General features: G+C 69.9%; 53 protein-coding genes, 2 tRNA genes and 1 pseudogene (1 of these 56 running past the window's edge). 32 read left to right on the top strand and 24 right to left on the bottom strand.

The genetic code is table 11. The features are described 5' to 3' along the window. Together ACT3S3_RS06725 and ACT3S3_RS06720 are read left to right on the top strand one after the other, a co-directional pair. On the top strand, positions 1-217 hold the 3' portion of the coding sequence (locus ACT3S3_RS06725; protein WP_301441878.1) for a PLD nuclease N-terminal domain-containing protein. Its footprint begins 80 nt before the window's first position; only the last 217 of its 297 coding nucleotides appear in the window; the start codon falls outside the window, past its left edge; its stop codon occupies positions 215-217. 35 nt (positions 218-252) lie between these two features. After that, a complete protein-coding gene (locus tag ACT3S3_RS06720) occupies positions 253-783 on the top strand; it encodes a GNAT family N-acetyltransferase (RefSeq protein ID WP_301441879.1) in 531 nt (176 codons plus the stop codon). An 82-nt stretch (positions 784-865) separates the two neighbouring features. Here the strand turns inward: ACT3S3_RS06720 and ACT3S3_RS06715 are convergent, their stop codons facing one another. Further along, positions 866-1,909 carry an alpha/beta hydrolase gene (locus ACT3S3_RS06715; protein ID WP_444626460.1) on the bottom strand — a complete coding sequence of 348 codons (1,044 nt, stop codon included), beginning with the start codon at positions 1,907-1,909 and terminating at the stop codon, positions 866-868. A 226-nt stretch (positions 1,910-2,135) separates the two neighbouring features. On the opposite strand from ACT3S3_RS06715, the gene ACT3S3_RS06710 reads away from it, so the two are divergent. Together ACT3S3_RS06710 and ACT3S3_RS06705 are read left to right on the top strand one after the other, a co-directional pair. After that, positions 2,136-3,461 (top strand): SLC13 family permease, encoded by a 1,326-nt coding sequence (locus tag ACT3S3_RS06710; protein ID WP_301441881.1) that lies wholly within the window; start codon positions 2,136-2,138, stop codon positions 3,459-3,461. Between the two features lie 133 nt (positions 3,462-3,594). Beyond that, positions 3,595-4,737, top strand: a complete 1,143-nt coding sequence (locus tag ACT3S3_RS06705) for a calcium:proton antiporter (protein ID WP_441582464.1) — start codon at positions 3,595-3,597, stop codon at positions 4,735-4,737. Here ACT3S3_RS06705 and ACT3S3_RS06700 read toward each other — a convergent pair. Then, complete coding sequence (locus ACT3S3_RS06700; RefSeq protein ID WP_444626458.1) at positions 4,642-5,907, bottom strand: MFS transporter; 1,266 nt, start codon at positions 5,905-5,907, stop codon at positions 4,642-4,644. The two genes, ACT3S3_RS06705 and ACT3S3_RS06700, sit on opposite strands and share 96 nt — an antisense overlap. A gap of 55 nt (positions 5,908-5,962) precedes the next feature. On the opposite strand from ACT3S3_RS06700, the gene ACT3S3_RS06695 reads away from it, so the two are divergent. The 4 genes from ACT3S3_RS06695 (at position 5,963) to ACT3S3_RS06680 (ending at position 9,377) form a co-directional block, all read left to right on the top strand. Further along, positions 5,963-6,697, top strand: coding sequence for an AraC family transcriptional regulator (locus tag ACT3S3_RS06695; protein WP_301441884.1), 735 nt, complete (start codon positions 5,963-5,965; stop codon positions 6,695-6,697). A 117-nt stretch (positions 6,698-6,814) separates the two neighbouring features. Further along, positions 6,815-7,588, top strand: coding sequence for an ABC transporter ATP-binding protein (locus tag ACT3S3_RS06690; RefSeq protein ID WP_444626457.1), 774 nt, complete (start codon positions 6,815-6,817; stop codon positions 7,586-7,588). Continuing rightward, positions 7,588-8,355 (top strand): ABC transporter permease, encoded by a 768-nt coding sequence (locus tag ACT3S3_RS06685; protein ID WP_301441886.1) that lies wholly within the window; start codon positions 7,588-7,590, stop codon positions 8,353-8,355. The genes ACT3S3_RS06690 and ACT3S3_RS06685 overlap by 1 nt, the downstream gene beginning before the upstream one ends. Continuing rightward, positions 8,352-9,377 (top strand): ABC transporter substrate-binding protein, encoded by a 1,026-nt coding sequence (locus tag ACT3S3_RS06680; protein ID WP_301441887.1) that lies wholly within the window; start codon positions 8,352-8,354, stop codon positions 9,375-9,377. Before ACT3S3_RS06685 ends, ACT3S3_RS06680 begins: the two co-directional genes overlap by 4 nt. On the opposite strand, the gene ACT3S3_RS06675 is transcribed toward ACT3S3_RS06680, so the two are convergent. Genes ACT3S3_RS06675 through ACT3S3_RS06665 form a run of 3 tightly spaced genes read right to left on the bottom strand, consistent with a single transcriptional unit; the run spans position 9,362 to position 13,194 of the window. Further along, positions 9,362-10,096: a lysophospholipid acyltransferase family protein gene (locus tag ACT3S3_RS06675; protein WP_301441888.1), complete on the bottom strand. Its 735-nt coding sequence runs from the start codon at positions 10,094-10,096 to the stop codon at positions 9,362-9,364. The genes ACT3S3_RS06680 and ACT3S3_RS06675 overlap by 16 nt on opposite strands. A gap of 25 nt (positions 10,097-10,121) precedes the next feature. Beyond that, positions 10,122-11,828, bottom strand: coding sequence for a dihydroxy-acid dehydratase (gene ilvD, locus ACT3S3_RS06670; RefSeq protein WP_301441889.1), 1,707 nt, complete (start codon positions 11,826-11,828; stop codon positions 10,122-10,124). A 28-nt stretch (positions 11,829-11,856) separates the two neighbouring features. Continuing rightward, a complete protein-coding gene (locus ACT3S3_RS06665; RefSeq protein WP_441582461.1) occupies positions 11,857-13,194 on the bottom strand; it encodes a helix-turn-helix domain-containing protein in 1,338 nt (445 codons plus the stop codon). A 63-nt stretch (positions 13,195-13,257) separates the two neighbouring features. Here ACT3S3_RS06665 and ACT3S3_RS06660 point away from each other — a divergent pair, with 63 nt between their 5' ends. The 6 genes and pseudogenes from ACT3S3_RS06660 to ACT3S3_RS06635 all read left to right on the top strand — a co-directional run bounded on the left by ACT3S3_RS06660 (position 13,258) and on the right by ACT3S3_RS06635 (position 19,941). Beyond that, positions 13,258-14,265, top strand: coding sequence for an ABC transporter substrate-binding protein (locus ACT3S3_RS06660; RefSeq protein WP_301441891.1), 1,008 nt, complete (start codon positions 13,258-13,260; stop codon positions 14,263-14,265). A gap of 20 nt (positions 14,266-14,285) precedes the next feature. Continuing rightward, positions 14,286-14,996: pseudogene (locus ACT3S3_RS06655) on the top strand (siderophore-interacting protein); the annotation flags it as partial. A 244-nt stretch (positions 14,997-15,240) separates the two neighbouring features. After that, on the top strand, positions 15,241-16,425 hold the full coding sequence (locus ACT3S3_RS06650; RefSeq protein WP_301441892.1) for a sensor histidine kinase: 1,185 nt from the start codon (positions 15,241-15,243) through the stop codon (positions 16,423-16,425). A gap of 27 nt (positions 16,426-16,452) precedes the next feature. Then, positions 16,453-17,367 carry a polyphosphate polymerase domain-containing protein gene (locus ACT3S3_RS06645; protein WP_444626453.1) on the top strand — a complete coding sequence of 305 codons (915 nt, stop codon included), beginning with the start codon at positions 16,453-16,455 and terminating at the stop codon, positions 17,365-17,367. A gap of 47 nt (positions 17,368-17,414) precedes the next feature. Beyond that, a complete protein-coding gene (locus tag ACT3S3_RS06640) occupies positions 17,415-18,101 on the top strand; it encodes a DUF4956 domain-containing protein (RefSeq protein WP_301441894.1) in 687 nt (228 codons plus the stop codon). Position 18,102: 1 nt separating this feature from the next. Next, positions 18,103-19,941, top strand: a complete 1,839-nt coding sequence (locus tag ACT3S3_RS06635) for a CotH kinase family protein (RefSeq protein ID WP_444626452.1) — start codon at positions 18,103-18,105, stop codon at positions 19,939-19,941. A 95-nt stretch (positions 19,942-20,036) separates the two neighbouring features. Here the strand turns inward: ACT3S3_RS06635 and ACT3S3_RS06630 are convergent, their stop codons facing one another. From ACT3S3_RS06630 to ACT3S3_RS06620, 3 genes are all read right to left on the bottom strand, one after another. After that, entirely contained in the window at positions 20,037-20,207 is a 171-nt protein-coding gene (locus tag ACT3S3_RS06630) for a hypothetical protein (RefSeq protein ID WP_301443092.1), read from the bottom strand. A gap of 68 nt (positions 20,208-20,275) precedes the next feature. After that, positions 20,276-20,746, bottom strand: coding sequence for a VOC family protein (locus ACT3S3_RS06625; protein WP_444626450.1), 471 nt, complete (start codon positions 20,744-20,746; stop codon positions 20,276-20,278). Between the two features lie 26 nt (positions 20,747-20,772). Continuing rightward, a complete protein-coding gene (locus tag ACT3S3_RS06620; protein WP_441579785.1) occupies positions 20,773-21,666 on the bottom strand; it encodes a helix-turn-helix domain-containing protein in 894 nt (297 codons plus the stop codon). A 102-nt stretch (positions 21,667-21,768) separates the two neighbouring features. Here ACT3S3_RS06620 and ACT3S3_RS06615 point away from each other — a divergent pair, with 102 nt between their 5' ends. Further along, positions 21,769-23,166 (top strand): MFS transporter, encoded by a 1,398-nt coding sequence (locus tag ACT3S3_RS06615; protein ID WP_444626448.1) that lies wholly within the window; start codon positions 21,769-21,771, stop codon positions 23,164-23,166. Here the strand turns inward: ACT3S3_RS06615 and ACT3S3_RS06610 are convergent. From ACT3S3_RS06610 to ACT3S3_RS06600, 3 genes are read right to left on the bottom strand one after another with little or no spacing between them, the layout of a single operon-like run. Continuing rightward, positions 23,151-24,005: an aldo/keto reductase gene (locus ACT3S3_RS06610; RefSeq protein WP_301443088.1), complete on the bottom strand. Its 855-nt coding sequence runs from the start codon at positions 24,003-24,005 to the stop codon at positions 23,151-23,153. The genes ACT3S3_RS06615 and ACT3S3_RS06610 overlap by 16 nt on opposite strands. Before the next feature lie 12 nt (positions 24,006-24,017). Next, positions 24,018-24,425, bottom strand: a complete 408-nt coding sequence (locus tag ACT3S3_RS06605; protein ID WP_301443087.1) for a cupin domain-containing protein — start codon at positions 24,423-24,425, stop codon at positions 24,018-24,020. Positions 24,426-24,437: 12 nt separating this feature from the next. Continuing rightward, positions 24,438-25,388, bottom strand: coding sequence for a quinone oxidoreductase family protein (locus tag ACT3S3_RS06600; protein WP_301443086.1), 951 nt, complete (start codon positions 25,386-25,388; stop codon positions 24,438-24,440). A gap of 115 nt (positions 25,389-25,503) precedes the next feature. Between ACT3S3_RS06600 and ACT3S3_RS06595 the strand changes: the two genes are divergently transcribed. Next, positions 25,504-26,337, top strand: a complete 834-nt coding sequence (locus ACT3S3_RS06595) for a helix-turn-helix domain-containing protein (RefSeq protein WP_301443085.1) — start codon at positions 25,504-25,506, stop codon at positions 26,335-26,337. Positions 26,338-26,437: 100 nt separating this feature from the next. After that, positions 26,438-27,589, top strand: coding sequence for an SPFH domain-containing protein (locus tag ACT3S3_RS06590; protein WP_441579779.1), 1,152 nt, complete (start codon positions 26,438-26,440; stop codon positions 27,587-27,589). A gap of 4 nt (positions 27,590-27,593) precedes the next feature. On the opposite strand, the gene ACT3S3_RS06585 is transcribed toward ACT3S3_RS06590, so the two are convergent. From ACT3S3_RS06585 to ACT3S3_RS06550, 8 genes are all read right to left on the bottom strand, one after another. Then, a complete protein-coding gene (locus ACT3S3_RS06585) occupies positions 27,594-28,346 on the bottom strand; it encodes a sulfite exporter TauE/SafE family protein (protein WP_301443083.1) in 753 nt (250 codons plus the stop codon). A gap of 193 nt (positions 28,347-28,539) precedes the next feature. Next, positions 28,540-28,613, bottom strand: a tRNA-Leu gene (locus ACT3S3_RS06580). Positions 28,614-28,622: 9 nt separating this feature from the next. Continuing rightward, positions 28,623-29,582, bottom strand: a complete 960-nt coding sequence (locus ACT3S3_RS06575) for a Ppx/GppA phosphatase family protein (protein WP_441579778.1) — start codon at positions 29,580-29,582, stop codon at positions 28,623-28,625. Further along, entirely contained in the window at positions 29,582-30,148 is a 567-nt protein-coding gene (locus ACT3S3_RS06570) for a DUF501 domain-containing protein (RefSeq protein WP_444615060.1), read from the bottom strand. The genes ACT3S3_RS06575 and ACT3S3_RS06570 overlap by 1 nt, the downstream gene beginning before the upstream one ends. Positions 30,149-30,186: 38 nt before the next feature. Beyond that, complete coding sequence (locus tag ACT3S3_RS06565; protein ID WP_441582454.1) at positions 30,187-30,903, bottom strand: FtsB family cell division protein; 717 nt, start codon at positions 30,901-30,903, stop codon at positions 30,187-30,189. A gap of 30 nt (positions 30,904-30,933) precedes the next feature. Beyond that, a complete protein-coding gene (eno, locus tag ACT3S3_RS06560; RefSeq protein WP_301443158.1) occupies positions 30,934-32,214 on the bottom strand; it encodes a phosphopyruvate hydratase in 1,281 nt (426 codons plus the stop codon). Positions 32,215-32,291: 77 nt separating this feature from the next. Beyond that, positions 32,292-32,930: a hypothetical protein gene (locus ACT3S3_RS06555; protein ID WP_441579768.1), complete on the bottom strand. Its 639-nt coding sequence runs from the start codon at positions 32,928-32,930 to the stop codon at positions 32,292-32,294. 77 nt (positions 32,931-33,007) lie between these two features. Beyond that, entirely contained in the window at positions 33,008-33,679 is a 672-nt protein-coding gene (locus ACT3S3_RS06550) for a metal-dependent transcriptional regulator (RefSeq protein WP_301443156.1), read from the bottom strand. Positions 33,680-33,803: 124 nt separating this feature from the next. Between ACT3S3_RS06550 and ACT3S3_RS06545 the strand changes: the two genes are divergently transcribed. From ACT3S3_RS06545 to ACT3S3_RS06535, 3 genes are read left to right on the top strand one after another with little or no spacing between them, the layout of a single operon-like run. Then, complete coding sequence (locus ACT3S3_RS06545; protein WP_301443155.1) at positions 33,804-34,691, top strand: metal ABC transporter substrate-binding protein; 888 nt, start codon at positions 33,804-33,806, stop codon at positions 34,689-34,691. Positions 34,692-34,720: 29 nt separating this feature from the next. Further along, a complete protein-coding gene (locus ACT3S3_RS06540; protein ID WP_441579769.1) occupies positions 34,721-35,353 on the top strand; it encodes a metal ABC transporter ATP-binding protein in 633 nt (210 codons plus the stop codon). Further along, positions 35,353-36,234, top strand: a complete 882-nt coding sequence (locus ACT3S3_RS06535) for a metal ABC transporter permease (RefSeq protein ID WP_301443153.1) — start codon at positions 35,353-35,355, stop codon at positions 36,232-36,234. Before ACT3S3_RS06540 ends, ACT3S3_RS06535 begins: the two co-directional genes overlap by 1 nt. On the opposite strand, the gene ACT3S3_RS06530 is transcribed toward ACT3S3_RS06535, so the two are convergent. Further along, on the bottom strand, positions 36,188-37,345 hold the full coding sequence (locus ACT3S3_RS06530) for a MazG nucleotide pyrophosphohydrolase domain-containing protein (protein ID WP_301443152.1): 1,158 nt from the start codon (positions 37,343-37,345) through the stop codon (positions 36,188-36,190). The two genes, ACT3S3_RS06535 and ACT3S3_RS06530, sit on opposite strands and share 47 nt — an antisense overlap. Positions 37,346-37,376: 31 nt before the next feature. Then, the gene (gene mfd, locus ACT3S3_RS06525) at positions 37,377-41,093 is read right to left on the bottom strand and encodes a transcription-repair coupling factor (RefSeq protein WP_441579767.1); all 3,717 of its coding nucleotides are present in this window, start codon (positions 41,091-41,093) and stop codon (positions 37,377-37,379) included. Between the two features lie 82 nt (positions 41,094-41,175). On the opposite strand from mfd, the gene ACT3S3_RS06520 reads away from it, so the two are divergent. The 11 genes from ACT3S3_RS06520 to ACT3S3_RS06470 all read left to right on the top strand — a co-directional run bounded on the left by ACT3S3_RS06520 (position 41,176) and on the right by ACT3S3_RS06470 (position 51,326). Then, a tRNA-Gln gene (locus ACT3S3_RS06520) sits at positions 41,176-41,247 on the top strand. Positions 41,248-41,350: 103 nt separating this feature from the next. Beyond that, on the top strand, positions 41,351-42,781 hold the full coding sequence (locus ACT3S3_RS06515; protein WP_444615055.1) for a hypothetical protein: 1,431 nt from the start codon (positions 41,351-41,353) through the stop codon (positions 42,779-42,781). Between the two features lie 79 nt (positions 42,782-42,860). Then, positions 42,861-44,300 carry a bifunctional UDP-N-acetylglucosamine diphosphorylase/glucosamine-1-phosphate N-acetyltransferase GlmU gene (glmU, locus tag ACT3S3_RS06510; protein WP_441582711.1) on the top strand — a complete coding sequence of 480 codons (1,440 nt, stop codon included), beginning with the start codon at positions 42,861-42,863 and terminating at the stop codon, positions 44,298-44,300. 100 nt (positions 44,301-44,400) lie between these two features. Then, the gene (locus ACT3S3_RS06505) at positions 44,401-45,366 is read left to right on the top strand and encodes a ribose-phosphate diphosphokinase (protein ID WP_301442928.1); all 966 of its coding nucleotides are present in this window, start codon (positions 44,401-44,403) and stop codon (positions 45,364-45,366) included. Between the two features lie 185 nt (positions 45,367-45,551). Beyond that, a complete protein-coding gene (locus tag ACT3S3_RS06500) occupies positions 45,552-46,181 on the top strand; it encodes a 50S ribosomal protein L25/general stress protein Ctc (RefSeq protein WP_301442929.1) in 630 nt (209 codons plus the stop codon). Positions 46,182-46,212: 31 nt separating this feature from the next. Continuing rightward, a complete protein-coding gene (pth, locus tag ACT3S3_RS06495; protein WP_441579659.1) occupies positions 46,213-46,770 on the top strand; it encodes an aminoacyl-tRNA hydrolase in 558 nt (185 codons plus the stop codon). Further along, a complete protein-coding gene (pth, locus tag ACT3S3_RS06490; protein WP_441579660.1) occupies positions 46,767-47,405 on the top strand; it encodes an aminoacyl-tRNA hydrolase in 639 nt (212 codons plus the stop codon). The genes pth (ACT3S3_RS06495) and pth (ACT3S3_RS06490) overlap by 4 nt, the downstream gene beginning before the upstream one ends. A gap of 56 nt (positions 47,406-47,461) precedes the next feature. Continuing rightward, entirely contained in the window at positions 47,462-48,244 is a 783-nt protein-coding gene (locus ACT3S3_RS06485; RefSeq protein ID WP_444615061.1) for a spermidine synthase, read from the top strand. Between the two features lie 95 nt (positions 48,245-48,339). Beyond that, the gene (locus tag ACT3S3_RS06480) at positions 48,340-49,563 is read left to right on the top strand and encodes an HNH endonuclease signature motif containing protein (protein ID WP_301442932.1); all 1,224 of its coding nucleotides are present in this window, start codon (positions 48,340-48,342) and stop codon (positions 49,561-49,563) included. Positions 49,564-49,584: 21 nt separating this feature from the next. Continuing rightward, on the top strand, positions 49,585-50,544 hold the full coding sequence (locus tag ACT3S3_RS06475) for an ATP-binding cassette domain-containing protein (RefSeq protein WP_301442933.1): 960 nt from the start codon (positions 49,585-49,587) through the stop codon (positions 50,542-50,544). Next, entirely contained in the window at positions 50,544-51,326 is a 783-nt protein-coding gene (locus ACT3S3_RS06470; protein ID WP_301442934.1) for an ABC transporter permease, read from the top strand. Before ACT3S3_RS06475 ends, ACT3S3_RS06470 begins: the two co-directional genes overlap by 1 nt. Positions 51,327-51,330: 4 nt before the next feature. On the opposite strand, the gene ACT3S3_RS06465 is transcribed toward ACT3S3_RS06470, so the two are convergent. After that, positions 51,331-53,292 carry an aconitate hydratase gene (locus tag ACT3S3_RS06465; RefSeq protein WP_441579661.1) on the bottom strand — a complete coding sequence of 654 codons (1,962 nt, stop codon included), beginning with the start codon at positions 53,290-53,292 and terminating at the stop codon, positions 51,331-51,333. Positions 53,293-53,381: 89 nt separating this feature from the next. On the opposite strand from ACT3S3_RS06465, the gene ACT3S3_RS06460 reads away from it, so the two are divergent. After that, entirely contained in the window at positions 53,382-55,058 is a 1,677-nt protein-coding gene (locus tag ACT3S3_RS06460) for a peptide chain release factor 3 (protein WP_444626445.1), read from the top strand. Between the two features lies 1 nt (position 55,059). On the opposite strand, the gene ACT3S3_RS06455 is transcribed toward ACT3S3_RS06460, so the two are convergent. Together ACT3S3_RS06455 and ACT3S3_RS06450 are read right to left on the bottom strand one after the other, a co-directional pair. Continuing rightward, positions 55,060-56,049: an enterochelin esterase domain-containing protein gene (locus ACT3S3_RS06455; protein WP_444615058.1), complete on the bottom strand. Its 990-nt coding sequence runs from the start codon at positions 56,047-56,049 to the stop codon at positions 55,060-55,062. Further along, positions 56,046-56,750, bottom strand: a 705-nt coding sequence (locus ACT3S3_RS06450) for a hypothetical protein (RefSeq protein WP_444626444.1), incomplete at its 5' end; no start/stop codon positions are given. The genes ACT3S3_RS06450 and ACT3S3_RS06455, both read right to left, overlap by 4 nt.

Here is a 56,750-nt window from a genome sequence, read left to right as displayed (position 1 = left end):
CGGCGTCATCGCCCTGGCCCTGCTGGCCTTCATCATCGCCGCACTCGTCAGCGTCGTCACCAGCGACGTACTCGCCGGCGGCGGCAAGGCGGTCTGGTTCCTGCTGATCCTCGCCTTCCCGCTGCTCGGCGCGGCACTGTGGTTCCTGTGGGGACGCAAGGGGCAGTTCACCCAGAACGACGTCGCCGCGAACCGGGCCCAGAACGTCGCTCCCTGACAGGGCTCGACAACAACGTCAATACACTGGTCACCATGCCACTCACGCTCCGCCTGCCCGTCTCCACCGATGAAGCCCGCGTGCGTGAGTTGAACGCCACCTGCTCCACCGAGAGTTTCGACTTCCTCGCCGGCGCAGGACAACTCAGCCCCAACGCTGCCTCGGCAGGCCCGGCCGATGAAACAGGTGCCGTCCGTTCCGACTGGGCGGACTTCCTCGAGAGCGTCCGGTGTCAGCACCGGGGCGACAAGCTTCCCCCAGGTTGGCTCCCCGCAGACTTCCTCCTCGCAGAAGTACACGGAGCCGAGACCGGGATTGCTGCCGAGCCCACCCTCGTAGGTCGTTCCTCCATCCGCTACGGCCTCACCGAGAACCTGCTGAACTACGACGGTCACATCGGATATGCCGTGGCACCGGATTTCCGACGTCGGGGCTACGCCACCGAAATCTTGCGCCAGTCCCTGGCCCGACTCGCCGACCATGACATTCACCGGGCACTACTCACGTGCGACGACGACAACGCCGGATCGGCCGCCGTCATCGAGGCCAACGGAGGAGTTCTTTAGGACCTCCGCACCAAACCCGGCGACAGCGTACCCAAACGCCGCTACTGGATCCCGTGCTGACGTCCCCCGGCGACCCTCCCCGTCAGATCCTGTCGAGGAACGTCCAGATCGTGCCCTTGTCGAAGGCCGCACGCCGCCACGTGGGCCAGGTGTGACCGCCGAAGATGTCGTAGCGGAACTCGAAGTTGTCCAGTCCCCGGCGCACGGTCTCGGCCTGGAGCTGCCCGGTCATCACGAACGTCCCCGTCTCCACTGGCCCGCCGAGGAACATCGCGGCCGACGGATTCTCACTCCGCAGCTCCTCGGGGTGCACGATGCCGGTGGACACGTTGACCAGCACCGGCATGGTGAGATTGTCCAGGTTGAGGGTCGGGTTGTTCGCCGCACGGCTGGCCTCGGACGTCCAGGGAGCCCGGCCGCGGTCACTGAGGCGGGTGGCGCTGGTGTCGATGGCGAAGCGTCCTCCCGGCGACTGAGGGTCGTAGATTCCGCTGAGCGCGTAGACGGAGTTGTACTGCTCGGGATGCTTCGAGGCGATGTTCATCGTGGCGTAGGCCCCGGCGCTCAGCCCGACCACACCGGTGGTCCCCCGCCCGCCGTCCGGCACGTCGAAGGAGTTCTCGAGGTAATCCGGGAGTTCGTCGACGAGGAAGGTCTCGAACTTAGCGTCGTCGGCGTCGCCGGGGGCGTCCTCGTCCCAGTTCTGCGACCAGGTCCACGGATCGGTGACCGGGAAGACGAGGGTCTTGTCCTCCTCCGCCAGGTGGTCGAGCGCACCGGCCTTGTCGACCCAGCCGTTGACCTCGCCGGAGTCCGCGCCGTCCAGGAACAGGGCGACCTTGGGGTTCTGCTCGGTGTGCGCGGGGCGCACGATCACGGAGAACTCGCGGCCCATCGACGGGGACGGGACCTGGCACTCCAGGGCGCCGGTGGCGTCCTGCGGTAGCGACGTCCCGGCGCCGGAGCTACCGAGGCTCCCGGAACCGCTGCTGGTGGACGACTCAGCGGCGTCCTGCGGGACGTACGCCTCGCAGCCGGACGGCGCAGGACGTTCCGCTGCGTCCGCCACCACCGGTGGCAGGACCGCGACCGTACCGACGGCGGCGAGGGCGCCGGCGGTGAGCACGGCGGCCAGTCTGGTGGATCGTATGGGGAGGAGAGATGAGGGGTGCGCGGGCCTTCCCGCGGAGGGCAACGTCATGAATAAGCAGGTTACCGGGGCAAACGTATCCGCGGGGCGGAATGACCCGAAGCCCACCCCCGCGCCAGCGTCGGTCCCGAGAACGTTAGCTTCACCAAGCGGAGTACCATGACCCCGGTTATCCACCCGTCGCCACCCGCCAAGGAGTCCCGTGAGCCCGCACGTCCTGACGATCACCGTCCTGGTGCTGATCTTCCTCATCGGCACGCTACGCAACGTCAACCTCGGCATCCTCGGACTGGTCGGTGCATTCATCGTCGGCCTGGCGGTACCCGGTTTCGGCGACGGCGAAGGCGAAGGCGGCGGCGCCGACGGGGTGTTCGACCAGGTCTTCGCCGGGTTCCCGGTGGACCTGATGATCGCGCTGATGGGCCTGACGTACCTCTTCGGGTTCGCCCAGCAGAACGGGACGATCGACATCATCCTCGACTGGGCGATGAAGGCCGTGCGCGGCAACCGGGCGGTGATGCCCTGGATCTTCTTCGCCCTGACCGGCGCGTTCATGTCGATCGGCGCGATCTTCGCCATCGGCGTGATCTCCCCGCTGGCCATCCCCTTCGCCCGCCGCTACCGCATCAACCAGCTGATGATGGGCATGATGGTCGTGCACGGCGGCATGGCGGGGCTGCTCTCCCCGCTGAGTGTCTACGGCATCTACGTCAACGACTTCCTGCGCAGCAACGACCTCGGCAACCACCAGTGGACGCTGTTCCTCATGGCACTGGGGTTCAACGTGCTGATGGGGTGCATCGTGTACCTCTTCCTCGGCGGACGCCAGCTCTTCGGCGCACGGGCACGCGCGGACCTCGAGCTCGTCAGGGCCGACGAGGAGGGCGGTACGGGCGGGACCGACCGGACGGACCAGACGACGCGCCGTCACACCCGCGTCGGCTGGTACCAGGTGGTGACCATGGTCGGTCTGGCCGCGCTGGTCCTCGGCGCCGGCATCTTCGGCCTGAACATCGGTGTGGTGTCCCTGGTCATCGGCGGCTGCCTGGCGATCCTGAAGCCGGCGGCGTCGCACACGGCCCTGGCGAACGTCTCCTGGTCCACGATCGTGCTGGTCGGCGGCATGATCACCTACATCGAGGTGCTGGAGGCCGCCGGCACTGTCGACGTGATCTCCGACGCGGTGTCCTCCCTCGGCGCCCCGCTGATCGGGCTGCTCCTGCTGTGCTACCTCTCGGGCATCGTGTCGGCGCTGGCGTCGTCGATCGCCACGATCGGCATCGCCATCACCATGGCCGCGCCGTTCCTGGTCAGCGGCGACCTGCCGATCGCGGGCACCGCCGCCGCCATCGCCATCGCCGCCACCGTGGTGGACGTCTCCCCGTTCTCCACGAACGGTGCGATGGTGCTGGCCAACGTGGACTCCGCCCACCGCGACCGCTTCTTCCGCCAGATGCTCGTGTACTCCGGGGTGGTCGTCCTCATCGGCCCCGCGCTGGCCTGGCTGCTGGTGTTCCTGCCGTTCTGACCGGAGACGGACACCCCCACCCACACTGCCGCACCGGTGCTACCATGGCCACGAACATGAACTCCGGCGGGACGACCCGTCGGCACACCGCATGAGCAGGGACGGCCCCGCGGAAATTTCCGGGTACATGATCATGACCAGTGCATCCGCCCTGCGCGAGACCCTCACAACGTCCGTCGTCGCGCGTCTCGTCCTCGGCTGGGGGACCTTCCTGGCCACCCTCCTCGCCGGCCCCGTCCTCGACGGCGACCTGTCGACCCCGGCACTCACCGCCGTCCTCGTCGGCCTCGTCGGCGTGATCGTCGTCTGCGCCTTCGGCGTGGTCGCCCAGGCCGAACACCTCGCCCACCGCCTCGGCGACCCCTACGGCACCCTCGTGCTGACCCTGTCGATCGTGGTCATCGAGGTCATCCTGATCTCAGCGGTGATGCTCGGCCCCGGCGAACACACCACCATCGCCCGCGACTCGGTGATGGCGGTGTCGATGATCATCCTCAACCTCGTCGTCGGCGTGGCCCTGCTCGTCGGCGGCACACGCCACGGCGACCTCACCCCCAACCGGACGGGCACCTCGTCCTACCTCGCCCTGCTCGTGGTGCTGTCCACGATGGCCTTCGTGATGCCGGGCCTGATCGGGTCGGACGGCTCCTACACCTCCGTCCAGGCGGTGACCATCGCACTGCTCACCGTGGTGCTCTACGCCTACTTCCTGTACCGCCAGACCGGCGCGCAGGCCGCCGACTTCCGGGAGGTCACCGCCGAAACAACCACGCAGAAAACCACGCAGGACGCCCCGGCGCCGCGCGCCGACGGCGCCGGGCACCGCCCGGAGATCATCGCCCGCTCGGTCGTCCTGCTGCTCACCGTCCTGCCCATCGTGCTGCTCTCCCACGACATGGCCACGCTGCTGGACGAGGGCCTGGCCCGCGCCGGCGCTCCCGTGGCGTTGTCCGGCGTGCTCATCGCCATGGTCGTCTTCCTGCCGGAGACGATCACCGCGGTGCGCGCCGCCTACGCCGGGGAGATCCAGCGGGTCAGCAACCTGTGCCACGGCGCCCTGGTGTCCACGGTGGGGCTCACGATCCCGGCGGTGCTGGTCATCGGCATGGCCACCGGGCAGCACGTGGTGCTCTTCGAGTCCCCCACCAACCTGGTGCTGCTGGCGGTCACGCTGCTGTTGTCAGTGGCGAGCTTCACCGGCCGCCGGGTCACGGCGATCCACGGGGCGGCGCACCTGATGCTCTTCCTGGTCTTCGCCCTGTCGGTGTTCTCGTGAGGGGTCGCGCACCCCGGTCAGCACCGCGGCGGCGAGCAGCGGCAGGGCGATGAGCGGCAGCAGCGCAACCTCCAGACCCACGGTGTCGGCGGCCGCGCCGATCACCGGCGACGCCACCCCGCCGACCGAGACCGCCAGGCCGAGCGTCACACCGCTGGCGGTGCCGGGGTGCCGCGGCAGGTAGTCCTGCCCGAGTGTGACGTGCAGGGAGAACGGCACGTAGAGCACCACGGAGGTCAGCGCGATGAAGATCCACGCGACGGGCCCCGGGATCAGCAGCATGCCCGCGATCACGGACGTGGCCACCAGGTAGGACGCCCGCAGCACCATGGTGCGCGGCCACCGCCGGGCGAGGTGGCCGCCGAGCGCGGTGCCGACGGCGCCACCGAGGTAGAACACGAACAGGGAGGCAGAGGCCAGAGCGTCCCCCACGCCCCGGTACTCGTGCATGAACAGCACGATGAACGAGCCGATGCCCACGAAGACCACCGAGCGGCACATGATCGCCACGGTGGTGCGCAGGAAACTCCCCCAGTCCTCCGGCAGCGCGGACGCACCAGCCGTACCGGACGCACCGGCCGGTGCGTCCTGCGCGGCGTGCACGCGCCCGGCCCACACGGCCGCGACGATCCCGGTCACCGCGGGCACGGCGAGCAGCGGGCTGGCGCGAAGGCCCAGCACACCGACCGTGGCGGCGACGACCACCGGCGCCACGGCGAAACCGAGGTTGCCGCCGAGGGAGAACCAGGACATCACCACGTGGTCGTTGCCACTGATCTGCCGGGCGCGTCCCGCCGCGGCCGGGTGGTAGGCGGCCACCCCGACGCCGGACACCGCGGCGACCAGCACGGTCACCCACAACGCCTCCGAGACCGCCACCGCGGCGATGCCGGCCCCGGCGACGGCGATGCTCACCGGGATCAGCCAGCGCATGCGCCAGCGGTCGCCGAGCACGCCGAACAGCGGCTGGACCACCGACGACGCCAGGGAGGACGCCAGCACCACCCCGGCCGCCGCGGCGTAGCCGTAGCCGCGTTCCAGCACGAGGAAGGAGACGAGGGCGGCGACCGCGCCCTGGTAGAAGTCGACCGTGGCGTGGGAGTAGGACAGCAGGCGGACGCTGCGTCTGGCGGCGGGGCTGGCGGCGGTACTGGCGGCGTGCGGGGTCATGGGGTCCACCGTCGCAGACCCCGTACCCGGCGCGCTTTCACTAGACTGACGACCAATGTCAGGAATCCGCCACGTCGCCACCGCGCCCACCGAGACCCGTCGCCTCGGCCCGGGCTCCGACGTGACCCCGCACTCCCACGACACCCACCAGATCGTGTACGCCAGTTCCGGGGTGCTGGAGGTCCTCGTCCCGGAGGGCACGTGGTTCACACCGTCGGTGCGGGCCGTGTTCGTCCCGTCCGGCACGGTCCACAGCTGGACGGTGCACGGCAGCGCCACGGTGCACCTGGTCGGGGTGCCGGAGTTCCCCGGCACACCCCCTCTGCCCTTCCTGGTCCCGGCGACCCCGCTGTTCCGGGAGCTCGCCGTGGCCTGCGCCGACGCCGGTGCACCGGTCACCGCCGCGCAGCACCGCCTCCTCGGCGTGCTCACCGACCAGCTGGTCGCCACGGACGCCCCGCCGACGATGCTGCCCACGGTGCACGACCCACGCCTGCGCGACGTGCAGCGCGTCGTCGAGGAGGACCTGTCGGCCACCCTCCCTCTGGCGGCGCTGGGACGCCGGGTGGGGGCGAGCGAACGCACCCTGTCGCGGTTGTTCCGGGCGGAGTGCGGGATGGGGTTCACCACGTGGCGTCATCAGGTGCGGCTGCACCGCGCCACTCTCCTGCTGGCCGACGGGGCCCCGGTGACGCAGGTCGCCGCCGCATGCGGCTACTCCTCCCCCAGTGCGTTCATCACCGCGTTCCGTTCGTCGTTCGGGCGGACACCGGGGTCGTTGTACCGATAGCCTATGATGTTGTCACCAACTGAACACAGATCAACAGACACGGGGTGTCCCTGCACGCAGGGCCTGAGATCACACCCGCTGAACCTGAACTCATTCACATGAGCGGAGGAATGTCCCATGCCGGAAGTCCCGGCGGTGGCGCTCGACCATGTCGACGTCGCCTACCCGAATTCACCCGCCGTCCTCACGGACGTGCACCTCACCGTCCCTGCCGGGGAGCATGTCGCCGTCATCGGCCGCTCCGGCTGCGGGAAGTCCACCCTGCTGCATCTCGTCGCCGGCCTGCTCGAACCCGCCCGCGGCACGGTGCGCGTGCGCGACGGCTCCGGTGCGGACGCCCGGCTGGCCCACTGTGCGCTGATGCCGCAGGGCGACAGCCTGCTGCCGTGGTTCAGCGTGCGCGACAACGTCGCCGTCCCGCTGCGCAACCGGGGCGTGGGACGCCGTGCCGCCCGGGAACGCGCCACCGAGACCCTGGCGTGGTGCGGGCTGGAGCACCATGCCCGGCACCGTCCCGACCAGCTCAGCGGCGGGATGCGCCAGCGTGCCGCCCTGGCCCGCGCGCTGCTGGCGGACAAGCCGGTGCTGCTGGCCGATGAGCCGCTCGGGGCCCTGGACGCGATCACCCGCGCCGAGATCCAGGACTGGCTGCACGGGGTGCTCAGCACCACCGACACCACCATGGTCATGGTCACCCACGACGTGGACGAGGCCCTGCTGCTCTCCCACCGCGTGGTGCTCGTGGCCGACGGGAGCGTGGAGCCTGCCGGACGCAGCCGCGAGGGCTGGTTCGACCGCCGGCGCGGACGCGCCCGGGAGGACGTCCTGGCCGACCCGGGGTTCGCCGCCGCCCGCTCGGCGCTGCTGCGCGAACTCGCCGGGGGTGCGTGATGGTCCGCAGATTCACCACCACCGTGCTGCCGCCGGTGGTCACCGTCGTCCTCGTGGCACTGGCGTGGCTCTGGGCCACCGCCGGTGACCGGGTGGAGGACTACGTCCTGCCGTCACCGGGGGCGGTGTTCACCGCCCTGCAGGTCAACTGGGCCGACCGGCTGGCCTCCGCGACGTGGCTGACGGTGTCGGAGACCCTGCTCGGTATCGGTGCCGGGGTGGCCGTGGCCCTGCTGGTCACCGTCGCCGCCGGGTACCTGCCGGTCATCGGCCGGGCGTTCACCCCGCTGCTCATCGCCTCGCAGGCGATCCCCACGATCGTTCTCGGCCCGATCCTCACCATCGCCCTGGGCTACGGCATGCTGCCGAAGGTGATCGTGGTGGCGCTGGTGTGCTTCTTCCCCGTCGCCATGAACCTGCTCGCCGGCATCCGCGGGGTGGACGACCGGCTGGTGGACACGATGCGCAGCATGCACGGCACCCGCGTCTCGGTGTTCTGGCGGCTGCGCTTCCCCTCCGCCCTGCCCGCCGGCTTCGCCGGGCTGCGCGTCGCGGTGACCTACGCTCCGGTCGCCGCGGTGTTCTCCGAGTACACCGGCTCCTCCGACGGCATCGGCTACCTGCTGATGCAGGCCATCCCCCGGCTGCAGACCGACTACGTGTTCGCCCTGGTCGTGGTCCTCACCCTCATGTCCGCCCTCCTCCTGCTCACCGCCACCCTGCTGGAACGACTCTGCTGCCCCTGGGCACCGAAAGGCTCACGATGACCCCCTCCAAGCTGCTCTCCCGTCCCGCCGCCGTGATCGTCACCGCCGCCACGGTGCTCTCGCTCGCCGCCTGCTCATCCGGCGGGGACGCCTCCGACTCCGCAGACCAGACCCGTGTGCTGCTGGACTGGAACCCCAACCCCGACCACCTGGCCCTCTACACCGCCGAGCACACCGGCGCCTACGAGGACCGGGACCTGGACGTGGAGTTCCTGCTGCCCGGCAACACCGCCGACGCGGCGAAGGACGTCTCCCTGGGACGCTCCGACCTGGCCGTCAGCTACGAGACCTCGACCATCCTCGCCCGCGCCGAGGGCCTGGACGTGATCAACGTCGGCGCCCTGATCCCCACCCCGTTGAACTCACTGATCACCAAGAAGTCCTCCGGCATCACCACCCCGGCGGACCTGGAGGGCAAGACGGTGGCGACCTCCGGCTCGCCCTCGCAGACCGCCTCGCTGGACTTCATCGCCGAGAAGGCCGGCTTCGACGGCTCCACGATCACCACCCCGAACGTGCAGCAGAACCTGAACCAGGCACTGCTCAGCGACCAGGTCGACGCCATCTTCGGCGCCTACCCCAACATCGAGGGTGTGGAACTGGCCGAACGCACCGACATCACCACGCTCAGCGCCACGGAGATGGGCATCCCCTCCTCCGCGGAGCTGGTGATCATCGCCAACCCCACGCGCCTGGCGCAGGACGCCGACTACGCCGACCGCGTCCGGCGGTTCCTCGCCGGCACCGCCGCCGGACACGACGCCGCCCTGCAGGACCCCGACCTGGCGGTCGACGCCATGACCCCGGTGACCCAGGGGGCATACGACCCGGACCTGCTGGCCAAGATGGTCGACGCCACCGTGGACATCCTGCGCGAGGGCAACAGTGACGGCGACACCACCTTCGGTGTGCAGGACCCGCAGACCTGGGCGGACTACGCCGACTGGTTGCGCGACAACGGCCTGCTGGACACACTGGTGGACGGTGCGGCGGCCACCACGAACGACTACCTGCCGGAATAGCTCCTGTCCGCCTGGTCCGCCCTGTCTGCCCTGTCCTTGACCTGCTGCATCCGCTCCTGCAGCTCCCGGTTGTCCTCCCCCACGTCCCCGCTGGCGGTGAAGGGTTCACCGACGACCACGTGCACCGTCACCCGGCGTCCGCCGAGCCGGGGCCGCTGCCCCCTGGTCCAGAGTTTCTGTGTTCCCGAGCAGCCCACCGGCACGATCACGGCACCGGACTGCGCGGCCATCCGTACCGCGCCGGTCTTCAGCTCGCCGATCTCCTCCTCGTGACGGATGGTGCCCTGCAGGAAGACCGCCACGACCTCACCCCGGGCCAGGGCGTCCGCCGCCTCCGTGAGCGACTGTCCGCCCTTGCCGGGCGTGCGGTCCACCGGGATGCCGCCGAGTTCGACGAAGAGCTTCGTGATCCACCGGTTGGCGAAGGCCTCCTTCTTCAGCAGGGCGTGCGGCTTGCGGTCCCCGCGCACCACCATCGGGCCGTGTACCGGGAGCATGTCGTAGTAGGCCCGGTGGTTGGGTGTCAGGACCACCCCGCCGGTCAGCGGGATATTGGCCGCCCCCTCGATGCGCACCCGGATGTTCTGTACCCAGAACAGCCCCAGCAGCAGACTCTTGGCGACGTCGTAGGGCGCCCGGCGGCGCTGACGCGGCGCCGGGGGTGTCCCGTCGACGGTGGAGATGACGGCGCGCGCCACGCGGGACATTTCGTTCGACATGGTAAGTACCCTATCGAACCCGGTCTCACACGTTCGTCACCGCTCCCAGCGAGGCGGACTGCACCAGCTTGGCGAACTTGCCCAGCACCCCGTGCAGCCGCGGGTTCGGCGGCGGGGTCCACCCCTCGGCACGCTGGGCCAGGGTCTCCTCGTCGACGAGCAGGTCGATGCTGCGCGAGGGGATGTCCACCCGGATCGGGTCACCGTCCTCGACGAAGGCGATCGGCCCACCGTCCACGGCCTCCGGGGCGACGTGCCCGATGACCAGGCCTGTCGAGCCGCCGGAGAAGCGCCCGTCGGTGATCAGCAGCACGTCCTTCCCGATGCCGGCACCCTTGATCGCGCCGGTGATCGCCAGCATCTCGCGCATGCCGGGGCCGCCCTTGGGCCCCTCGTAGCGGATGACCACCACGTCGCCCTTCTTCAGCTCGCCGTTGAGCACGGCGTCCATCGCCGGCTTCTCCTGGTTGAACACCCGGGCGGTGCCCTCGAAGACCTCGGCGTCGAAGCCGGCGGTCTTGACCACCGCACCCTCCGGGGCCAGGGAGCCGCGCAGGATGCTCAGCCCGCCGGTGGCGTGCAGCGGCTCGTCCAGGCTGCGCAGGATCTTGCCGTCGGGGTCCGGCGGGTTGATCTCGGCGAGGTTCTCCGCCACCGTGCGGCCTGTAACCGTCAGGCAGCTGCCGTCGATGAGTCCGGCGTCCAGCAGGGCGCGCATGACCACGGGGATGCCGCCGACCTTGAAGACGTCGTTCATCACGTAGCGTCCGAACGGCTTGAGGTCGCCGAAGTGCGGCACGCGGTCGCCGACGTCATTGAAGTCCTGCAGCTTCAGGTCGACCTCCGCCTCGTGGGCGATGGCCATCAGGTGCAGCACCGCGTTGGTCGAGCCGCCGAGTGCCATGACCACGGCCACGGCGTTGAGCAGTGACTCGCGGGTGATGATGTCGCGGGTGGTGATCCCCTTCTCCAGCAGCCCGACCACGGCCTTGCCGGACTGCCGGGCGTACTCGGTGCGGTTGCGGTGGATCGCCGGCGGGGCGGCGGAGCCCGGCAGGCTCATGCCCATCGCCTCGGCGGCCGAGGCCATGGTGTTGGCGGTGTACATGCCGCCGCAGGCACCCTCGCCGGGGCACACGGCGCGTTCGATGATTCCCACGTCTTCCTCGGACATCTTGCCCGCGCGGCAGGCGCCGACGGCCTCGAAGGCGTCGATGAGGGTGACCTCCTTCTCCGTACCGTCGCTCAGGCGTGCCTGCCCCGGCATCGTCGAGCCGTTGTAGAGGAACACCGAGGACAGGTTCAGGCGGGCCGCCGCCATGAGCATGCCGGGGATGGACTTGTCGCAGCCGGCCATCACGATGGAGCCGTCGAGGCGTTCGGCGGACATGACCGTCTCCACGGAGTCGGTGATGACCTCGCGTGACACCAGCGAGTAGTGCATGCCCTCGTGCCCCATGGAGATGCCGTCGGACACGGAGATCGTGCCGAACTCCAGGGGGTAGCCGCCGGCGGCGTGCACGCCTTCCTTGGCGAAGCCGGCGAGCTTCTTGAGGGTGAGATTGCAGGGGGTGATCTCGTTCCAGGAGCTGGCGACGCCGATCTGCGGCTTGTCCCAGTCGTCGTCTCCCATACCCACCGCGCGGAGCATGCCTCGCGCGGCGGTCTTCTCCAGGCCGTCGGTCACGTCACGGGAACGGGGCTTGATGTCGTGCTTCGCAGTGTGTTCCATACGACAACTCTAATGGAACCGGCGGCGATCACACGTAGCCCCGGTAGCCGCTCGGCGGCACGCCGTGCTCGCGGGCGAAGACGTGGCTGAAGGAACTGGTGCCGGAGTAGCCGAGGTGCTTCGCGATGCTGCGCACGTCCACCCCGGCGAAGAGCAGTTGGCGGGCGATGCCCATCCTCGCCGAGGTCCGCCACCGGCGGAATCCCCCGTCCAGCGCCTCGTCCAGCTCGTCCCGGGTGCAGCCCAGGAGCTCCGCCCACTGCCCCACCGACCGGTCCGACGACGGCTGGCGGTGGAACTCTTCGAGCAGCCGCGTCATCAGCCGCGAGCCCTGCCGGTCGTCCTCGGAACCGTGGGCGAGGTAACCGTAGAACAGCCCGTCCACCAGCGCCGTGGTGGTGGGTTCGATCGGGTCGTACTCGCGTGCGGACGCCGCGAGCAACGCGGCGGCGTCCTGCGGGTGGACGCGGACCGGCCCACCGGCCCGCGGCGTCCTGCCGACGCGTGCGCCGACCGGCAGCACGAGGCTGCCGGCGTCCATGCGCACGACGTTCGGGATCCCGGCCGGTAGCCAGGTCAGCTCCCCCTCGCCGAGGTCCACGGTGAGCTCACCGGCGGAGACCCGTGCACTGCCGCGGTACACCCAGACCAGCACGTGCATCCGGTTGGTGCGCGGCCACGTCGAGCGTGCCGCACCGGCCTGCACCGGGGCCCGGACCGGGACGGATGTCGTGCGCATCAGCCGCGACAGGGCCGAGGCGGAGGACAGGCCCACCCGGTGCGCGGCGCTCGCCAGGGTGGCCCCGGGTTCGCGCAGGTACGCCTCGGCGGCGGCGACCCGGGCCCGCGCCCGCCACTGCCCCACGCTCAACGCGGTCTCCTCCCGGAAGCGGCGGTGCAGCGTGGCCGCCGACAGGTGCACGGCGGAGGCCAGGTCGGCGACGTCGACGGGCGTGCTCAGGTCGTCGAGCAGGATGCGAGCTGCCTCGCGCGCGCCGGTGGAGGTGGGCATCGCCGCCGGGGCGGGGCCACGCTGCTCCTCCTGCAGGTAGCCCAGGCTCGAGGCGAACTGGTCGACGAGCCGGTCGTGCCAGGCGGCGTCCACCGCCCCGGTGGTCGCCCCGCCGTCCACGGTGAAGGGCAGGGCGTCGTCGCCACGGCAGCGCATGCCGAGCACCACGGCGTCCGGTCCACGGTCGACGTGCAGGCGCTGACCTGCGTTGACCCACACGCCGCGCCCCTCGCCGAGCCGCAGGCTGGCGCTCGTCCCCCTGCCGACGACCACGTGCGCGGAGCCGGTGAGCGTCCAGAAGAACACGGGGAACCTGAGTTCAACAGGTTGCGTCATACGGTCAATCCGGGCCATGCGTCCGACCGTACACTCGTCCCCCGTAAACAAGGTCAGGCTTAGCTACAAGGAGGACAAGAAGTGGGAACAGCAGGAACACGGGGCATGTCGGTGCTCGTGGCGTGCGCGTGCGTGGTCGGGTTGGCGGCGTGCTCGTCGTCCTCGGACGACGAGAGCAGCACCAGTACCGAGGCAAGCGCCGAGAACAGCAACAGCACCGAGACCGTGGAGCACGCCTACGGCAGCACCGAGGTGCCGGTGAACCCGGAGCGCGCCATCAGCTTCAGCCAGGCGTGGTCGGACTCCTTCGCCGCACTGGGCCACCCGGTGTCCACGCAGGTCATCAGTTCCGTCTTCACCGACGACACCGTGCCGTGGAACACCGAAGCCTCCGGGGCCGCAGCCGAGACGATCACGAACACCGGGGGCGGCGGCAACGCCATCGAGTCCTTCGGCCTGGAGGAGATCGCCGCGACGGACCCGGACGTGATCCTCGCCGGCTACGTGCCCGATCAGGCGACCTACGACGCCCTGTCGGAGATCGCGCCCACGGTGGCCACCGTCGGCACCGGCAAGGTCGACGACTGGCGTGAGGTCACCACCGCCGCCGGACGCGTCCTCGACGAACAGGACCGGGCCGAGGAGGTCGTCGCCGACGTCGACGAGCGCATGGCACAGGTCACCGAGGAGTACCCGGCGGTCGACGGGGCGAGCTTCGCCTACGCCGCCTACACCGACGGCTCGTTCAGCGTGCTGTCCTCGGAGGACGACGCGGCCAACAAGTTCTTCACCGACCTGGGCATGGACCTCACCGCCGACGAGATCGAGGGCGAGGCGAACGCCCGCGGCATCGAGGTGTCGGCCGAGAACATCAGCCTGCTCGACATGGACCTGCTGGCCGTGTGGGTGCGCGGCACGACGCCGGACGACCTGCCCGACGGGCTCTCCGGCTGGTCGTCACTGCCGTCCGTGGAGGCCGGCACGGCCGCCGAGCTGCAGTCCGCCGCCGCCACCGCCCTCGGCGCGCCGACGGCGCTGGCCATCCCGTGGCTGCTCGACGAACTCGACACCTACTTCAGCAACCTGTGACACCCCCGGAAAGGAGCCGCATGAACAACAGCACCACAACCAGCACCGACGAAGAGGTCGTGACCTCGGTCCTCAGCAGCGAGGAGCACACCCGGGGCCTGAGCGAACTGGCCATGGAGGTCACCTCGGTGACCCCGCGCCACCCGTGGCTGGTGCGGGTCACCGGCCACGTCGCCGGCATCACCGACCACGCCGCCTGGGAGCCCACCAACCTGGCGGTGCGTCTGGCGATCCCGGACCCCGGTGACGCGATCGGCGAGATGACCGGCCAGCCCGACACGTGCCGGCGGGTGTACACCGTCGCCGCCTTCGACCGCGACACCGCGACCCTGGACGTGGACGTGGTGGTGCACGGCGAGGACTCGCCGATGATGTGCTGGCTGCGCGGTCTGACCCCCGGCGACCTCGTGCCCTTCGCCGGGCCGCGTCCGCACCCCGCGCCGACGCGCACCTCCCCCGAACAGCGCATCCACCTGCTGGCGGACGGTTCGGCGTACCCCGCCGCCAGCGCGATCGCCCGCGCGGTGGCCGTGGACACCGTGACCCTGGCCGTGCCGGACGGCGACCCGACGGCCTACGCCGCCGACTTCCCCGGCGCGGACGTCCGCCTCGCCGACGGCACCGCGGGCACTCCCCTGGCCGACCTCGTCGGCGAGCTCCCCTCGGACGACACGACGGTCTTCTGGGCCGCCGGTGAGCGCGAGGACATCCGCGGCGTGCGCCACCACTGCCTCAAGGTCCTGGAGCTGCCGAAGGACCAGGTCCAGGTCTTCGGCTACTGGCGACGCGGCAAGTCCGGCACGCAGGCCGACCTCGCGCGCCTGCGCGCCGCGGCGTCCTACCAGGAGCAGGGGCGACGCCGACGATTTCGATATCGAGATCTAGCGGGTATCTGCCGTCGTACCACGAACGTGGTACGCCAGAATCCCACGTCTGCGGGATTCGCCCCGGCCCCGCCGGGGAAAGAATGGTCACATGACCAGTCGACCTCATCCGGAGCACCGCATCCCGCGGTGGGCCGGGGACGTGGCACTCATGATCCTCGTCATGATCCCCTCCGCGTTCCCCAGCCCGCGTCCGCCGATGGCGGGCCCCGGTGGGGCGGCCTTCCCCGAGCTGCTCCCCACGCTCGCCCCCGTGATCCTCTCCCTCATCGCCGCACTGCAGATCCCGCTGCGCCGCAGCGTGCCGGTGTCGGTGTTCCTCGCCGCACTGTGCATCTACCTCAGCACCCTGCTCGCCGACATCCAGCCCCTCGGCCCGGGCATCGCCGCGATCATCGCCGCCTACAGTGTCGCCAACCAGACCCGACGTCCCGTGTCCTTCACCCTGTGCGGTGTCGGTGCCGTCCTCGTCGCCGTGATCAGCCTGTTCACCACCGAGCAGATGGCGCTGGACCCGCAGGTCTTCCAGATCGCCGCGGGCATCGCCATCGCCGGCGCACTCGGCGACAGCGCACGTTCTCGCCGCGAGTTCACCCGGGCGGCCACCGAACGCGCCGAACGCGCCGAACAGACCCGTGAGGCCGAGGCCCGCCGCCGCGTGGCGGAGGAACGCCTGCGCATCGCCCAGGACCTGCACGACACCGTCGCCCACCAGATCTCCGTGATCAGCCTCAACGCCGGCGTGGCGTCCAGCTCCCTGGACACCCGCCCCGACAAGGCCCGCGAATCCCTCGGCACCATCCGCGCGGCCTCCCGGGAGGTGCTCGGCGACATCGGCGTCCTGCTGAACTACCTGCGGGAGGACGCCGCGACGCGGCACCCGCAGCCCGGCCTGCGCGACCTCGACGCCCTGGTCGACTCCATGACCGCCACCGGCATGAAGGTCACCCTGCGCGCCGACGGCGACCCGGACCGCGTCGGCACCACCGTCGGCCAGGTGACCTACCGGGTGGTGCAGGAGGGCCTGACCAACGCCCACAAGCACGGTTCCGGACGCGCCGCCAACGCGAGCGTCTCCGTGCTGGACGACTCGGTGCTGGTCACCGTCACCAACCCGACGTCGCGGGCCGACCCGAACCAGCCGAACGCGCCCAGCGGCCAGTTGGGCCTGACCGGGCTCCGCGAGCGGGTCACCGCCGCCGGCGGCACCGTCACGCTCAGAAAGGACAACGACATCTTCACCCTCGTCACCGAACTCCCGCTCAGTGACACCTGAGCACGACACCTGAGGAAAGGAACAACCATGACGAAGCCGAACAAACTCAGCCACGAACTGCGCGCCCCGGGCAAACTGCACTCCTTCAACCGCTACGAGCTGAAGTACCTCGTGCCCGCCGAGCAGATCCCGGCGATCCGCCAGGAGCTCACCGACCGGATGGAACGCGACCCGCACGCCGGCGAACGCGGCTACGGGGTGTGGAGCGTCTACTACGACACCGACAACCTGCGCTTCTACTACGAGAAGATCGAGGGCCTGAAGTTCCGCCGCAAGCTGCGGATCCGCCGCTACGGCGAGACCGGCGGGGCCGACGAACCGCTCACCGCCGACTCGATGGTCTCCGTGGAGATCAAGCAGCGGGTCAACCGTGTCACCCAGAAACGCCGGGTGATGCTGCCCTACAACCTGGCCCTGGACCTGTGCGACCGCCGCCAGCGTGTGGAGTACCCCGGCGCCGACCAGAGCTTCATCGACGAGGTCCTGGACCTGGTCATCCGCCTGGACCTGCGTCCCATGGCGATGACCGGCTACCGCCGGGAACCGTACGTGGGAACGGACGCCGACCTCGGCCTGCGGGTCACCCTGGACCACCGGGTACGTGGCCGCGACCGCGACTTCGACCTGCGTGCCGAGACCGACAGCCGCTACATCATCCGCCCGGACCTGGCGGTGTTGGAGGTCAAGGTCAACGAACGCGCACCCTACTGGGTGACCGACATGGCCGCCCGCCACGACCTGCAGGTCCAGCGGATCTCGAAGTACTGCCAGAGCGTCGAGGCCCACGGCATGGCGCCGCGCTCGTTGTTCCACGCCCCGGACGACGACCACGTCGACCCCGCGGCGCTGGGCGCCGAGGCGGCCGAGGCGTCCGACACCTCGGGTCCGTCCGAGCAGAATGCACCGGCGGAGTACGTGCCCCGCCACAGTCACGTGCACTGATCCCCTTCCCCCAACCAACTTTTCGTCACCAGCAGAAAGACTTCCCCATGAACCTCGATTTCGGTCTCACCGACCTCTCCGGAACGTTCAGCGTCGCTGACGTCCTGCTCTCCCTGACCCTGGCCTTCGTCTGCAGCCTCGTGGTCGCCTGGGTCTACCGCAACACCCACAAGAACATCAGCTACAGCCAGGGCTACGTGCAGACCCTGATCATCCTGGGCATGCTGATCTCCCTGATCATGCTCGTCGTCGGCTCCAACGTGGCCCGGGCGTTCGCCCTGGTGGGTGCCCTGTCCGTGGTCCGCTTCCGTAACGCCATCAAGGAGACCCGTGACGTGGGCTTCATCTTCCTGGTGATGGGCATCGGCATGGCCTGCGGTACCCGCTTCTACACGCTCGCGATCCTGGCCACCGTCGTGATCTGCGCGGTGATCCTGGTGATGCACCGGTTCAACTGGTTCGCCCTGGACGTCCAGCGTCAGGTCGTGAAGCTGCAGGTCCCCGCCGACGGTGACGACTACAGCCCGGTCATCGACGACATCCTGATCCGCAACACCACCGAGTACGAGCTGATCAGCACCGAGAGCGTGCGCGGCGGGTCGCTGGTGGAGTACAGCTACACCGCGAAGCTGAAGAAGGACGTCAAGGCCGCGGACCTCATCAACGAGCTCCGGGTCGTCAACGCCGGCCAGAAGGCCACCGTCCTGACCGGGTACGACCAGACGGACATGTGACATGACGGACTCCACCAACGCCAAGCGCACGCCGCTACGGCACCGGGTGCCGGTGCGGCTGCGCCACCACTGGAAACTGCTCGTCACCGCCATCGCGGTGTGCGTGGTCGTGGCCCTGGTCTTCGGTGCCAGCATGGTGCGCCCGTACATCACCTCGGACCTGGTGTCCGAGACGGTGATCACGCAGAACATCGAGGGCGACACCGACCTCTTCGACGACGGCGGCGACCACACCATCGACATCACCTTCAACCAGACCGAGTACGACGAGATGATCTCCACGTTCCAGAACGAGGGTGAGAAGGAGTACATCCGTGCCGACATCACCATCGACGGGACGCTGATCGAGAACGTCGGGCTACGGCTCAAGGGCAACTCCACGCTGTCGTCGCTCAGCGGCGGCATGGGTGGCGGCATGGGCGGCGAGATGGGCGGCGGTCCCGGCGAGAACGAGGACGACGCCGCTGCCGATGACGCTGCTGCCGACGACACCACCGCTGACACCGAGGCAGACGACGCCGAGCAGGGCGGCATGGGCGGCGGAGGTGGAGGCATGATCCAGCTCTCCGAGGACTCCCCCGAGGACCTCCCGTGGCTGATCAGCTTCGACGAGTACGAGGAGGGTCGCGCCTACGAGGGCATGACCGAGATCGCGTTGCGTCCTGCCACCAGCGGTTCAGACGTGGCGTTGAACGAGGCGCTCGCCCTGGAGATGACCGCCGAGGCCGGCCAGACGACGCAGGACTACAGCTTCACCTCGGTGTCGGTCAACGGCGGCGACTCGGTGGCGCGCATCGTGCTCGACACCCCGGACGCCCCGTGGGCGGACGAGTTGGGCAACGGTGTGCTCTACAAGGCGCGTGCCGACGGTTCCCTGGACTACCTGGGCGAGGACCCGACGGAGTACGAGGACTCCTTCAAGCAGATCAACAGCGAGGGCGGGTACGACCTGCAGCCGGTGATGAACCTGTTGAAGTTCCTCAACGAGTCCACCGACGAGGAGTTCGCCGAGCAGCTCGACGACTACATCGACGCGGAGTCCTACGCGGAGTACCTGGCGATGCAGGAGATCCTGTCGAACAACGACGCGATGGACGGCCCGGGCAACAACTACTACCTCTGGTACGACGCCGACGAGGAGCAGTTCACGATCCTGTCCTGGGACCTGAACATGTCGCTGTCCGGCGGCATGGGCGGTGGCGGCGGCATGGGTGGCGGCATGGGTGCCGACACCACGCAGGACGACACCACGCAGGACGACGCGACGGGCGATGCCGCCGACGGCACCGCAGATGACGCCGCTGCGTCCGGCGAGATGCCGCAGATGCCCGACGGTGCTGCAATGGGCGAGATGGGCGACATGGGCGACATGGGCGAGATGCCCGAAGGCGGCATGGGCGGCCCCGGCGGCGGTGACGAGGACGGCGAAGGCGGCGGTGGTCCAGGCGGCGGAAGTGGCAGCAGCATCCTCAAGGAGCGTTTCCTCGACAACGAGGAGTTCCGTGCGATGTACGACAGCGCCTACTCCGACCTGTACGACCAGCTGATCGCCAGCGGGTACGCGCTCGACACCCTCGACGAGCTCACGGAGCGGGCGGTCGCCGCCGGCGACACCGGTGCCGAGACGCTCTCCGAGTCGATCCGCTCGACCCTGGAGTCCGTCAGCGAGGAGGCCCCCGAGCCCAGTACCGGTATGGGCGGCGGTATGGGTGGTGGCATGGGCGGCGGTATGGGTGGTGGCATGGGTGGTGGCATGGGCGGCGGACGTCCCGACGACACCGATACCGACACTGGCACCCAGGCAGATCAGACCGACCAGACTGATCAGACCGACGCCTGAGTCACCCTCGGCAGAGAAAGAGTCCCGGTCACCGTCCCCATGGGACGGTGACCGGGACTCTTTCCGGCTACGGGCTGTCACTGCCCGCGGCCGCGTCAGTAGTGTGCGGGCGGGTCACTTCCGGGGAAGGACTCCTCCTCCCACTGGTCGACCCTGTTCTCGGCGGCCTCGTGGCTCTCCTTGCCGGAACCGGGACGCTCGGACTCGTCGTCCGCGATCTTCTTCTTGGCCAGGTCCTCGTCGTCGCGCTTCTTGTCGTCGCTCATCGTGACCTCCATGTACCTGTCGGAAATGTCGGGATCCGTTACAGGCCCCAGGTTACGCTCCCCGCCCGCTACCCTGCAGCCTCGACAGCGTCGAATTCTCCGCCCAGTTCCTCCGCCAACGCCACGATGACGCCCTCCGGCCCACGGAGGTAACACAGCGAATAGGCGTCCCCGTAGCGCACGATCTCCCCCATCAACGTCGCCCCACGAGCGCGAAGTCGCCGGACGGTGTCGTCCAGGTCGTCGACGGCGAACATGAGTTGCCGCAGCCCCGGGCGCTGCACCGGCTCGGGCGCACCCGGCGCGGCGTCGGATTCCGGGGCCAGGTACCTGGTCAGCTCGATGCGTCCGTGCCCGTCGGGGGTGTGCAGCATCGTGATGTCGGCGACGACCCCCTCGATCCCGCAGATCCCGTCGACCCAGCGGCCCTGGACCTGTGTACTGCCGTCGACGTGCATCCCCAGTTCCACGAAGAAGTCGACCGCACCGTCGAGGTCCCCGACGACGACGGTCACGTGGTCCATGCGTTGCAGTGCCATGCCGACCGAGGATAGCGGCGTGCGGCTCAGCGCCGCTCGCCGCTGCGCAGCGGAGGTGTTCCGGGAACGTCCACGGTGGCGGCGAGGCTTCCCAGCAGCTTCAGGCGTTCCTCGGTGGGGCTGCCGGGTTCGGCGGTGTAGCCGAACATGAACCAGTCCGGGTTGGCGGGCAGGTCCATCGCCTCGTAGGTCAGTTCCAGGTCGCCGACGTCGGGGTGGTTGATGCGTTTCACCCCGGCGCGGTGGTGGCGCACGTCGTGGGCGGCCCAGCGCTGCCGGAAGGCGTCGCTGCGGGTCACCAGTTCACCGATCAGGTCGGTCAGTCCCTTGTCGTGGGGGTTCTGGCCGGCGTAGGTGTGCATCGTGGCGACGATGGCGTCCGCCCCGGCGTCCCACTCGGGGAAGAAGGTGCGCGCCGCCGGGCTGAGGAACATGAACCGTGCGGTGTTGCCGCGCCCGTCGGCGTCCTGTAGTACCGGCGCGTACAGCGCCCGGCCCAGGGCGTTGGCGGTGACCAGGTCCATGCGCCGGTCGCGCACCCAGACCGGGGCGCCGGTGACGGCGTCGACGAAACGTTGCAGACCCGGCGTCACCGTGCGTACCTGCCGGCCCCGCTTGCCCTGCCGCCGCGCCGGGTAGGGGTCGGCGGCGCGGGCGAGGTCGTGGAGGTGGTCGTTCTCGGCGTCGTCGAGGCGGAGGGCGCGCGCCACGCTGTCGAGGATCTCCGGGGACACCCCGCGCAGGTCCCCGCGTTCCATCTTCGCGTAGTAGTCCACGCTGATGCCGCCGAGCATGGCGACCTCCTCGCGGCGCAGCCCGGGCACGCGGCGGCGTCCACCGCCGATGATCCCGACCTGCTCGGGGGTCACCTTGTCACGCCTGCTGCGCAGGAAGTCGCCGACCTCGTTTCGCTGATCCATGCCCTTCACGCTAACCGTCGCTGCGCGCCCGTGGGGTGTACGGCGAATACACGGATCAGTCGTCACTTCCCGCGGGTGTCCGCGCGCGGTGCAATGGATGCCATGACAACCAGTACCACCGGCACAACCTCCCCGCCCCGCCACACCACCATGATCATGGTGCTGGTGCTGGCGAGCTACTTCATGATCCTGCTCGACAACTCGATCATCTTCACCGGCCTGCCGCAGATCCAGGCGTCCTTCGGCCTGTCGGACGCCGCGGCGGCGTGGACGCAGAACGCCTACACACTGGTCTTCGGCGGGCTGATCCTGCTCGGCGCACGCCTCGGCGACGTCCTGGGACGTCGGCGGGTGTTCATCGCCGGGCTGGCCGTGTTCGGCGTCGCCTCCCTGCTGGTCGGCGCGGCGCAGGACGCCACGTGGTTGATCGCCGCCCGGGCGGTGCAGGGCGCCGGCGCGGCGGTCGTCGCACCGTCCTCCCTGTCGTTGATCACCGCGCTCTTCCCCGCCGGCCCGCAGCGCACGCGGGCCACCGCGGCCTACGGCACCACCGCCGGGCTGGGCGCGAGCCTGGGTCTCGTCGTCGGCGGGGCGTTGGCCTCCGCGGTGTCCTGGCGGGCTGGTTTCCTGGTCAACGTGCCCATCGCGGTGGTGATGAGCGTGCTCGCCGCACGCTACCTGCCCTGCTTCCGGACGGTCCGGGCGCGTTTCGACCTCACCGGCGCGCTGACGTCCACGGTGGGCATGGGTGCGGTGGTCTACGGCATCATCAACGCCGGCGAAGACGGGTGGACGCAGCCGCGCGCACTCGGCCCGCTGCTCGGCGGGCTGGTCGTGCTCGTGCTCTTCGTCGTCGCCGAGCGGGTCGCACCGCAGCCGGTCCTGCCCCTGCGGCTGTTCGCCAGCCGGCAGCGCTCCGGGGCGGCGGTGGCGCGGCTGTTGTTCGCCGGCACGATGATCGCCTACTTCTTCTTCACCACGCAGCTCTTCCAGGGCGTCTACGGGTGGTCGCCCTTGCAGGCGGGGCTGGGGTTCCTGCCGATGACGGCGGTGCAGTTCGCCGTCTCCCTGGCGGTCCCCCGGCTGACCGGCCGGTTCGGCGGCGCTCCCCTGCTGCTCGTCGGGCTGCTCACGGTCACCGCAGGCATGGCGTGGATGACGGGACTGGACGCCTCGACCAGCTACCTGGCCGGCGTCGTCGGCCCGATGGTGCTGCTCGGCGCGGGCCAGGGCCTCACCTTCGGCCCGCTGACCTCCGCGGGGGTCGCCGGCGCACTGCCGCAGGACGCGGGGGCGGCGTCCGGCCTGGTCAACGCCGCCCACCAGCTCGGCTCCACGCTCGGGGTGGCGGTGCTCACCGCCGCGGCGGCCGGCGCGGACACCGTCCTCGGACGCGTCGTGGACGCCTACCGGGGCGGGACGCTCATGCTCGTCGTCGCCGTGCTCGCCGCCGCTGTCGCCGTCCTGCCGCTCGCGCGAAAGCGCTACTTGCCGGCGTAGACGGGGAAGGCGCTGGACTCGCCGTAGTCGCGCTCGTCGAGGCCGCGCAGGGTGTCCATGTCGGCCTCGCTGATCTCGAAGTCGAGCTCGGCGTTGGAGCGCATGTGCTCCGGGTTCGCCGTCTTCGGCAGGGAGACCGTGCCCAGCTGCAGGGTGTAGCGGATGCACAGCTGCGGCACGCTCACCCCGTAGCGCGCGGCGATCCGGCCCACGTTGTCGTTGTCCAGGATCTCCCCGTGGGCGATCGGCGAGTACGCCTCGACCACGATGTCCTTGGACGCGCAGTAGTCCAGCAGCCCGGCCGGGGTGTTGCCGGCGTGCACCAGCAGCTGGTTGACCTGCGGGGTCACGGTGCAGGCGCCGAGGATGTTGTCGAGGTCGGCCTCCCGGAAGTTCGACACCCCGATCGCCCGCAGCTTGCCGGCCTTGTACGCATCTTCCAGGGCACGCCACGCCTGACGGTTGCCCTCGGCGTAGTCGCCGCCGCGGAAGTCGTCCCACGGCTGCGGGGAGTGGATCAGCATCAGGTCGACATAGTCCAGGCCCATGGTCTCCAGCGAGCCGTCGATCGCGGCGACGGCCTCGTCGTAGTCCTTGACCTCCGCGGCGAGTTTCGTGGAGACGAACAGGTCCCCGCGCGCCACGTCGCTGGTACGCACGCCCTCCCCCACGCCGCGTTCATTGCCGTAGGCCTGGGCGGTGTCGATGTTGCGGTAACCGGCGTCCACGGCGTCGCTCACGGCCTGGGCGGCCTTGTCGTCGTCGATGAACCAGGTGCCCAGCCCCAGCGCGGGGATGGTGACGTCGTTGTTCAGGGTCAGTGTCTCGGTGTAGCTCACGGTCGGCTCCTTCTAGCTCAGGTTCTCGTAGTGCTCGTCGGTGACCGGTTCCAGCCACTCGTTGGAGGTGTCCTCGCCGGGCACCTCGACGGCGAGGTGGGTGAACCAGGAGTCCGCCTTCGCGCCGTGCCAGTGCTTCCGGCCGGCGGGGATGCTCACCACCGTGCCGGGCGTCATGCTCACCGGGGCCTCGCCCTCGGCCTGGTACCAGCCGCTCCCGTCGGCGCACAGCAGGATCTGCCCGCCGCCGGACGAGGCGTGGTGGATGTGCCAGTTGTTGCGGCAGCCCGGCTCGAAGGTCACGTTGCCGATGGTCACGCCCTCGGTGGTGAGCATGGTCAGGAAACTCTGCCCCACGAAGTACTCGGCGAAGGCCGTGTTGGGCTCCCCGATCGGGAAGGTCGGTGTGTAGTCACTCATAATTGTGCTCCTCTAAAAGGTCAGGACGATTTTTCCGTCGGCGTCGCCGCTGCGCAGGCGTGTTACGAGACTATCCACGTCGGACGCCGCGAGCGTGGAGTCGATCACCGGACGGATCTCCCCGCGCGCGACGGCGGGGACCACCTCCGGCAGCAGCCCGGCGATGGTGCGCGCCATCTCGGCGTCGCGGGTGAAACCGAAGGACACGCCGTGCACCGTGAGGTGCCGGTAGGACAGCGCGTCCAGGTCGATGGTGGACGCCGCCCCGGCGAGCCGGCCGATGTTCACCACGTGCCCGTCCACCGCGGTCGCGGGCAGGCAGTCGGCGAAGGTCTGCCCGGCGACGTGGTCGAGCACCACGTCCACCCCGCGCCCGTCGGTCGCGGCGAGCACCACCTCGGCGAGGTCCTCCTCACCGGTGACGACGACCACGTCCGCGCCCAGCGCGGTGAGCCGCTCCCGCGCGGCCGCCGAGCGCGTCGTCGCGATCACGCAGGACGCCCCGAGCGCCTTCGCCGTCTGCACGCCGATCATGCCGATACCGCTGGTGGCACCGGTGACCAGGACGCTGCGTCCGGCCCGGAACTGCGCCACCGTGAGCGCGCCGTGCTCGGTGAGCAGGCCCGTCGGCAAGGCGCAGGCGACCTCGGGGGCCAGCCCCTCGGACCGCGGCAGGACGAACCGGTGGTCGGCGACGACGTACTCGGCGAAGGACGCCGGCACCGAACCCATCACCGCATCGCCGACCTGCCACGTCCCGGCGTCCTCCCCGACGGCGACGATCTCACCGGCGTACTCGAAGCCGGCGGTGAACTCACTGTCCGCCGCATCGAGCATCGGCAGGTCCGCGTTGTTCGTCGCGGACGCGTAGTTTCGGACCAGGACCTCCCCTGCCGCGGGCGTCGGGGTCTCGACCTCGTCGAGGACCCATACCGGACCACGTCCGGCGACAAGTGCACGCATATGCCATCTCCTTCGCTTCTCTGGGCTACCGCCCCATACTTCTCCCCCGCAGCAGGCCCCGCAGCGGAGGAAAACATCCTGGGACAAATCCCTCCCCCGCTGACATACTGGTGCGATGAGCGGCGACACCCGGATGAGCGAACTCGGCACCTTCCTGCGCACCCGGCGCAGCGAACTGACTCCACGGCAGGCCGGTGTCACACAGACCCCGGGCCCGCGCCGGGTGCCCGGGCTGCGCCGCGAGGAGGTCGCCTCCCTGGCCAACATCAGCACCGACTACTACACCCGCGTCGAGCAGGGCCGCATCCGCGTGTCCGCACCCGTACTCACCGTCCTGGCCGATGTGCTGCAGCTCGACGAGGACCAGCGCTCCTACCTGGTCAGCCTCTCCGGCAAGGACCTGGTCCGCACCCCGCGCCGGGTGGGGCAGACCGTACTGCCGCAGCTACGCCGGGTGCTCGACGACCTGAGCACCACCCCGGCGATCGTCATGGGCCGACGCATGGACATCCTGGCGTGGAACCCCTTGGCCGCGGCGATGATGCTCGACTTCGGCGAGGTCCCCGCAGCCCGGCGTAACTACGTACGACTACTGTTCACGGATCCCAGGATGCGGGCGTTGTACAAGGACTGGGAGACCGTGGCACGCACCGCGGTGGCGCAGCTGCGCATGGAGGCGGCGAGGTACCCGGACGACGCCCGGCTGACCGCCCTGGTCGGCGAACTCTCCGTGGGCGACGCCCAGTTCGCCTCCTGGTGGGCCGCCCGCACCGTGGCCAGCCTGACCACCGGCACCAAGACCCTGGTGCACCCGGAGGTCGGCGAACTCGAACTCGACTGGGACACCCTGGTCAAGGCCGACGACCCGGAGCAGCAGATCGTGGTGTGGACCGCCGGGGAGGACACCGCGACCCGTGCGGCGCTGCGCCGCCTCGCCGGCCAGGCCTGAGCGTCCGAACCCTGGCACGGGGTGCCCGGGCCAGATAGGCTCATGGCCGTCTCAATAATTCTCCACGATTCTCCACACATTCCTCACGAAAGAGAGAAGTATGCTCTACGACGTCCCCAAGCCCACCGAGGCCCTGCTGATCACCGGTGGCATGATCGCCCGCAAGCCCGACAACCCCTACCGGGTGGTCATCGGCGGCGGCGCCTGGTCGGTGCCGGTGCTGCACCGGGTCCAGCGCTTCCACATCGGCGCGAACACCGTGAACATCGCGGTGCGCGCCCAGTCGAAGCAGAACGTGGACGTGGACGTCGAGGCTTCCGTGGTCTTCTCCGTGACCGCCGAGAAGAACAGCGTCATCGAGGCCGCGAACCGTTTCCTGGGCGTCGACACCGGCCAGATCGTGTCCACCGCGCAGGACATCTTCTCCGGTGAGACCCGCGCGATGATCGGGCAGCTCACCGTGGAGGAGATGATCTCCGACCGCACCGCCCTGGCCAGCCAGGTGCTCTCCAACGCCGAGCCGCGGATGCTGCGCTTCGGCTGGCAGATCGACAGCTTCCAGATCAACTCGATCAGCGACCCGAACGGCTACATCCAGGCCCTGTCCGCCCCCGAGCTCGCCCGCGTACAGCGTGAGCGTGCCGTGGCCGAGGCCCAGCGCGACGCGGAGATCGCCGAGGAGCAGCAGAAGTCCGAGCGCCGCAAGTCCGACTTCCAGCGCGAGACGGACACCAAGGTCGCCGAGAACACCAAGGAGATCGCCGCAGCGAAGGCCGAGGCGGACGCTGCGGGACCGCGCGCCGAGGCCGAGGCCCAGGAGCAGGTCATCGCCGCGCAGGCCGCCCTGGCCCAGCGTCGGGCGGTCACCGACCGTGAGGTGGCCGAGGAACAGGCCCGTCTGGCGCAGTCGCAGGCGTCGCTGCGTGAGCAGGAGCTGGTCACCGAGGTCATCAAGCCGGCCGAGGCGGAGGCCGAGCGCACCCGCATCAACGCCGAGGCGAAGGCCACCGCCCTGCGCACGGAGGCGGAGGCCGTGGCGTCCAACAACGGGGTGATCCTGGACAAGCAGGTCGTCGACCAGCTGCCGGAGATCTTCACCGCCATGGCCGAGGGCCTGACGGGTGCGAACCTGACGATGGTCGGCGAGGGTCAGGACCTGACGAAGCTGCTCGGGCAGTTCGCCGCGGTGATCCCGAACCTGCGCGAGACCGCCGCCGGTTCCCGTGGCGGCGACGTCGCCACGGTCGACTGACCCCCTACCCCAGCGCGAGGACGCCGTTGACCACCAGGGTCACGGCGCCGGCGAAGGCGAGCACGGTGGCGATCTTCCTGGTGCCCTCGCTGGAGATGCGGTCGTAGAGCCGGTCGCCGAACCAGGCGCCGACGAAGATCGCCGCGATGGTGACCGCCCACAGCCACCAGGGCAGACCGCCGACGTCGAGTCCGCCGAGGATCACGATCTTCAGCAGGAACGACAGGGTGTTGGCGACCATGATCACCGGGTGCAACGTGGCCACGAAGTCCCGGTAGTCCCAGCCGGTCAGGCGGGCGTAGACCGTGAACGCCGGCGCCGCGATACCGGCCACGGTGCTCATGAACCCGCCGGCCGCACCGGCGATGAGCATCGGGACCCGGGAGTGCTCGGACAGCCGGGCCTGGTCGGGCTGGAACATGGTCACCGCGAGGGCGAGGAGCACGAGCACACCGACGGTGATCAGCAGCCACGGGCCGTCGATCATCATGACCACGAACACCGCCGGCAGCGAGCCGAGCACCAGTCCCCCGGCGAGGAAGGCGAAACGCCTCCAGTCGGTGCGTTTGCGTACCGCCCAGGCGTTGTTCACCGCGTTGACGGTGGACAGTCCGTTGACGACGGTGACGCCGGCGGCGGGTCCGAGGACGACGGACAGCACGGGCCCGGCGATGAGCCCGACGCCCATACCGGTGATCCGCTGGAGAACCGCCCCGATGAGGACGGCGAGGACGAGGACGATCGCGGCGGTGGACACGATCTCACAGCATAGACGGGGCACGGCGGGTCCGACGGCACTACGTGGACTTCCGGGCGAGTCGACGCCCCGGCCGCCCCCGGCGCCCGCGGGGTGACCCCGCGTCGCGTGCCGGATCCGCCCGATTCTCGGCACGAAAAGACCGGATCGTGCACGCTACCGTGGGTCCGCGCGGCCCGCCGGGAAAATTCGGTGCCCCCAGTCGGACTCGAACCGACACTGCGCGGATTTTAAGTCCGCTGCCTCTGCCAATTGGGCTATAGGGGCGGGAGCGCGCTAACTGTTGCGCTCGATGACCTCGGCGAGGATACCGTCGAGGATATCCTTCTCACTCACCGTGATCGACGTCAGGCCCCGGTCCAGGAAGCGGGACGCGAAGGCGTCGATGACGATCGCACCGCCACCGATCACGTCCGCACGGCCCGGGTGCATCGCCGCATGTCCACGCCGCTGCTCCACGGTCTCCCCCAGCAGGGAACGAGCCGTGGACCGGAACTCCTCCAGGTCCAGCTCCGACATGTGGGTCTGCTCCGGGTTGTACTCGGTCAGCCCCTTCTGGATCGCGGCCACGGTGGTCACCGTGCCCGCCACGCCGACCACGCGGGTGACCGACCCCAGGTCCACGTTCTCCTCCACGGTCTCCATCAGCCCGTCGACGTAGGCCCTCGCCTCGCTGATCTCCTCGTCGGTGGGCGGCACGGAGTGCAGGTAGCGTTCGGTGAGCCGCACGCAGCCCATGTCCGCCGAGTACGCCTGGCCCGCACCGTCGCCGTACGCGTCGACGACGAACTCGGTGGATCCGCCGCCCAGGTCGATCACGCAGACCGGCCCGTCGACCTCACCCAGGTCCGCCACCGCGCCGGCGAAGGACAACTGCGCCTCGCGCACCCCGGAGACGACCTCTGCCTGCACACCGGGGGCCACGCGGCCCAGGTGACGGCGGGTGATGGCGAAGAAGTCCTCACGGTTCTCCGCGTCACGCGTTGCCGACGTCGCCCCCATCATCACGTCGGTGACACCGTTCATGATCATCCGGTCGGCGTACACGCCCAGCGCCTCGTCGACACGGTCCAACGCGGCCTCGGCGAAACGTCCCGTGGCGTCCACACCCTGGCCGAGGCGCACGATGATGTTGTCGCGGTTGATCTCCCGCAGGGAACCGTCCTCCTGCACCTCGCTGATCAGCAGGCGGATGGAGTTGGTGCCGCAGTCGATGGCGGCGAAGGTGCCGGTCATTACTTCTCCTCGTCGGAACGGTCGTCGGAACGGTCGTAGGTCATCTCGTCGACGTGCTCGTCGAAGGCGGCGTCGATGGAGGTGCCGAGGTCTTCGGGCGTCGGCCAGTCCGCGGGGATGGCGGTGCCGGACAGCTTCGGGGTGTGCGCGGCGGCCAGGGCCACGGCCTCGGTGCCGAGGCGCACCCGCGACGGCCCCTCTGCCAGTGCGTAGGCGATGAGCACGTGCAGGCACTTCACCCGGTCGGGCATGCCGCCGCCGGAGAAGTCGGTGCCCAGGGACTCGATGGCGTTGCGCTCGGCGAGGAAGTGCTCGTGGGCGGCCTGGTAGTCGGCGGCCAGCTCGGCGTCCTCCCGCAGGCGCGCCTGCATCGTGCGCATCACGCCGGCGACCTCCAGGCGGGACGCCTCGGCGGTGAGCCGCGGGTCGGTGAGGTAGTACAGCGTGGGGAACGGGGTGCCGTCCGGAAGCCGCGGCGCGGTCTTCACCACGGCCGGCGCGCCGTCCGGGGTGCGGTAGGAGACCTCGATCGCGCCACGGATCTTGCGTCCGAGCTGACGGGACATGGTCTCGTAGTCGGCGTCGCTGACCGTACTATCAGTCACTACTGTGCTCCCTGCTGTTGCTGTTGCTGCTGCTCCTGCAGTTCGCGCTGCAGGTCCGGGTCGCCCTCCTGGGCGGGGTCCTCCGGCTGGTCCGGGTCAATCGGCAGATTACCGGAACCGCCGTCGGAGTCCCCGTCCTGCCCCTCGTCAGCGGAGCCGTCGTCCTCGTCGTCCGGGGTGGCGACCGAGCCCCACAGCTGGGTGTACCAGGGGTCCGGCTCGGCGTCGTCCTTCTCCATGCCCGGGTCGGTCGGCGAGCTGGTGTCGATGCGCGGGTCCATCAGCCGGAAGGCCGACTCCCCCGGCTCCACGACACCCAGGCGGGTGCGGGCCTGCTCGCGCACGTAGGCCTCGCTGTTGTAGCGGTCGAGTTCCTCGTTGAGGTCGTCGCGCTCGGCGAGCTGACGCTCGATCGTGGCGTTGACCTCGGCGAGCTCGGCGCGCTGCTGGAAGTAGTTGCGCAGCGGGGTGGCCACGGACAGGGCGACGAAGGCGAGCACCAGGATCACCGCGACGGTGACCAGCGGGTTGACCTTCTTCGGCAGCTCCACGAAGGAGCGGGCCAGTTTGCGGGGTGCCTGGCGCACCTCACGCTGACGGCGGTCACGGCCCTCCACGGACCGTGGTCGTGGCAGACCGGGACCGTCGGTCCGGGCGCTGTCGCGCTCGTCCGACGGTCTCGTGTCTTCCCGGTCCCTCCGGTCACGCGTTCCCATAGGGGACGATACTAGCCCGTTGCCGCGGGACTACTTCGCAGTGAACCGCGGGAAGGCGGAAGCGCCGGCGTAGACGGCCGCGCCTTCCAGGTAGCTCTCGATGCGCAGCAGCTGGTTGTACTTGGCCACGCGCTCGGAACGGGCCGGGGCACCGGTCTTGATCTGGCCGCAGTTCAGGGCGACGGCCAGGTCGGCGATGGTGGTGTCCTCGGTCTCACCGGAGCGGTGCGACATCATGGTCTTGTAGCCGGAGTTGTGTGCCAGGGCGACCGCGTCGAAGGTCTCGGTGAGGGTACCGATCTGGTTGACCTTGACCAGCAGGGCGTTGGCGACGTCCTCGTCGATGCCGCGGCGCAGACGCTCCGGGTTGGTGACGAAGAGGTCGTCGCCGACGAGCTGGACCTTGTCGCCGATCTCGGCGGTGAGCTTGGCCCAGCCCTCCCAGTCGTCCTCGTGCAGCGGGTCCTCGATGGAGACCAGGGCGTACTCGTCGACGAGCTCGCCGTAGACCTTGGCCATCTCCTCGGCGGTGCGCTTGCCGCCCTCGAAGTTGTAGTGGCCGTCCTCGTAGAACTCGGACGCGGCGACGTCCAGCGCCAGGGCGACGTCCGTGCCGAGGGTGTAGCCGGCGGCGGAGATGGCCTCGTCGATGACGTCGAGCGCGGCACGGGTGGAGTCGACGGAGGGGGCGAAGCCGCCCTCGTCACCCAGGCCGGTGGACAGTCCCTTGTCCTTGAGGACCTTCTTCAGGGAGTGGTAGACCTCGGCGCCGATGCGCAGGGCCTCGCTGAAGGTCTCCGCACCGATCGGGGCGATCATGAACTCCTGGACGTCCACACCGGAGTCGGCGTGGGCGCCACCGTTGAGGATGTTCATCATCGGCACCGGCAGGACGTGGCCGTTGGGGCCGCCCACGTAGCGGAAGAGCTGCAGGCCGGCGGACTCGGCGGCGGCCTTGGCCACGGCCATGGACACGCCCAGGATGGCGTTCGCGCCGAGGCGGGACTTGTTGGGGGTGCCGTCCAGCTCGATCATCGCCTGGTCGACGAGACGCTGGTCGTCGGCCTCGAGCCCGGCGAGGGCCTCATCGATCTCGTCGATGACGTTGCGGACGGCCTCGAGCACGCCCTTGCCGAGGTAGCGGTCGCCACCGTCGCGCAGCTCGTGGGCCTCGTGGACGCCGGTCGACGCTCCGGAGGGTACGGCGGCGCGGCCGACGGAGCCGTCGTCCAGACCGACCTCGACCTCGACGGTCGGGTTACCACGGGAGTCCAGGATTTCGCGGGCGATGATCTGCATGATTTCGGCCATGTGGCTGTCAGCCTCCTCGGCTGGGAATGTCGGTGGATATCAGACACCACCATTCTGCCCTATCCGCCGCCGGCGCGTCAGGCAGCTTGGCCGAGTGCGTAGTTCGCCGCGGCGTCGCGCACCTCGACCATGTACTCCTCGGAGCGGTTGTAGGCGAACAGTGCCCGGGTCCACCCGTCGGCGGTGTCGAGGTCGCGGTCGTTTCCGCAGAGCAGACGGCCGGACGCCGCGGCGGCGTCGGCGATGTCGTGGGGGTCTCCCCCGGCACCGTAGGTCCCCCACGTTTCGGGGAGGAACTGCATCGGCCCCACCGCCCGGTCGTACTCGGGGTCGCCGTCGAGTTCGCCGTTGTCGGTGTCGGGGATCTCCATGAAGCTACCCGAACCGTCCAGCCGCGGGCCGATGATCTGCCCGCCGTCGGCGCCCGCACCGTAGGTGCCGTGGTGGGACTCCACGTAGCCGATGCCGGCCAGGGTATTCCACGCCAGGTTGCAGGACGGGAACTCGTTCGCGGCCGTCTGCGCACCGGAGACGTAGCCCTCCAGGTGCTCCTCCGACATGTCGAGCGTCTCGGCGGTGGCGGCGACGTCGTGCACGGTCACCGCGCGGGCCGGGGGCACGTTCTCGGGCACCGGGACGCGTTCCTCCTCGGGCTCCTGTTCGTCGACGAGGAAGACCCCGACCACGATCACCACCAGCAGGACGGTGGCGACCAGGCCGAGGAACCCACCGCAGCCTGCACGTCCGCTGGGACGGGTCCGCTCTGGTCCTGCACTCCCTGAACCCCCTGCCGTCACATCTCCTCCGCGCGGCACAGGATCGCCGTGAGGGAGGCGACGGAGAGCTGGACGTCGCGCCCCTCGACGGACAGCACGGCCATGTCCGGGTAGGGGCGCTCCCCGACCACCAGGTGGATTCCGGGGGCGATGCCGTTGTCCTGCAGGTAACGCAGCAGCGCACCGTCGCGGTCGCTCACGCGGTCGACGAGCAGGCGCTGGCCCTCGGTCGCCTCGGCCAGCGGCAGGGTCTCGGGCGCGGTGATGGTGCCCTCGGCGTCCGGGATCGGGTCACCGTGCGGGTCGCGGGCGGGGTGGCCCATGATCGTGTCGATGCGGGCGATGAAGGTGTCGGACACGGCGTGCTCGAGCACCTCGGCCTCGTCGTGGACCTCGTCGACGCCGTAGTCGAGTTCGCGCAGCAGGTAGGTCTCGATCAGGCGGTGACGCCGCACCATCTGCAGCGCCAGCCGGCGCCCGTCGTCGCTGAGGGTGATGTCACCGTAGGGGGCGTGGACGACCAGACCCTCGGCGACCAGCCGCTTGACGGCCTCGGACGCGGTGGAGCGACGTTGCCCCAGTTCGTCGGCGAGGACGGAGAGGGACGCGCCGCTGCGGTCCCACTCCTGGAGGTCGTAGATCTTCTTGAGGTAGTCCTGCGACCGGTCGGGCAGATCGGTGACATGCATGGCGGAGACTTTACCCCACCCTGACCTCCACCCGACCGCCGCTTCGGCGCATGTTTGCGAGTTCCCCACTCTAAAATATAGAGTTCAATGAATTGAACTCATGACAACGAGATGGAGAAATCACGTGAGAAGAACCCCCGCCGCCGCGGTCCTGGCCGCCGCCTGCGGCCTCACCGCCTGCAGCAGCGCAGCGTCCGACGACACCCCGGAGGTGCTCGCCACCTTCACGATCCTGGCCGACATGGCACAGCAGGTCGCCGGCGACACCCTCGAGGTCGCCTCGCTGACCCGCCCCGGCGCGGAGATCCACGGCTACGACCCCACCCCCGGCGACATCCGCACCGCCGCCGGCGCCGAGGTGATCCTGAACAACGGGCTGGGGCTGGAGAACTGGGTCGACAAGCTCACCGCCGACTCCGACGCCACCCGTGTCACCGTCACCGAGGGCATCGACCCGCTGCCGATCGCCGGCACGGACGAACCGAACCCGCACGCCTGGATGAGCCCGACCCTGGCGACGGCCTACGTCGACAACATCGCCGACGCCCTCAGCGACCACCGCCCGGCGGACGCCGACACCTTCCGCGCCAACGCGGCGTCCTACAAGGAGCAGCTCGACGAGGTGCGCGGCGACCTCGTCGACGGCCTCGCCCACCTGCCGGAGAACCAGCGCGTACTGCAGACCTGCGAGGGGGCGTTCAGCTACCTCACCGCCGACGCCGGGCTCACCGAGAGCTACATCTGGCCGGTCAACTCCTCGGCGCAGATCACCCCGGCCCAGGTGCGGGACGCCGCCGACGTGGTCCGCGACAACGACGTGCCGGCGGTCTTCTGCGAGTCCACCGTGGACCCGGGCCCGAAGGAGCAGCTCATCCGCGAGACCGGCGCGCAGGACGGCGGCACCCTCTACGTCGACTCGCTGACCGACGCCGACGGCGACGCACCGACCTACCTCGACCTCATCCGTCACGACGTCGACACCATCGTCGCCGGCCTAGGTGGCGAACGGTGACCCCGGCGATCGAGCTTCAGCACGTCTCGATGGCCTACGGCCAGGTCCAGGCCCTGCAGGACGTCTGCCTCACCCTGCCCGCCGGCGCCGTCCACGGGCTGATCGGTATCAACGGCGCCGGCAAGTCCACGCTCTTCGGCGTGCTCACCGGTTCCATCCGGCCGGACGCCGGCACGGTGCGCGTCCCCGGCCCCGTCGCCTACGTCCCGCAGTCCGAGAAGGTCGACTGGACGTTCCCGGTGAGCGTGCGCGACGTGGTCACCGCCGGACGCCACGGGCACATGGGCCCGTTGCGGCGTCCCCGTGCCGCCGACCGCCGCGCCGTGGACGACGCCCTGGCACGCACCGACCTCACCGACCTCGCCGGACGCCAGATCGGCCAGCTCTCCGGCGGGCAGCGCAAGCGCGCCTTCGTCGCCCGCGGGCTGGCGCAGGACGCCGCGACGGTGCTGCTGGACGAACCCTTCGCCGGCGTGGACCGGCCGAGCCAGCGCACCGTCTCCGACCTGTTGCGCACCCTGGCCGACGACGGCCGGTGCGTGCTCATCGCCACCCACGACCTGGCGTCCGTGCCCGGGATGTGCGACACCGCCACCCTGCTGCAGCGCACCGTGGTCGCCCACGGCGCCCCGTCGGACGTGCTGGACAGGATGGTGCACTGATGGTCGAACTGCTCCTGGAACCCCTGCAGTACGGGTTCATCCAGCGTGCCCTGCTGGTGGCCACGGTCACCGCGGTGACCGCCGGGCTGCTGTCCTGCTGGCTGGTGCTGATCGGCTGGTCGCTGATGGGCGACGCGGTGTCCCACGCCGTGCTGCCGGGCGTGGTGGTGTCCTACATCCTCGGCTGGCCCTTCGCCGTGGGCGCGCTCATCGCCGCCCTGCTGGCCGTCGGCATGGTCGGTGCGGTGGGTAGGCGCACCACGTTGAAGGGCGACACCGCCATCGGCGTGATCTTCACCGCCCTGTTCGCCCTGGGGCTGGTGCTGTCGTCGGTGACCCCGGCGGGCACGAACCTGCAGGAGATCCTCTTCGGCAACCTGCTCGGCATCACCCACGACTCGCTGGTGCAGGTGCTCGTCTTCGGCACGGTCGCCCTGGTGGTGATGCTGGTGATGCGCCGCAACATCACCGCCTGGGCCTTCGACGCCGAGCATTCCCGCATCGTCGGCATGCCGACCGGGCTGATCCGCTGGACGGTGATGGTGTGCCTGGCGCTGGTGGTGGTCGCCTCGATGCAGGCGGTGGGTGTGATCCTCGTCGTCGCCCTGCTGATCACCCCGGGCGCCACGGCCTACCTGCTCACCAGGCGCATCGGACGCATGATGCTCATCGCCCCGGCCGTGGCCTGGGTCAGCTCGGTCGTCGGCATCTGGGCGAGCTTCCACCTCGACGTGTCCACCGGCGGCTCCATCGTGCTGGTCCAGGCCGGTATCTTCGTGCTGGTCTACCTCTTCGCCCCGCGGGAGGGACTGGTCACCACCGCGGTGCGGCGGGTCACTTCCCCCAGCCCTCCGGTGTCTCCTGTGCCTGCGCGTCGCTGAAGCGGTGCTCCAGCTCCCGGCGGAACTCCTCGACCGCGCCGATCAGGCGGTTGTCGGAGTCGCCGACGTCGTCGCGCTCCAGCCCGATCATCGGGAAGCGGATGTCGGTGGGGATCTCCGAGTCGTGCAGCCCGTACCCGCGGGCCAGGATGATGACCTCCTCGGCCGCCGACAGGGCAGAAGGTGCAGCCGGCGAGTCGGCCTCAGGGGTGTGCACCGCGGCGAAGCTGGAGGCGTGCGGTTCCTGCCGCCCGGTGGCCCCTGTGATCTCCGGGGTGGGTTCGGGCTTGTAGGGCGCCTTGCCCTCGGCGGCACGCCCCTCGGCCCACAGCCGGTCCTGCTCCTCGCGGGACACCGGACGCTCCACGTCCTCGAAGAGGTACGGCGCACGCGAGCGCATCTTGGCGACGAAGGCACCGGCCACGTGACCGATGTCGAAGGAGCCGCGCCGGTTGGCGATCTCGGAGTGGAAGAGCACCTGCAGCAGGATGTCGGCGAGTTCGCGGCACAGTTCCTGTTCGTCGGCCTGCCGGTCTGAGCCGGCCTCCTCGAGCCGGTCGACGACCTCGGCGAGCTCCTCGGTCTCCTCGCGCAGGTAGGCCAGCAGGCTGCGGTGGGTCTGGGACTGCTCCCACTCCCCCTGACGCATCGCGCGCGTCATCAACGCCACGGCGTCCTCGACCTCGTCGATCACCGAGGACGGGACCTCGGTGCGCGAGGTGCGCCGCAGCCCGGCGACCGCGGCGGTGTGGTCGTCCGTGCCGACGATCTCCCCGTCCACGACGCCGCCACCGGAGTAGTCGATCTCCGGCTCGGACGCCTCGGCGGCCCCCGGTGCCTCGATCTCCCGGTCACCGGCCATCTCCATCAGGAGGCTGGGTGCCTTGACCAGCGCGTCGCCGCGCTCGAGGCGCTCGGCGACGGCCTCGTTGGCGAGGTCGGTGGTGACGATCACGTCGGTGTCGTCGACGGTGTGCCCACCGAGGTCGGCGATGACCCAGCGGATGCGGACCGGCACCTCCTCGGTGTAGCAGACGTCATCACCGAGCAGCGGTACCGCCTCGACGGGCAGCATCGCGGGGAACCTGGGATCCAGCAGCACGACGGACATGGAGGTCAGTGTACCGGTTACCCGTTCGGTCTCAGCGGGTAACCGGCTCCGTGTGTCCGCCGGCGCCGGTGATCTCCCGGCGCGGCACCCCGGCCAGGTCCGTCAGGGCGTTGGCGCACCACTGCACGAGGTCGAGGTCACGCAGGGCGACGGCCCTCATGCCGGACCCCTCCTTGGGCACCGGGACCAGCACCGTCTTCGGTGTCGCCCGGTAGGTCGCCGCCGGGAACAGCCGCTTGAGCCGGACCTGGCCGGAGTCCGCCAGGGTGATCGGCGAGAAGCTGATCTTCGCCCCGGTCTGGATGACCTCGGTGACGTCCAGGTCGCGGCACACCATGCGTAGCCGGGCGACGACCACCAGTCGCTGCACCTCCTCGGGGATGTCGCCGTAGCGGTCGCGCAGCTCCTCGAGGACGTGGGCCAACGCCTCGTCGTCGGTGGCCTCGGCGAACTTGCGGTAGGCCTCCAGGCGCAGCCGTTCGCTGGCGATGTAGGTCACCGGGATGTGCGCGTCCACCGGCAGGTCGATGCGGATCTCGCGGCGCTCGGCGGTGTCGGAGCCGTCCACGGTCTCGCCGTCGGCCATCGCGCGGAAGGCCTCCACGGCCTCCCCGACCAGCCGGACGTACAGGTCGAAGCCGACCCCGGCGATGTGGCCGGACTGCTCGGCGCCGAGCACGTTGCCGGCGCCGCGCATCTCCAGGTCCTTCATCGCCACGGCCATGCCCGCGCCGAGGTCGTTGTTCTGCGCGATGGTGGTCAGCCGGTCGTAGGACGTCTCGGTGAGCGTCTCGCCCTTCGGGTAGAGGAAGTAGGCGTAGGCGCGTTCGCGGGAGCGCCCCACGCGGCCGCGCAGCTGGTGCAGCTGCGACAGGCCCATGTGGTGGGCGTTCTCCACGATCAGGGTGTTGGCGTTGGCGATGTCCAGGCCGGTCTCCACGATGGTGGTGCACACCAGCACGTCGAATTCGCGGTCCCAGAAGCCCTGCACCGTGGTCTCCAGCTGCTCCTCGCTCATCTGCCCGTGGGCGACGACGACCCTGGCCTCGGGGACGAGCTGGCGGATCCGCGAGGCGGTCTCCTCGATGCTCTTGACCTTGTTGTGCACGTAGAACACCTGGCCGTCGCGCAGCAGCTCACGACGCACCGCCGCGGCGACGTGCTTCTCGTCCTGCGAGCCGACGTACGTCAGCACCGGGTGCCGGTCCTGCGGCGGGGTGAGGATCGTGGACATCTCGCGGATACCGGCCATGGACATCTCCAGGGTGCGCGGGATCGGCGTGGCCGACATGGTCAGCACGTCGACGTGGGTGCGCAGCGACTTGATGTGCTCCTTGTGCTCCACTCCGAAGCGCTGCTCCTCGTCCACTATGATCAGCCCGAGGTTCTTCCACTGGATTCCGGTGCCCAGCAGCCGGTGCGTGCCGATCACGATGTCCACGGTGCCGTCGGCCATGCCGGCGAAGACCTCGGTGGACTCCTTCGGCGAGGTGAACCGCGACAGTTCCCGGATCTGCGTGGGGAAGTCCTGCATCCGGTCGATGAAGGTGCGGTAGTGCTGCTGGGCCAGCAGGGTGGTCGGCACCAGCAGGGCGACCTGCTTGCCGGACTGCACCGCCTTGAAGGCGGCGCGCACGGCGACCTCGGTCTTGCCGTAGCCCACGTCGCCCACGATGACCCGGTCCATGGGCACCGGCTTCTCCATGTCACCCTTGACCGCCTCGATGGCGTTGAACTGGTCCTCGGTCTCGGTGAAGGGGAAGGCCTCCTCCATCTGCCGCTGCCAGGGCGAGTCCGGGTCGAAGGCGTAGCCGGGCGCGGCCTGCCGGGCGGCGTAGAGCTGCACCAGTTCCCCGGCGATCTCCCGCACCGCACCGCGGGCCTTCTTCTTCGTGTTCTTCCAGTCCGAGCCGCCCATCTTCGACAGGGAGGGCTTCTCCCCGCCGACGTAGCGCGACAGCAGGTCGAGCTGGTCCATCGGCACGTACAGCTGGTCGCCGGGGCCGCCACGCTTGGACGGGGCGTACTCCAGCACCAGGTACTCGCGCCGCGAGGCGTCGGCGCCCTTGCCGATGGTGCGTTCGGTCATCTTCACGAACTTGCCGATGCCGTGCTGGTCGTGGACCACCAGGTCCCCGGGGGCCAGGGCCAGCGGGTCGACCCGGTTACGCTTCTTGGCGGGTTTACGACGCCCCGTCGCGCTGGCCTCCACGCGGTTGCCGGTGACGTCGGACTCGGTGACGAAGAGCAGGTCGGTGGTGTCCAGACCGCCGTGGGCGGCGGCCTGGTAGATGCTGACGGTGCCGGTGGACGGCACCTCGTCGGCGGTGCGCTTCGAGCGGCGCATCCGTCCCTGCCCGGTGATGCCGTCGAGTTCGACGTCCACCGCCTCGGCGGCGATGCCGGCCTCGCGGAAGCGGCGCAGCATGCGCGCCACGATCGCGGGGGACGGTGCGGCGTAGGCGACCCGTCCCCCGCCCTCGACCCGACGCCGGATCGCCGACATCAGCTGGCCGATGGCCTCCATGTCACCGTGCGGTGCGGGCGCGACGTCGAAGTCGAGCAGCAGCGGCTCGGCGTCGGAATCGTCCCAGTCCGCGACGCCCGTGGGCGACAGCGTCCACCACGGGGCGCCCAGGGCGTCCTGCGTGGCGCGCAGGGACGCCAGCGTGCGGTAGCCCGCGCGGTCTACGTCCTGCGAGTCCTGCGAGCTGTCCGCGATCGCGGCGACGTCCACCGGCGCGGCACCGCCCATCGCCGCGACCTCCCACCCGGCGGCGAGGAACTCGCGGCCGGTGGCGATGAGGTCCTCGGCGCGTCGTTCCACGGCAGCCGGGGTGAGCACCACGGTGTGCGAGCCCTCGGGCATCAGCTCGGGCAGGGTCTGCATCGGGCCGTCGTAGAGCAGCGGGATCAGCGACTCCATGCCCTGCACCGGTGTGTGCTGGCTGATCTTGTCGAAGGCCTCGGCGAGCTCCGGGTTGCCGGCGTTCTCCCTGGCCAGAGTCTCGGCGCGGCGGGCAACCTCGTCGGTGATCAGCAGTTCGCGCACCGGGTGCGCGAGCACCTCGCCGGCGACGGCCTCGGGGATGGTGCGCTGGTCACCGACGGAGAAGGCACGCACCTCGCTGACCTCGTCGCCCCAGAACTCCACGCGCACGGGCGTATCGGCGGTGGCCGGGAAGATGTCGAGGATGCCGCCGCGGGTGGCGAACTCGCCACGGCGTCCGACCACGTCGGAGTGGGTGTAGCCGAACTCCACGAGGCGTTGCTGCACCTCGGAGAAGTCCAGTTCCACGCCCTCGGCCAGCCGGACGGGCTCCACCTCTCCGAGCCCGGCCATCACCGGCTGCACCACCGAGCGCGTGGGTGCGACCAGCACGTTCACCTCGCCGTGGGCGAGCCGGTAGAGCGCCTGACGACGCTGCGACACCGTCTCCACCCCCGGCGACAGCCGCTCGTGCGGCAGCGTCTCCCAGGACGGCACCATCGCCACGGTGTCCCCCAGCATCGCGGTGAGCTGGGCGGTGAGGTCCTCGGCCTGGCGTCCCGTCGCGGTGACCAGCAGCACCGGACGGTGCCTCGCGAGCGCGCCGACGGCGAACGGCCACGCCGCGTCCGGCCCCTGCATGTGAAGACGCTGATCGCCGACGTGGGTGACCATGCCCCGCAACTTCGGGTCGGAGGCGAGGGAACTCAGCACCCCGGACAGCGGTGGTGTCTGCGGCGGCTTCTGCGAGGGACTCATGGGCAACCATCGTAGTATCGCGGCGATCAGGTAGAGTGACCGGTTGACCGGGACGGGTGGAGCAACCACCGGTTCCTGGCGTTCCCCCATGGTGTAATCGGCAACACTGCGGTTTTTGGTACCGTCATTCCAGGTTCGAGTCCTGGTGGGGGAGCTTCGCCGTTCGGGGAGTTTTCCCCGTTTTCCACACCTCTGGTCCGCATGATTCTGCACACTGCCTGTGCAGACATTCATGTGCGACGATTCCTGAGGTAAGAATGACCACGATTCGGGCATCCCGTGTCCGGCGCTGCTGCGCCGCCCTCCTGACGGGTTCCCTGGTGCTCACCGCATCCGCCTGCGGCGGCGACGGTGCGGACGGCCCAGACGACACCACCCCGACCGCCGCCGCGGCGGAGACCGGCACCGACTTCTCCCTGAGCTACGACGTCCCCGAACGGTGGGACGCCGACTCCGTGACCGCCGTGCTGGAGTCCTCGATGATCGGCGGCGGGGTGAACGGCAGGTCCGTCGTCGCGGACGGCGCGCTGTTCGTCGGCGAGGGCCTCAACCAGGTCAAGCGGGCGACGGAGGAGGGCACCGAACTCCTCGACGTCACTCCCCTGAAGTCTTCCTCGGTCGAACAGCAGGACTTCCGGATGGAGGGCTTCCGTCGCAACGACACCGACTTCGTCGCCCTGTGGCGCCAGGGCGTCCCCGAGAGCAACGACAGCCGACGTCTCGGCGACGAGAACGACGCCGACCGGGAGGTGTTCCTCACCGTGCTCGACTCCTCCGGCGAGGTCCGGCTCGACGGGGCCCTCGACGGTGCCACCGAACCCGGGTACGTCGCGGGCGGTCTGGCGAAGGCCCCCGGGGAGACCTCACGGCAGCTCCTCGCCTATGACCCGCTGACCGGCGAATCCGTCTCCGGGGACGGCGGCGACGGGGAAGAATCCTGGAGCAACGAGCCCGGCTCGCCGGTGACCACGGTGGCCGGGTACGACACCCGGGGCAACGAGGTGACCACCGTGACCCGTCGTCTCCCCACCAGCGACGCCAGGTTGAGCCGGGGAGAATTCAACGACTACGACCACCACGCCAACGGCTGGTCGTCCAGGGACGTCCTGGACGCCGGGGACAAGGACACCGTCCACTTCGCCGGCATCGCCGGCGACTACGCGTTCTTCCGCCTCAAGCGGGAGCGTCCTCCCTTCGGCACCGAGGTGGACGAGGACCTGCCGGACAAGTTCGTGGTCCACATCCCCGACGGAACGGTGGCGTACTCCGGAAACGAGGACTGCCTCGACAACAGGACCACCAGTCTCGAACCTGACGTGGGCGACTCCACCAGACGTGCCGCGTTCACCTCCGCCGACCAGTCCGTGATCGTCCGCGGCCGCCTGATGCTCGACGCCGACCGGTCCCTGCTGACGTGCGAGGAGGTCCGGGGCGACCTCGACCCCTACGTCGTCCTCGACGACGGCACGGTCTACGGCTACGGCGAGCAGGGCTCCGGCGACGGTGCGCAGCAGGTCGCGGCCTCCATGCAGGTCGGTGACGAGGAGGCGTTGATGGAACAGGGGTCGCTGCCGATCCACGTCGACGCCGGCGGCCGGGGCTGGTTCGCCGACGCGGTCAACCACAGCAACGGCACCGACACCGTCGTCGCGGTGGTGGAACCCGCTGAGGGCGGTTCCCGGTCCTGAGCGCCGACGGCGTTAAACTGTCGGACATCCGCGTGATCCACATCCGCAGTCGAGCTCCAAGGTAAGGACACCGCCCATCGTGACTGAACAGAACAAGCCGGTCGCCGTCGTCGTACTCGCCGCCGGCGCCGGAACCCGCATGAAGTCCGCCACGCAGAAGACCCTGCACTCCATCGGCGGGCGGACACTGCTCTCGCACAGCCTGCACGCGGCGGACACGGTCTCCCCCGAGCGCATCGTCGCCGTCGTCGGCCACGGGCGCGAGCAGGTCGGCCCCGCCGCAGAGCAGATCGCCGAGGAGCTCGACGCACCGGTGGACCTCGCCGTCCAGGAGGAGCAGCTCGGCACCGGGCACGCCGTGCAGTGCGCCATGCCCGCCCTCGAGGGCTTCGAGGGCACGGTCATCGTGACGAACGCCGACGTCCCGCTGCTGACCGGGGTCACGCTCGGCCACCTGCACGACGCGCACACCGAGGTCCCCACCGCGGTCACCGTGCTGACCACGGACCTCGCCGACCCCTTCGGGTACGGCCGTATCATCCGCAACGACGAGAACGAGGTCACCGCGATCGTCGAGGAGAAGGACGCCGACGAGTCCGAGCGGGCCGTCACCGAGATCAACTCGGGCGTCTTCGCCTTCGACGCCGCGATCCTGCGCGACGCGCTCACCCGCCTGCGCACCGACAACTCCCAGGGCGAGCTCTACCTCACCGACGTGCTCGGCATCGCCCGCCACGACGGCCACCCGGTGCGCGCGCACCGCTCCGACGACCCGCGCGAGCTCGCCGGCGTCAACGACCGCGTCCAGCTCGCCGCCGCCGGCCGCGAGCTCAACCGCAGGACGGTGGAGGCCGCGATGCGCGGTGGCGCCACCGTCGTCGACCCCGCGACGACGTGGATCGACGTGGAGGTCACCGTCGGCGCCGACGTCACCGTCCTGCCCGGCACGCAGCTCAAGGGCCGCACCTCCATCGCCGCCAACGTCACCGTCGGGCCGGACTCCACGCTGCAGGACGTCACCGTCGGCGAGGGCGCCTCGGTGGTGCGCACCCACGCGCTGGAGTCCACCATCGGCGCGCACGCCGAGGTCGGCCCGTTCACCTACCTGCGTCCGGGGACCGTCCTGGGCGAGGAGGGCAAGCTCGGCGGGTTCGTCGAGTCGAAGAACGCCACCATCGGCCGCGGTTCGAAGGTCCCCCACCTGACCTACGTCGGCGACGCCACCATCGGCGAGTACTCCAACATCGGGGCGTCCAGCGTCTTCGTCAACTACGACGGCGTGGACAAGCACCACACCACCGTCGGGTCTCACGTGCGCACCGGCTCGGACACGATGTTCATCGCCCCGGTCACCGTCGGCGACGGCGCCTACTCCGGTGCCGGCACCGTGATCAAGGACGACGTCCCCGCCGGCGCCCTGGCGGTCTCCGGCGGCCAGCAGCGCAACATCGAGGGCTGGGTGCAGCGCAAGCGTCCCGGCACCGAGGCAGCGGAAGCCGCAGAGGCAGCCGACTCCTGACCCCCGTCGGGGTTGCCCCGGATTGGTTCACCTGAACCGCTCGTCTTACACTCACAACAGCGAACAGCTCCCTCCCTAAGTCGGAAAGGTCGTAGAACCCGTGTCCCACTGGATCGACAACCAGAAGAACCTGATGCTCTTCTCCGGTCGTGCCCACCCAGAACTCGGCGAGGCTGTGGCCCGTGAGCTGGGGATTTCCCTGACCCCCACCACCGCACACGACTTCGCCAACGGCGAGATCTTCGTCCGCTTCGAGGAGTCGGTCCGCGGCTCGGACGCCTTCGTCCTGCAGTCCCACCCGCAGCCGCTGAACAAGTGGGTGATGGAGCAGCTCATCATGATCGACGCACTGAAGCGCGGCTCCGCCAAGCGCATCACCGCGATCCTGCCGTTCTACCCCTACGCCCGCCAGGACAAGAAGCACCGCGGCCGCGAGCCGATCTCGGCCCGCCTCATCGCCGACCTGCTCAAGACCGCCGGCGCCGACCGCATCGTCTCGGTGGACCTGCACACCGACCAGATCCAGGGCTACTTCGACGGCCCGGTCGACCACATGCACGCCATGCCGATCCTCACCGACTACATCATCGGCAAGTACGGCATGGACAACCTCTGCGTGGTCTCCCCCGACGCCGGCCGCGTGAAGGTCGCCGAGAAGTGGTCGAACGTGCTCGGCGGCGCCCCGCTGGCCTTCGTCCACAAGACCCGCGACATCGACGTCGCCAACAGCGTCACGGCCAACCGCGTCGTCGGTGACGTCGACGGCATGACCTGCATCCTGCTGGACGACATGATCGACACCGGCGGAACCATCGCCGGTGCCGTGAAGGTGCTGCGTGAGGCCGGTGCCGGCGACGTGATCATCGCCACCACGCACGGCGTGTTCTCCGACCCGGCCCGCGAGCGGCTGAACAACTGCGGCGCGCGCGAGGTCATCACGACCGACACGCTGCCGCAGGACACCGAGGGCTGGGACAACCTGACCGTCCTGCCGATCGCGCCGCTGGTCGCCAAGACCGTGCACGAGATCTTCGAGAACGGGTCGGTCACCACGCTCTTCGAGTAGGAGCACGGCCGAGGCGTCTGGTAGTATTCCGGACGTCTCGGCGAGGGCTGGTTCACACCGGCCGTTATCGGCGCGCATTCGTTCCACGGTGACTTCACCACGGGACGGTCACCGCACCAGGAGCCGCAGCAGAGTCTGCGGCTTTTTTCGTGAGACCGATCAGTTCCGACTTCTAGGAGATCATCATGGCAACCAACATCATCCGCATCAGCGGCCTGCCCCGCACCGAGTTCGGCAAGGGCGCCGCCCGCCGTCTGCGTCGCGACTGGCGCATCCCGGCCGTCCTGTACGGAACCTTCCACGAGCCGATCCACGTGAGCTTCGAGCTGCTGGAGTTCCAGGGCATCGTGCGTAACCACGGCTCCAACGCCATCCTCGAGGTCGAGATCGACGGCGAGGACAACCTCTGCATGATCAAGGCCGTCGACCAGAACGTCCTGACCCTGGACATCGACCACGCCGACCTGCTCTCCGTCAAGCGCGGCGAGACCGTCGAGGTCGACGTCCCCGTCGTCTCCGAGGGCGAGGCCGGCCCGGGCACCCAGGTCGTCCAGGACGCCGACACCGTCACCATCGAGGCCGACGTGCTGTCCATCCCCGAGGAGATCACCTTCTCCATCGAGGGCAAGGAGGTCGGCGACCAGGTCACCGCCGGCGACCTGAAGATGCCGGGCAACACCTCCCTGGTGTCCGACGCCGACACCCTGATCGTCAACATCATCGAGCCCGAGGTCGCCCCGGAGCCCGAGGAGACCGACGACGCGGTCACCACCGAGGCCGACGCCGCGGAGGACAAGGGCGACTCCGAGGAGTAGTCCCCTCCCCCGGGTATGGGAGACTGGTGCAGTGAACAACACTGCCCGGTCTCCCTTTCTCGTTGTCGGACTCGGCAACCCCGGCACCCAGTACGAGGGCACCCGGCACAACGTCGGCGCGATGGTGCTCGACGAACTCGCCTCCGCCACCCACTGCAGCTTCAGCACCAACAAGAAGCTGAACGCCCGCGTCGCGGACACGCGCATCGGCACCGACAAGCTCATCCTCGCCGTCCCACGCAGCTTCATGAACCTCTCCGGCGGGCCGGTCAAGGCCCTGGCGTCCTACCACCGCATCCCGGCGTCCCAGGTCATCGTGGTGCACGATGAGCTGGACCTCGACCTCGGCACCGTGCGCGCGAAGAACGGCGGCGGGTTGAACTCGCACAACGGGCTACGCGACATCGCCAAGTCGTTGGGTACCCGCGACTTCCACCGCGTCCAGGTCGGCATCGGACGCCCGCCCGGCCGCATGGCCCCGGCGTCCTACGTCCTCAAGCCCTTCGCGAAGAAGGAGCGCGACGAGCTGCCGATCGTCCTGGCCGACGCCGCGGACCTCGTGCTCCAGTCGGTAAACTCCGAATCATGAGCCTGCTCTCCCGCCTGCTGGCACCGTTCCGACGCACTGCCCCCGATGGCCCCGACGCCCCCGGTCCGGCCCAGTGGCTGGTCATCGGCCTCGGCAACCCCGGCGTGAAGTACGCCGGCACCCGGCACAACGTCGGCTACCTCGTCACCGACGAGCTCCTGGAGCGCGCGGGGGACGTCCTGCGCCCCATGCCGGGGACGAAGGCGCACGTCGCGCGCGTGGAGGTCGACGGCCACGGCGTCCTGCTGGTGCGCTCCACCACGTTCATGAACCTCTCCGGCGAGGCCGTCGCGCCGCTGGCCACGAGCTACGGGATCTCCCCGGACCACGTCGTCGTGGTGCACGACGAGCTCGACCTGCCCGCCGGCAAGGTGAAGGTGAAGCTCGGCGGCAACGAGAACGGGCACAACGGCCTGAAGTCGATCACCGGCGAACTCGGCACCCGCGACTACGTGCGCGTACGCGTCGGCATCGGACGCCCGGCGTCCGGCACCGGCGTGGTCGAGCACGTCCTGACGGCGCTGGACGGCGCGGCCGCGTGGGACGTCGCGGCGTCCACCGGCGCCGACGCCGTCGACGTCCTGGTCACCCGTGGCCTGGCCGCCGCCCAGAACGAGATACACTCCCGACCGTGAGCACCGCGAAGAAGAGGCCCGCCCCGGTGGCGGGCACGTACGAGGGCGACTACGGCATGCTCGCCCTGGAGCCCGACCCGGATTTCGCCGACGGCTGGCTGATCAGCGTCAACGGGGTCCCCAGCAGCCACGTGGTGCTCGGCGAGCCCCGCGTGCTGGCCTTCGAGTACATGCAGTGGATCGCCACGGCGCTGCGCGCGCACGTGGCGGAGAACCTGGACGCGAACGCCCTGCGCGTCACCCACCTCGGCGGCGGGGCGTGCAGCCTCGCGCGCTACCTCGCCGACGTGTACCCACGTTCACGCAACACCGTCGTGGAGCTGGACGGGGAGCTCGCCCGGCTGGCGCGCGAGTGGTTCGACATCCCGCGCTCCCCGCGGGTGAAGATCCGGGTGGACGATGCGCGCGACGTCGCCGCGTCCTTCACCCCCGCCAGCCGCGACGTGATCATCCGCGACGCCTTCGCCGGCGCGGTCACTCCGGAAGACCTCACCACGGTGGAGTTCTTCACCGACTGCCACCGTGGGCTCTCACCAGCGGGGATCTACGTGGCGAACTGCGGCGACCACCATGACCTGCGTGGGGCGAAAGCGGAACTGGCCGGCATGGCGCAGGTGTGGTCGCACGTGGCGGTCGTCGCCGACCCGCCGATGCTGAAGGGACGCCGGTACGGCAACATCGTGCTGCTCGCGTCGGACGCACCGCTGCTGGACGCCGACTCGCCGTCGATGCCGGCGGTCGCGCGCGACCTGCTCGGCGGCGCGGTGCCCGCGCAGTACAAGGACGAGGCGTGGGTCCGGCAGTTCTTCTCCGGCGCGAAGCCCCGGCGGCAGGGCTGACCTGCAGGTTGGAACACATGTTCGATAGATAGCGCTTTGCCCGCGTTTCATGTCCGGACGGTGCGATACATTGTTCGTATCCAAAGGAGGGGCACGTGAACCACACCACCGACCACACCACCCACCAGCCCGTCATCCAGACCAGTATCTTCCCCAGCACCACGCCGGACAGCCGCGCCGTGGAGCTGCGCACCCTGCTCAACCGCACCGAGCTCGACCTCGTCTCCTACCTCATGGAGATCCCGGAGCACGCGCGTGTGGCCACGGCCCTTGCGGTGCGCCGTCGTACGACCAGCGAGGCCCACCGCTACAACCATGCCGCCGACCTTGCGCAGCGCATGCCGGAACTGTTCGAGATCTTCCGGGGCGACGGGCAGTACTCCGTCGACCACCTCGACGCGATCTGGCTGAAGGTCAACCGTCACTCCCGCGCCCTGCGCGCCGCCGGCGTGCAGGTGCCGGACGCGCTGGACGCCGCCGTCGCCCTGGGTGTGCTCGCCTGGATCCGCGCCACCAAGATCGGCGCCATCTCGGCGATCGCCGACGTCGCCGAGGAGGTGCTGTGCACCGTCGCCCCACTCGTCGTCGAAGAAACCGAGCAGGACGACGCGGCCGCGGTATCCCTCACCCGCCGCGGCACGCGCCTCACTCTGGTGTGCGGCAGCGAGGTCGTGGCGGACTCCCTGTGGTCCTCGGTCTCCACCGCCGCGCTGGACGTGCGCCGCGAGATCATCGAAGAGCAGGAGGATCCGGAGTCCGAGCTGCCGCCGTCGATGCACTTCTGCCGGGGCCAGGTCGCGCTCGGGCTCTTCGGTGCCCGGCGCGACCAGCTCAACGTGACCGTGAACCTCTACGGCACAGCCGGCGGCCCGGGTTATGTCCTGGGCACCGGATGGGTCTCCCCGGCCACCATGGCCACGCTGTCCGGTATCGCCCGGCACGTCCGGTCCCTCCCGAACGCCGGGGAGATTCCGGCCACCAGCGCCTACCGGTTCACCACGGCCCAGCGGTCCTACATCGAGGGACGCGACGCGCGCTGCCGCTTCCCCGGCTGCGTCGTCGCCGCCGACGACTGTGAGCACGACCACCTGGTGAACTCCCCGCACACCGACCCGGAGAGCGACGGGCCGACAAGCGTGGAGAACGGGATCTGCCTGTGCCGCACGCACCACACACTCAAGACGGCCGGGATCTGGACACCGACCAGCCGGGACAACGCCGTCACCCTCGACTGGACCGGACCCGAGGGGGCGCGGGCCACCACCGTCGCCGCCGGTCCGCTGTCCCCGGTACGCAATACGGAGGAACAGACCGGCTAAACACCTGTACCATCCGGTGCCATGCCCCTCATCGAGTTGCATGACGTCCGGAAAACCTACCAGTCCTCCTCCGGGGAGGTACGCGCACTCGACGGTCTCGACCTCGCCGTCGAGGAAGGCACCGTGCGCGGACTCCTCGGACCCAACGGCGCGGGCAAGACCACCTGCGTGAAGGTGCTCACCACCCTCATCCGCCCCACGTCCGGCACCGCGACAGTCGCGGGGCTCGACGTGGTGCGTCAGGCTGCCCGCGTCCGGGAGATCATCGGCGCCTCCGGCCAGTACGCCACCATCGACGAGGACCTCTCCGCCCGGGAGAACCTCATGCTCATCGGCCGCCTGTTCCACCTCGGCGACCGCACCGCACGCACCCGCGCCGATGAACTGCTCGAACTGTTCAACCTCACCGACGCCGCCGACCGCCCCGTCAAGGGCTTCTCCGGCGGTATGCGCCGGCGCGCCGACCTGGCGTCCTCCCTGGTCAACAACCCGAAGATCCTCTTCCTCGACGAGCCGACCACCGGGTTGGACCCCGCGGCCCGGCTGAGCCTGTGGGACGTGATCCGCGAGCGCGTCGCTGCCGGCACCACCCTGCTGCTCACCACCCAGTACCTGGAGGAGGCCGACCAGCTGGCCGACGAGATCAGCGTGATCGACGGCGGCTCCGTCATCGCCGAGGGCACCGCCGACGCACTCAAGACCCAGGTCGGAGGGCAGCGAGTGAGCGTCACCCTCGCCGATCCGTCCGACGCGGACGTCGCGTCCGACCTGCTGCAGCCCCTCGCCGTCGCCGGGGACACCGTGGCCCGGCAGGACCGCACCCTCACCGTCGCGGTGGAGGACGGCCCGGCCGCCCTGGAGCGTGCCGTGCACGAGATCCGCGCCCGCGGCGTCGACGTGCACGACATCGGCCTGGCGCGACCCACCCTCGACGACGTCTTCCTCTCCCTCACCGGGGACACGACCGGGAAGGACGCATGATGAACTGGTTCACCGACGTCCGCGCGGTGACGCTGCGCAACCTCATCCACTTCCGCCGCACCCCCGACGTACTGATGTGGGGCATGATCCAGCCGATCATGTTCGTGCTGCTGTTCAGCCAGGTCTTCGGCGGGGCCATCCAGGTGCCGGGCCAGGACTACACCGACTTCCTCATGGCCGGCATCTTCGTGCAGACGGTGGTCTTCGGTTCCACGTTCTCCGGCATGTTCATGTCCGAGGACCGCAAGAAAGGGCTGATCGACCGGTTCAAGACCCTGCCGATGGCACCCTCTGCAGTGCTCGTCGCCCGCACGCTGGCCGACCTCGTCCTCAACTCCCTGACCCTGGTGGTCATGGTGCTCACCGGTTTCGCGGTGGGGTGGCGTTTCGAGGACGGTGTGGGGCAGTTCCTCGCAGGCATGGCTCTGCTGCTGATGTTCTCCTGGGCCTTCTCCTGGGTGATGGTGCTGCTCGGCCAGCTGGTCCGCAGCCCCGAGGTGATGAACTCGGCCACCTTCATGGTGCTGTTCCCACTGACGTTCCTGTCGAACGCCTTCGTGCCCTCCGAGACGATGCCGACCGCCCTGCGTGTCTTCGCCGAGTGGAACCCGGTGTCGGCACTGGTGCAGGCCACCCGCGAGCTCTTCGGCAACACCGGCGACGCCCCCGCCCCGGACATCTGGACGATGCAGAACCCGGTGCTAGCGGTCTTCGGCGCGGCGGTGCTGCTGGTCGCGGTCTTCGCCCCGTTGTCCGTCGCCCGGTTCCGCCGCGCGGAGTGAGGGCTCAGGCCGCGGCGTACGGGATCCGTCCGCCGGCGATCACCATCTCGACCTGACGTTGCGACAGGTGGTGCCGCAGGGTCACCGCGCGCCCGCCGATGGTCGCCTCGACCGTGGTGCCGCCGCGCAGGGCGTCCCGCAGTCCCTCGATCACGACGGTCTCGTCCCGGGTGACCTCGTCGTGGTCGTCCGGGTCGTCAAACTCGAGCGGCAGGATGCCGAAGTTCGCGAGGTTCTGCCAGTGGATGCGGGCGAAGGACGTCGCGACCACCGCCCGGAGTCCCAGGTACCGTGGCGCGATCACCGCATGCTCGCGCGACGAGCCCTGCCCGTAGTTCGCGCCGGCGACGACCACGTGGCCGCCCGTCGCGTCCTGCGCGCGATCGAAGTAGGTGTCGTCGATCCGGGAGAAGCTGAACTCCGAGATCTTCGGGATGTTGCTGCGGTACGGCAGCACCCGCGACCCGGCCGGCATGATCTCGTCGGTGGAGACGTCGTCGCCCATGACGAGGAGCGCGGGACCCTCCAACCGGTCGTCCAGGGGGTCGAACTCGGGCAGCGAGGAGATGTTCGGCCCCTTGACCAGCTCGGTGGCCAGCGACTCCTCCCGCTCCGGCGGAGGGAGCAGCATGTCGTCGACGGTGCTGAACGTCTCCGGCATCCGCGGGACGGGGCAGGTCATGTCGTACAGCGACTCCAGGTCCCGCGGATCGGTGATGCGCCCGGTCAGCGCCGAGGCAGCTGCGGTCTCCGGGGAGCACAGCCACACGGCGTCCTCCTCCGTCCCCGAGCGTCCGGGGAAGTTGCGGGGCATGGTGCGCAACGAGTTGCGCCCGCTCGCCGGGGCCTGGCCCATGCCGATGCAGCCCATGCACCCGGACTGGTGGATCCGTGCACCGGAGCCGACCAGGGACGTCAGCCAGCCGCCGGCGATCAGGTCGACGAGCACCTCCCGCGAGGTGGGGTTGACGTCCACGGAGACTCCCTGGGACGCCTGGTGGCCGGCGAGGATCTCGGCGACGACGGCGAAGTCGCGTAACCCCGGGTTGGCCGAGGAACCGATCACGACCTGGGATACCTCCTCGTCGTCCTGCGCCGCCTCCCGGACGGGCACCACGTTGCCGGGTGAGGACGGCCGGGCGATCAGCGGCTCGAGGTCGCCGAGCTCGATGTGCTCGGTCACGTCGTACGCCGCACCCTCGTCGGCGACGATGCGCGTGGCGTCGTCGGGACGTCCGACGGCGGTGAGGTAGTCGCGCACCGCGTCGTCGGCGGGGAAGACGCTCGCCGTCGCACCCAGCTCCGCGCCCATGTTCGCGATGACGTGACGGTCCATCGCGGTGAGGCCGTCCAGGCCGGGGCCGTGGTACTCGATGACCCGGCCGACACCTCCCTTCACGCCGTGGCGGCGCAGCATCTCCTGGACGACGTCCTTCGCGGAGACCCAGTCGGGGAGCTCGCCGGTGAGCTCGACACCCCAGACCCCGGGCATCGCCACGTACAACGGCTCGCCCGCCATCGCCATGGCGACCTCCAGGCCACCCACGCCGATGGCGAGCATGCCCAACGCACCGGCGGCGCACGTGTGCGAGTCCGAGCCGATCATCGTGGCCCCGGGCCTGCCGAAGTGGGCCTGGTGCACCGGGTGCGACACACCGTTGCCAGCCTTCGAGAACCACAGTCCGAAACGCTGGGCGGCGGACTGCAGGAACACGTGGTCGTCGGGGTTCTTCTCGTCGGTCTGCAGCAGGTTGTGGTCGACGTACTGCACGGAGAGCTCTGTGCGGACGCGTTCGAGCCCCATCGACTCGAGTTCCAGCATCACCAAGGTGCCGGTGGCGTCCTGCGTGAGGGTCTGGTCGACGGTCAGGCCGATCTCGTCCCCCGGGGCCAGTTCGGTGATCTCCCCGTCGACCAGGTGGTCGGCGATGAGCTTCTGTGCGACGTTCCTCTTCTCGGTCTGCACGGTGGCACACCTCCTGAAAAATAGCGTCCCTCCACGCTACGCCGCACCGCCTTCCCGCAGCAGCCCGTACGCAGGTAAGGTGTCCAGACGTGTCAGACACCGCATCCGCCCACGCCAGCCCCTCCACCGTCGCCTCCGAGTCGCACCGTCGGCGTACCTTCGCCGTCATCGCCCACCCGGACGCCGGCAAGTCCACGCTGACCGAGGCGTTGGCGCTGCACGCGCGCGTGATCAACGAGGCCGGTGCGGTGCACGGCAAGGCCGGCCGCAAGTCCACGGTGTCGGACTGGATGGACATGGAGAAGGACCGCGGCATCTCCGTGGCGTCCTCCGCCCTGCAGTTCGAGTACGCCCCGGAGGGCCACACCGGCCAGCCGTACATGATCAACCTGGTCGACACCCCCGGCCACGCCGACTTCTCCGAGGACACCTACCGGGTGCTCACCGCGGTGGACGCCGCGGTGATGCTCGTCGACGGTGCCAAGGGCCTGGAGCCGCAGACCCTCAAGCTCTTCCGCGTGTGCAAGGCCCGCGGCCTGCCGATCATCACCGTGGTCAACAAGTGGGACCGCCCGGGCAAGGAGCCGCTCGAGCTGGTCGACGAGATCGTCACCGAGATCGGGCTGCAGCCCACCCCGTTGTTCTGGCCGGTCGGCCCGGCCGGCGACTTCCGCGGGCTCGCCCGCCTCGACCGCGAGGGTGAGGTGCAGGAGTACATCCACTTCCTGCGCACCGCCGGCGGTTCGACGATCGCCCCGGAGGAGCACTACTCGCCGGACGAGGCGTCCGCCAAGGAGGAGGACGCCTGGGACACCGCGGCCGAGGAGGCCGACCTGCTGGCCGCCGACGGCGCGGTGCACGACCAGGAGCTCTTCCTGGACTGCACGACCTCGCCGATGATCTTCGCCTCGGCGATGCTGAACTTCGGTGTGCACCAGATCCTCGACACGCTGTGCGCCCTGGCCCCGGAGCCCGCCTCCCGCGAGTCGGACCCGGCGGCGGTGCAGGCCGCGGCGTCCTCGGCCGGTTCGGCGGTCGACGAGGTCCGCGACGTCACCGACGACTTCGCCGGCGTGGTGTTCAAGGTGCAGGCAGGCATGGACACCCACCACCGCGACAAGCTCGCCTTCATGCGCGTGGTCTCCGGAGAGTTCACCCGCGGCATGCAGGTCGCCCACGCGCAGTCGGGCCGCACGTTCTCCACGAAGTACGCGCTGACCGTGTTCGGCCGCGACCGCAACACCGTGGAGGCCGCCTACCCGGGCGACATCGTGGGCCTGGTCAACGCCGGCACCCTGGCGCCCGGCGACACGATCTACGCGGGACGCAAGGTGCATTTCCGTCCGATGCCGCAGTTCGCCCCGGAGAACTTCCGCACGCTGCGCGCGAAGACCCTGGGCAAGTACAAGCAGTTCCGCAAGGCCCTGGAGCAGCTCGACTCCGAGGGCGTGGTGCAGATCCTCAAGAACGACGCCCGCGGCGACGCGAACCCGGTGATGGCCGCGGTCGGCCCGATGCAGTTCGAGGTCATGCAGGCCCGCATGATGGCCGAGTACAACGTGGAGACCCTCACCGAGCCGGTCCCCTTCTCCGTGGCCCGACGCACCGACGCCGCCAGCGCCCCCGAGCTCGGCCGGCAGCGCGGCGTGGAGATCTTCACCCGCACCGACGGCGAGCTCATCGCCCTGTTCGGCGACAAGTGGAAGCTCGCCTTCGTGGAGAAGGAGCACCCGGAGCTCACCATGTCCCCGATGGTCGCCGACTAGATCAACCCAGCACCTGCACCAGCCCGCGGGTGAGCGCGCCGGTCCAGGCGGCCATCTCGTGGCCGTGGGTGCCGATCTCCAGGCTGGTGGGCACCCCGGCGGCACCTAGCGCGTCGGCGACGTCGCGGGCATGGCCGACCATGCCGCGGCCCTCGCCGCGTCCTGCGCTCAGGTGGACGCGCAGTCCGTCCGGGGCACCGGACGCCCGGATCTCGCCGGCGACGTCGGCGGCCCAGAAGGAGCCGGACGTCGCGACGGCGCGGCGGGCCGCGTCCGGACGCCGCAGGACCACGTCCAGCGCCGACAGGCCGCCGAGGCTCTCACCGGCGATGACGGTGCGTCCTGCGGGCACGTCGGCGATCTGCCGCGCCCACGGCAGCACCTGGTCGGCGACGAGGTCGCGGTAGGCCGGCGAGCGCGAGAGCAGTGCCACGCGGTCCTCGGCGGTGTCCACGGCGACCACACCGATCGAGCCGAGCCGTGCCAGTGCCGCCGGCAAGGACGTGCCCGACCAGGCCCGCCCGTCGCTGATGACGAGCAGGTATTCGGCGTGGAGTAGGCCGGCGGTCCACAGCGTCCGGCCGTCCAGTTCCGTGCGCTCCCAGTCGACGGGATCGCCCTCGACCCAGCCGGGCTCGTCCGGGGCGTCCGGGGCGTCCGCCATGATGAGGCGTCCGGACGCCCCGGCGCTCAGCGGCGCACGCCACCCGGGGTGGTCCAGGCGGTGCGGGACGACGTGGGTGACGGCGTCCAGCCAGCGGCGGCGGGAGTCGTCCGTGGCGTCGAAACGCGCGGCGGCCGCGGCGTCCAACCTGATGACCCGGTAGGACGACACCAGGTCGTCCGGCAGCTCCAGGGTGGTCGTCCAGACGCCGTCGGTGCGGGTCATGCGGTGCAGATCCGGGGTGTGGTGGTCGTGCACGCCGTCGACGTGCAGCAGCACGCGCACCGGCGCGCCGGTCTCGCGCCACGAGAACCCGACGGCACTCACAGCAGGTGCACCACGCCGAGCAGGATGAGGAACACCGCGACGATGTACCCGCCGGCGCGGGCGACGGTGGCCTGGTTGCCGCGCATCCAGGCGAAGCCGCGGCCCGCCGCGCTGTAGGGGCGCATGCGGATGAAGCCCACGATGAGGGCGCACACGAACGGCAGGCTCAACGCGACCGCCGCATAGGCGATCATGCCCACGTAGCGGGTGACGGTGGCGAAGTCGCCCGCGCTCATCAGGGCGATGCCGGCGAAGAAGGGCACGGAGGTCGCCGACTGCACCACGCCGAGCGCGAAGCCGGTGCCCACGGTGGCCACCGTCGGCGTCTTCAGCGGTGCCATGATGCGGTTGACGAGGCCGGATGGCCCGTCCCCGCCGCCGCGCCAGGCGAGCACCGCGCTGTGCAGGCCGGTGAGGATCAGCAGGTTGCCGAAGACCGGGGAGTCGACGACGGTCTTGATGACCTCGCCGAGGCCGTCGAAGACGACCATCGTCACCAGCGCCAGGGCGAGCACACCGAGCCAGTCGCCGAGGACGAGGAGGGCGGCGACGGCACCGTAGCGTCCTCCCCTCTCGCGGGGCGGTTGCGCGACACCGACGGCGACGAGGACCCCGATCAGCAGGAAGTTGACGGTGTCCGCGAGGGCGAAGGAAAGTACGTGCAGCACACCGGCAGATCCTACACGTCGGCTCCATTTACC

Source organism: Corynebacterium sp. AOP40-4SA-5 (assembly GCF_052377355.1).
GTDB lineage: Bacteria > Actinomycetota > Actinomycetes > Mycobacteriales > Mycobacteriaceae > Corynebacterium.
Note: the sequence above shows the minus strand (reverse complement) of the source record. Positions and strands in the feature narration are given on the sequence as shown.

Excerpts from the sequence above, each read along its gene's own strand:
- ACT3S3_RS06720 (WP_301441879.1), top strand. The coding sequence starts at position 253 with ATGCCACTCACGCTCCGCCTGCCCGTCTCCACCGATGAAGCCCGCGTG.
- ACT3S3_RS06705 (WP_441582464.1), top strand. The coding sequence starts at position 3,595 with ATGACCAGTGCATCCGCCCTGCGCGAGACCCTCACAACGTCCGTCGTC.
- ACT3S3_RS06700 (WP_444626458.1), bottom strand. The coding sequence starts at position 5,907 with ATGACCCCGCACGCCGCCAGTACCGCCGCCAGCCCCGCCGCCAGACGC.
- ACT3S3_RS06695 (WP_301441884.1), top strand. The coding sequence starts at position 5,963 with ATGTCAGGAATCCGCCACGTCGCCACCGCGCCCACCGAGACCCGTCGC.
- ACT3S3_RS06690 (WP_444626457.1), top strand. The coding sequence starts at position 6,815 with ATGCCGGAAGTCCCGGCGGTGGCGCTCGACCATGTCGACGTCGCCTAC.
- ACT3S3_RS06685 (WP_301441886.1), top strand. The coding sequence starts at position 7,588 with ATGGTCCGCAGATTCACCACCACCGTGCTGCCGCCGGTGGTCACCGTC.
- ACT3S3_RS06680 (WP_301441887.1), top strand. The coding sequence starts at position 8,352 with ATGACCCCCTCCAAGCTGCTCTCCCGTCCCGCCGCCGTGATCGTCACC.
- ACT3S3_RS06675 (WP_301441888.1), bottom strand. The coding sequence starts at position 10,096 with ATGTCGAACGAAATGTCCCGCGTGGCGCGCGCCGTCATCTCCACCGTC.
- ilvD (WP_301441889.1), bottom strand. The coding sequence starts at position 11,828 with ATGGAACACACTGCGAAGCACGACATCAAGCCCCGTTCCCGTGACGTG.
- ACT3S3_RS06665 (WP_441582461.1), bottom strand. The coding sequence starts at position 13,194 with ATGGCCCGGATTGACCGTATGACGCAACCTGTTGAACTCAGGTTCCCC.
- ACT3S3_RS06650 (WP_301441892.1), top strand. The coding sequence starts at position 15,241 with ATGACCAGTCGACCTCATCCGGAGCACCGCATCCCGCGGTGGGCCGGG.
- ACT3S3_RS06645 (WP_444626453.1), top strand. The coding sequence starts at position 16,453 with ATGACGAAGCCGAACAAACTCAGCCACGAACTGCGCGCCCCGGGCAAA.
- ACT3S3_RS06640 (WP_301441894.1), top strand. The coding sequence starts at position 17,415 with ATGAACCTCGATTTCGGTCTCACCGACCTCTCCGGAACGTTCAGCGTC.
- ACT3S3_RS06635 (WP_444626452.1), top strand. The coding sequence starts at position 18,103 with ATGACGGACTCCACCAACGCCAAGCGCACGCCGCTACGGCACCGGGTG.
- ACT3S3_RS06630 (WP_301443092.1), bottom strand. The coding sequence starts at position 20,207 with ATGAGCGACGACAAGAAGCGCGACGACGAGGACCTGGCCAAGAAGAAG.
- ACT3S3_RS06625 (WP_444626450.1), bottom strand. The coding sequence starts at position 20,746 with ATGGCACTGCAACGCATGGACCACGTGACCGTCGTCGTCGGGGACCTC.
- ACT3S3_RS06620 (WP_441579785.1), bottom strand. The coding sequence starts at position 21,666 with ATGGATCAGCGAAACGAGGTCGGCGACTTCCTGCGCAGCAGGCGTGAC.
- ACT3S3_RS06615 (WP_444626448.1), top strand. The coding sequence starts at position 21,769 with ATGACAACCAGTACCACCGGCACAACCTCCCCGCCCCGCCACACCACC.
- ACT3S3_RS06605 (WP_301443087.1), bottom strand. The coding sequence starts at position 24,425 with ATGAGTGACTACACACCGACCTTCCCGATCGGGGAGCCCAACACGGCC.
- ACT3S3_RS06600 (WP_301443086.1), bottom strand. The coding sequence starts at position 25,388 with ATGCGTGCACTTGTCGCCGGACGTGGTCCGGTATGGGTCCTCGACGAG.
- ACT3S3_RS06595 (WP_301443085.1), top strand. The coding sequence starts at position 25,504 with ATGAGCGGCGACACCCGGATGAGCGAACTCGGCACCTTCCTGCGCACC.
- ACT3S3_RS06590 (WP_441579779.1), top strand. The coding sequence starts at position 26,438 with ATGCTCTACGACGTCCCCAAGCCCACCGAGGCCCTGCTGATCACCGGT.
- ACT3S3_RS06575 (WP_441579778.1), bottom strand. The coding sequence starts at position 29,582 with ATGACCGGCACCTTCGCCGCCATCGACTGCGGCACCAACTCCATCCGC.
- ACT3S3_RS06570 (WP_444615060.1), bottom strand. The coding sequence starts at position 30,148 with ATGTCCCGTCAGCTCGGACGCAAGATCCGTGGCGCGATCGAGGTCTCC.
- ACT3S3_RS06565 (WP_441582454.1), bottom strand. The coding sequence starts at position 30,903 with ATGGGAACGCGTGACCGGAGGGACCGGGAAGACACGAGACCGTCGGAC.
- eno (WP_301443158.1), bottom strand. The coding sequence starts at position 32,214 with ATGGCCGAAATCATGCAGATCATCGCCCGCGAAATCCTGGACTCCCGT.
- ACT3S3_RS06550 (WP_301443156.1), bottom strand. The coding sequence starts at position 33,679 with ATGCATGTCACCGATCTGCCCGACCGGTCGCAGGACTACCTCAAGAAG.
- ACT3S3_RS06540 (WP_441579769.1), top strand. The coding sequence starts at position 34,721 with ATGGCCTACGGCCAGGTCCAGGCCCTGCAGGACGTCTGCCTCACCCTG.
- ACT3S3_RS06535 (WP_301443153.1), top strand. The coding sequence starts at position 35,353 with ATGGTCGAACTGCTCCTGGAACCCCTGCAGTACGGGTTCATCCAGCGT.
- ACT3S3_RS06530 (WP_301443152.1), bottom strand. The coding sequence starts at position 37,345 with ATGTCCGTCGTGCTGCTGGATCCCAGGTTCCCCGCGATGCTGCCCGTC.
- mfd (WP_441579767.1), bottom strand. The coding sequence starts at position 41,093 with ATGAGTCCCTCGCAGAAGCCGCCGCAGACACCACCGCTGTCCGGGGTG.
- ACT3S3_RS06515 (WP_444615055.1), top strand. The coding sequence starts at position 41,351 with ATGACCACGATTCGGGCATCCCGTGTCCGGCGCTGCTGCGCCGCCCTC.
- ACT3S3_RS06500 (WP_301442929.1), top strand. The coding sequence starts at position 45,552 with ATGGCAACCAACATCATCCGCATCAGCGGCCTGCCCCGCACCGAGTTC.
- pth (WP_441579660.1), top strand. The coding sequence starts at position 46,767 with ATGAGCCTGCTCTCCCGCCTGCTGGCACCGTTCCGACGCACTGCCCCC.
- ACT3S3_RS06485 (WP_444615061.1), top strand. The coding sequence starts at position 47,462 with ATGCTCGCCCTGGAGCCCGACCCGGATTTCGCCGACGGCTGGCTGATC.
- ACT3S3_RS06475 (WP_301442933.1), top strand. The coding sequence starts at position 49,585 with ATGCCCCTCATCGAGTTGCATGACGTCCGGAAAACCTACCAGTCCTCC.
- ACT3S3_RS06470 (WP_301442934.1), top strand. The coding sequence starts at position 50,544 with ATGAACTGGTTCACCGACGTCCGCGCGGTGACGCTGCGCAACCTCATC.